Origin of the sequence: Virgifigura deserti, from assembly GCA_003576685.1 — a bacterium.
In the GTDB taxonomy this organism is placed as follows: Bacteria; Pseudomonadota; Alphaproteobacteria; order Dongiales; family Dongiaceae; genus Virgifigura; species Virgifigura deserti.
Window position 1 is genome coordinate 114,645 of sequence record QOZR01000012.1, and the last position, 56,819, is coordinate 171,463.

General features: G+C 63.7%; 56 protein-coding genes (2 of these 56 cut by a window edge). 25 read left to right on the top strand and 31 right to left on the bottom strand.

From position 1 onward, the window contains the following. Both DT069_RS19635 and DT069_RS19640 read left to right on the top strand, forming a co-directional pair. On the top strand, positions 1-285 hold the 3' portion of the coding sequence (locus DT069_RS19635; RefSeq protein WP_119462022.1) for a class I SAM-dependent methyltransferase. It extends 474 nt beyond the left edge of the window; the window shows 285 of its 759 coding nt (coding positions 475-759); the start codon falls outside the window, past its left edge; it ends in the stop codon at positions 283-285. Then, positions 278-1,312, top strand: coding sequence for a glycosyltransferase (locus DT069_RS19640; protein ID WP_119462023.1), 1,035 nt, complete (start codon positions 278-280; stop codon positions 1,310-1,312). Before DT069_RS19635 ends, DT069_RS19640 begins: the two co-directional genes overlap by 8 nt. Here the strand turns inward: DT069_RS19640 and DT069_RS24725 are convergent. After that, the gene (locus tag DT069_RS24725; protein ID WP_162913305.1) at positions 1,309-2,055 is read right to left on the bottom strand and encodes a hypothetical protein; all 747 of its coding nucleotides are present in this window, start codon (positions 2,053-2,055) and stop codon (positions 1,309-1,311) included. The two genes, DT069_RS19640 and DT069_RS24725, sit on opposite strands and share 4 nt — an antisense overlap. A gap of 42 nt (positions 2,056-2,097) precedes the next feature. Between DT069_RS24725 and DT069_RS19645 the strand changes: the two genes are divergently transcribed. From DT069_RS19645 to DT069_RS19665, 5 genes are all read left to right on the top strand, one after another. Further along, on the top strand, positions 2,098-3,513 hold the full coding sequence (locus DT069_RS19645) for a glycosyltransferase family 2 protein (protein WP_162913306.1): 1,416 nt from the start codon (positions 2,098-2,100) through the stop codon (positions 3,511-3,513). 52 nt (positions 3,514-3,565) lie between these two features. Continuing rightward, the gene (locus tag DT069_RS19650) at positions 3,566-4,564 is read left to right on the top strand and encodes a class I SAM-dependent methyltransferase (RefSeq protein WP_425450397.1); all 999 of its coding nucleotides are present in this window, start codon (positions 3,566-3,568) and stop codon (positions 4,562-4,564) included. 87 nt (positions 4,565-4,651) lie between these two features. Next, complete coding sequence (locus tag DT069_RS19655) at positions 4,652-5,377, top strand: FkbM family methyltransferase (protein ID WP_162913307.1); 726 nt, start codon at positions 4,652-4,654, stop codon at positions 5,375-5,377. Positions 5,378-5,390: 13 nt separating this feature from the next. After that, on the top strand, positions 5,391-6,461 hold the full coding sequence (locus DT069_RS19660) for a glycosyltransferase family A protein (RefSeq protein ID WP_162913308.1): 1,071 nt from the start codon (positions 5,391-5,393) through the stop codon (positions 6,459-6,461). 8 nt (positions 6,462-6,469) lie between these two features. Continuing rightward, positions 6,470-7,906, top strand: coding sequence for a glycosyltransferase (locus DT069_RS19665; RefSeq protein WP_119462027.1), 1,437 nt, complete (start codon positions 6,470-6,472; stop codon positions 7,904-7,906). Here the strand turns inward: DT069_RS19665 and DT069_RS19670 are convergent. After that, positions 7,881-9,467, bottom strand: a complete 1,587-nt coding sequence (locus DT069_RS19670; protein WP_119462028.1) for a zinc-binding metallopeptidase family protein — start codon at positions 9,465-9,467, stop codon at positions 7,881-7,883. The two genes, DT069_RS19665 and DT069_RS19670, sit on opposite strands and share 26 nt — an antisense overlap. A gap of 134 nt (positions 9,468-9,601) precedes the next feature. Between DT069_RS19670 and DT069_RS19675 the strand changes: the two genes are divergently transcribed. From DT069_RS19675 to DT069_RS19710, 8 genes are all read left to right on the top strand, one after another. Continuing rightward, the gene (locus tag DT069_RS19675) at positions 9,602-10,549 is read left to right on the top strand and encodes a LysR substrate-binding domain-containing protein (RefSeq protein WP_119462029.1); all 948 of its coding nucleotides are present in this window, start codon (positions 9,602-9,604) and stop codon (positions 10,547-10,549) included. Between the two features lie 145 nt (positions 10,550-10,694). Beyond that, positions 10,695-11,798, top strand: a complete 1,104-nt coding sequence (locus DT069_RS19680; RefSeq protein ID WP_119462030.1) for an ABC transporter ATP-binding protein — start codon at positions 10,695-10,697, stop codon at positions 11,796-11,798. Positions 11,799-11,831: 33 nt separating this feature from the next. Continuing rightward, complete coding sequence (locus DT069_RS19685) at positions 11,832-12,944, top strand: ABC transporter substrate-binding protein (RefSeq protein ID WP_119462031.1); 1,113 nt, start codon at positions 11,832-11,834, stop codon at positions 12,942-12,944. A gap of 34 nt (positions 12,945-12,978) precedes the next feature. Further along, positions 12,979-13,812, top strand: a complete 834-nt coding sequence (locus DT069_RS19690) for an ABC transporter permease (RefSeq protein ID WP_119462032.1) — start codon at positions 12,979-12,981, stop codon at positions 13,810-13,812. Between the two features lie 4 nt (positions 13,813-13,816). Continuing rightward, positions 13,817-14,650 carry an ABC transporter permease gene (locus tag DT069_RS19695; protein WP_119462033.1) on the top strand — a complete coding sequence of 278 codons (834 nt, stop codon included), beginning with the start codon at positions 13,817-13,819 and terminating at the stop codon, positions 14,648-14,650. A gap of 37 nt (positions 14,651-14,687) precedes the next feature. Further along, positions 14,688-15,623, top strand: coding sequence for a dimethylarginine dimethylaminohydrolase family protein (locus tag DT069_RS19700; protein WP_119462034.1), 936 nt, complete (start codon positions 14,688-14,690; stop codon positions 15,621-15,623). A 145-nt stretch (positions 15,624-15,768) separates the two neighbouring features. Next, on the top strand, positions 15,769-17,592 hold the full coding sequence (gene treS, locus DT069_RS19705) for a maltose alpha-D-glucosyltransferase (RefSeq protein WP_425450398.1): 1,824 nt from the start codon (positions 15,769-15,771) through the stop codon (positions 17,590-17,592). A 68-nt stretch (positions 17,593-17,660) separates the two neighbouring features. Continuing rightward, on the top strand, positions 17,661-18,602 hold the full coding sequence (locus DT069_RS19710) for a putative bifunctional lysylphosphatidylglycerol flippase/synthetase (RefSeq protein WP_119462095.1): 942 nt from the start codon (positions 17,661-17,663) through the stop codon (positions 18,600-18,602). 28 nt (positions 18,603-18,630) lie between these two features. Here DT069_RS19710 and DT069_RS19715 read toward each other — a convergent pair whose 3' ends face one another. Next, on the bottom strand, positions 18,631-20,022 hold the full coding sequence (locus DT069_RS19715; RefSeq protein WP_425450399.1) for a phospholipase D-like domain-containing protein: 1,392 nt from the start codon (positions 20,020-20,022) through the stop codon (positions 18,631-18,633). Positions 20,023-20,275: 253 nt separating this feature from the next. Further along, positions 20,276-21,061 carry an endonuclease/exonuclease/phosphatase family protein gene (locus tag DT069_RS19720; protein WP_119462037.1) on the bottom strand — a complete coding sequence of 262 codons (786 nt, stop codon included), beginning with the start codon at positions 21,059-21,061 and terminating at the stop codon, positions 20,276-20,278. Positions 21,062-21,360: 299 nt separating this feature from the next. Between DT069_RS19720 and DT069_RS19725 the strand changes: the two genes are divergently transcribed. From DT069_RS19725 to DT069_RS19735, 3 genes are all read left to right on the top strand, one after another. Beyond that, positions 21,361-22,353: an SDR family oxidoreductase gene (locus tag DT069_RS19725; protein WP_119462038.1), complete on the top strand. Its 993-nt coding sequence runs from the start codon at positions 21,361-21,363 to the stop codon at positions 22,351-22,353. 88 nt (positions 22,354-22,441) lie between these two features. Beyond that, entirely contained in the window at positions 22,442-23,194 is a 753-nt protein-coding gene (locus tag DT069_RS19730; RefSeq protein WP_425450400.1) for an alpha/beta fold hydrolase, read from the top strand. Continuing rightward, positions 23,191-24,600 (top strand): hypothetical protein, encoded by a 1,410-nt coding sequence (locus DT069_RS19735; RefSeq protein ID WP_119462039.1) that lies wholly within the window; start codon positions 23,191-23,193, stop codon positions 24,598-24,600. The genes DT069_RS19730 and DT069_RS19735 overlap by 4 nt, the downstream gene beginning before the upstream one ends. A gap of 9 nt (positions 24,601-24,609) precedes the next feature. Here the strand turns inward: DT069_RS19735 and DT069_RS19740 are convergent, their stop codons facing one another. The 5 genes from DT069_RS19740 to DT069_RS19760 all read right to left on the bottom strand — a co-directional run bounded on the left by DT069_RS19740 (position 24,610) and on the right by DT069_RS19760 (position 29,197). Further along, complete coding sequence (locus DT069_RS19740) at positions 24,610-26,163, bottom strand: phospholipase D-like domain-containing protein (RefSeq protein ID WP_119462040.1); 1,554 nt, start codon at positions 26,161-26,163, stop codon at positions 24,610-24,612. A gap of 86 nt (positions 26,164-26,249) precedes the next feature. Then, positions 26,250-26,441 carry a hypothetical protein gene (locus DT069_RS19745; protein ID WP_162913309.1) on the bottom strand — a complete coding sequence of 64 codons (192 nt, stop codon included), beginning with the start codon at positions 26,439-26,441 and terminating at the stop codon, positions 26,250-26,252. Positions 26,442-26,799: 358 nt separating this feature from the next. Next, complete coding sequence (locus tag DT069_RS19750) at positions 26,800-27,807, bottom strand: ribose-phosphate diphosphokinase (protein WP_425450401.1); 1,008 nt, start codon at positions 27,805-27,807, stop codon at positions 26,800-26,802. Positions 27,808-27,845: 38 nt separating this feature from the next. Further along, positions 27,846-28,493 (bottom strand): phosphoribosyltransferase, encoded by a 648-nt coding sequence (locus tag DT069_RS19755; RefSeq protein ID WP_425450402.1) that lies wholly within the window; start codon positions 28,491-28,493, stop codon positions 27,846-27,848. An 8-nt stretch (positions 28,494-28,501) separates the two neighbouring features. Then, complete coding sequence (locus tag DT069_RS19760) at positions 28,502-29,197, bottom strand: dienelactone hydrolase family protein (RefSeq protein WP_425450403.1); 696 nt, start codon at positions 29,195-29,197, stop codon at positions 28,502-28,504. 197 nt (positions 29,198-29,394) lie between these two features. On the opposite strand from DT069_RS19760, the gene DT069_RS19765 reads away from it, so the two are divergent. Continuing rightward, complete coding sequence (locus DT069_RS19765; protein WP_119462044.1) at positions 29,395-29,847, top strand: YbhB/YbcL family Raf kinase inhibitor-like protein; 453 nt, start codon at positions 29,395-29,397, stop codon at positions 29,845-29,847. A gap of 87 nt (positions 29,848-29,934) precedes the next feature. On the opposite strand, the gene DT069_RS19770 is transcribed toward DT069_RS19765, so the two are convergent. Together DT069_RS19770 and DT069_RS19775 are read right to left on the bottom strand one after the other, a co-directional pair. Next, entirely contained in the window at positions 29,935-30,372 is a 438-nt protein-coding gene (locus tag DT069_RS19770; RefSeq protein ID WP_119462045.1) for a DUF2267 domain-containing protein, read from the bottom strand. A 143-nt stretch (positions 30,373-30,515) separates the two neighbouring features. Continuing rightward, on the bottom strand, positions 30,516-31,319 hold the full coding sequence (locus DT069_RS19775; protein WP_119462046.1) for an alpha/beta fold hydrolase: 804 nt from the start codon (positions 31,317-31,319) through the stop codon (positions 30,516-30,518). Positions 31,320-31,551: 232 nt separating this feature from the next. Here DT069_RS19775 and DT069_RS19780 point away from each other — a divergent pair, with 232 nt between their 5' ends. Further along, entirely contained in the window at positions 31,552-32,460 is a 909-nt protein-coding gene (locus DT069_RS19780) for an NAD(P)H-binding protein (protein ID WP_425450404.1), read from the top strand. Positions 32,461-32,642: 182 nt separating this feature from the next. Next, the gene (locus DT069_RS19785; RefSeq protein WP_119462048.1) at positions 32,643-33,080 is read left to right on the top strand and encodes a CBS domain-containing protein; all 438 of its coding nucleotides are present in this window, start codon (positions 32,643-32,645) and stop codon (positions 33,078-33,080) included. Between the two features lie 54 nt (positions 33,081-33,134). Here DT069_RS19785 and DT069_RS19790 read toward each other — a convergent pair whose 3' ends face one another. From DT069_RS19790 to DT069_RS19860, 15 genes are all read right to left on the bottom strand, one after another. After that, complete coding sequence (locus DT069_RS19790) at positions 33,135-33,449, bottom strand: hypothetical protein (protein WP_425450405.1); 315 nt, start codon at positions 33,447-33,449, stop codon at positions 33,135-33,137. 225 nt (positions 33,450-33,674) lie between these two features. Further along, entirely contained in the window at positions 33,675-34,382 is a 708-nt protein-coding gene (arsH, locus tag DT069_RS19795; RefSeq protein ID WP_119462099.1) for an arsenical resistance protein ArsH, read from the bottom strand. Further along, complete coding sequence (arsC, locus tag DT069_RS19800; protein ID WP_119462049.1) at positions 34,375-34,797, bottom strand: arsenate reductase (glutaredoxin); 423 nt, start codon at positions 34,795-34,797, stop codon at positions 34,375-34,377. Before arsC ends, arsH begins: the two co-directional genes overlap by 8 nt. After that, positions 34,794-35,858: an ACR3 family arsenite efflux transporter gene (gene arsB / locus DT069_RS19805; RefSeq protein ID WP_119462100.1), complete on the bottom strand. Its 1,065-nt coding sequence runs from the start codon at positions 35,856-35,858 to the stop codon at positions 34,794-34,796. The genes arsC and arsB overlap by 4 nt, the downstream gene beginning before the upstream one ends. A gap of 59 nt (positions 35,859-35,917) precedes the next feature. Continuing rightward, complete coding sequence (locus DT069_RS19810; RefSeq protein ID WP_119462050.1) at positions 35,918-36,451, bottom strand: arsenate reductase ArsC; 534 nt, start codon at positions 36,449-36,451, stop codon at positions 35,918-35,920. 23 nt (positions 36,452-36,474) lie between these two features. Next, positions 36,475-36,945 (bottom strand): ArsI/CadI family heavy metal resistance metalloenzyme, encoded by a 471-nt coding sequence (locus DT069_RS19815; protein WP_119462051.1) that lies wholly within the window; start codon positions 36,943-36,945, stop codon positions 36,475-36,477. Beyond that, the gene (locus tag DT069_RS19820; protein ID WP_119462052.1) at positions 36,914-37,291 is read right to left on the bottom strand and encodes an ArsR/SmtB family transcription factor; all 378 of its coding nucleotides are present in this window, start codon (positions 37,289-37,291) and stop codon (positions 36,914-36,916) included. Before DT069_RS19820 ends, DT069_RS19815 begins: the two co-directional genes overlap by 32 nt. 1,048 nt (positions 37,292-38,339) lie before the next feature. After that, complete coding sequence (locus DT069_RS19825) at positions 38,340-39,491, bottom strand: aromatic ring-hydroxylating oxygenase subunit alpha (RefSeq protein WP_119462053.1); 1,152 nt, start codon at positions 39,489-39,491, stop codon at positions 38,340-38,342. A gap of 16 nt (positions 39,492-39,507) precedes the next feature. Beyond that, a complete protein-coding gene (locus DT069_RS19830; RefSeq protein WP_425450406.1) occupies positions 39,508-40,632 on the bottom strand; it encodes a class II histone deacetylase in 1,125 nt (374 codons plus the stop codon). 63 nt (positions 40,633-40,695) lie between these two features. Next, positions 40,696-41,691 (bottom strand): extracellular solute-binding protein, encoded by a 996-nt coding sequence (locus tag DT069_RS19835; protein WP_162913310.1) that lies wholly within the window; start codon positions 41,689-41,691, stop codon positions 40,696-40,698. A 72-nt stretch (positions 41,692-41,763) separates the two neighbouring features. Next, positions 41,764-42,618: an ABC transporter permease gene (locus DT069_RS19840; protein ID WP_119462056.1), complete on the bottom strand. Its 855-nt coding sequence runs from the start codon at positions 42,616-42,618 to the stop codon at positions 41,764-41,766. Beyond that, positions 42,618-43,526, bottom strand: a complete 909-nt coding sequence (locus DT069_RS19845; protein ID WP_119462057.1) for an ABC transporter permease — start codon at positions 43,524-43,526, stop codon at positions 42,618-42,620. The genes DT069_RS19840 and DT069_RS19845 overlap by 1 nt, the downstream gene beginning before the upstream one ends. Continuing rightward, positions 43,523-44,677, bottom strand: coding sequence for an ABC transporter ATP-binding protein (locus DT069_RS19850; RefSeq protein WP_119462058.1), 1,155 nt, complete (start codon positions 44,675-44,677; stop codon positions 43,523-43,525). Before DT069_RS19850 ends, DT069_RS19845 begins: the two co-directional genes overlap by 4 nt. A 9-nt stretch (positions 44,678-44,686) precedes the next feature. Next, positions 44,687-46,918, bottom strand: coding sequence for an oxidoreductase (locus DT069_RS19855; RefSeq protein WP_425450407.1), 2,232 nt, complete (start codon positions 46,916-46,918; stop codon positions 44,687-44,689). Further along, positions 46,819-48,306 (bottom strand): aldehyde dehydrogenase family protein, encoded by a 1,488-nt coding sequence (locus DT069_RS19860; protein ID WP_119462060.1) that lies wholly within the window; start codon positions 48,304-48,306, stop codon positions 46,819-46,821. Before DT069_RS19860 ends, DT069_RS19855 begins: the two co-directional genes overlap by 100 nt. Positions 48,307-48,618: 312 nt before the next feature. Between DT069_RS19860 and DT069_RS19870 the strand changes: the two genes are divergently transcribed. Then, positions 48,619-49,014: a DUF2161 family putative PD-(D/E)XK-type phosphodiesterase gene (locus DT069_RS19870; protein WP_119462062.1), complete on the top strand. Its 396-nt coding sequence runs from the start codon at positions 48,619-48,621 to the stop codon at positions 49,012-49,014. Positions 49,015-49,119: 105 nt separating this feature from the next. Continuing rightward, the gene (locus DT069_RS19875; RefSeq protein ID WP_119462063.1) at positions 49,120-50,283 is read left to right on the top strand and encodes an acyltransferase family protein; all 1,164 of its coding nucleotides are present in this window, start codon (positions 49,120-49,122) and stop codon (positions 50,281-50,283) included. A 383-nt stretch (positions 50,284-50,666) separates the two neighbouring features. On the opposite strand, the gene DT069_RS19885 is transcribed toward DT069_RS19875, so the two are convergent. The 5 genes from DT069_RS19885 to DT069_RS19905 form a co-directional block, all read right to left on the bottom strand. After that, positions 50,667-51,440 carry an aldolase gene (locus DT069_RS19885; protein WP_119462064.1) on the bottom strand — a complete coding sequence of 258 codons (774 nt, stop codon included), beginning with the start codon at positions 51,438-51,440 and terminating at the stop codon, positions 50,667-50,669. Between the two features lie 78 nt (positions 51,441-51,518). Continuing rightward, positions 51,519-52,883, bottom strand: a complete 1,365-nt coding sequence (locus DT069_RS19890) for a TRAP transporter large permease (RefSeq protein ID WP_119462065.1) — start codon at positions 52,881-52,883, stop codon at positions 51,519-51,521. A gap of 12 nt (positions 52,884-52,895) precedes the next feature. Then, on the bottom strand, positions 52,896-53,486 hold the full coding sequence (locus DT069_RS19895) for a TRAP transporter small permease subunit (RefSeq protein ID WP_119462066.1): 591 nt from the start codon (positions 53,484-53,486) through the stop codon (positions 52,896-52,898). Positions 53,487-53,601: 115 nt separating this feature from the next. Then, on the bottom strand, positions 53,602-54,666 hold the full coding sequence (locus DT069_RS19900; RefSeq protein WP_425450408.1) for a TRAP transporter substrate-binding protein: 1,065 nt from the start codon (positions 54,664-54,666) through the stop codon (positions 53,602-53,604). Between the two features lie 170 nt (positions 54,667-54,836). Then, positions 54,837-55,499 (bottom strand): DJ-1/PfpI family protein, encoded by a 663-nt coding sequence (locus DT069_RS19905; RefSeq protein WP_119462067.1) that lies wholly within the window; start codon positions 55,497-55,499, stop codon positions 54,837-54,839. Between the two features lie 314 nt (positions 55,500-55,813). On the opposite strand from DT069_RS19905, the gene DT069_RS19910 reads away from it, so the two are divergent. Both DT069_RS19910 and DT069_RS19915 read left to right on the top strand, forming a co-directional pair. Beyond that, positions 55,814-56,248, top strand: coding sequence for a cupin domain-containing protein (locus DT069_RS19910; protein WP_425450409.1), 435 nt, complete (start codon positions 55,814-55,816; stop codon positions 56,246-56,248). 206 nt (positions 56,249-56,454) lie between these two features. Beyond that, a protein-coding gene (locus tag DT069_RS19915) for a helix-turn-helix domain-containing protein (RefSeq protein ID WP_425450410.1) crosses the window boundary here: on the top strand, positions 56,455-56,819 show its 5' portion. It continues 316 nt past the right edge of the window; the window shows 365 of its 681 coding nt (coding positions 1-365); it begins with the start codon at positions 56,455-56,457; its stop codon lies beyond the right edge, outside the window.

A 56,819-nucleotide genomic window follows, 5' to 3' on the forward strand; every position in this document is an offset into this window, starting at 1 on the left:
CTCTCCAACGTGCTTGAGCACCTGCATGAACGACCCGACTTCCTGCGCCGCGTCCGGGCGGCGGCCCTCCCCGACCGCTTCCTGATCAGGGTGCCGCTATTCGAACGGGACTGGCGAGTTCCGCTGAAGAAGGAGCTGGGCCTGGAGTGGCGCCTCGACCAGGACCACAAGGTCGAGTACACATATGAGGCGTTCGTGGGAGAATTGCGGGAGGCCGGCTTGCGGCTGACCTATCACGAGATTCGATGGGGCGAAATCTGGGCCGAGGCTGTACCGAATGGCTGAGCCCCAGGTTTCAGTGCTGATGAGTGCCTACAATGCGGAAGCGCATCTGCATGAGGCCGTGGAGAGCATTCTCAGGCAGACCTTCACCGATTTCGAATTCATTATCATCGATGACGGCTCGACGGATGCGACGCCGGCCATTCTTGCGTCCCACGCAGACTCACGCATCCGCATCCTGACGAATCGCCGCAACATTGGACTCACCGCCTCGCTCAACCGGGGACTCGCCGCTTGCCGGGGCGCGTACATCGCCCGCCAGGACGCTGATGACCGTTCCCTGCCGCAGCGCCTGGAAAAACAGGTTCGATGGCTCGGTGAGCATCCCGAAGTGGCGCTCATCGGAACCGCCTACCGCGCCTTCGATGAGGCCCGTGGTATCGACGCAATCCACCGCCCGCCTGCGACCGATGGCGCCATCCGGTGGCACATGCTGTTCCACAACGCCTTCTGCCACAGCTCGGTAATGTTCCGGGCCGAGGCAACTGGGCGACACGGATCGGGTTACGACGAAACCCTGCCATTCGCGCAGGACTACGAGCTCTGGCAGAGGCTTCTCCAGTCGGGCCGCGGCGCCAACCTTCCCGACCCGCTGCTGGAGCATCGCGTTCACGGTGACGCGATCACCTCGACCCGCTTTGCCGAACAACAAGCCGTGGCGGACGAGATCGCCCGGCGGCAGATCGCGCGCCTGCTCGGGGAGGACCGCATGGGGGCGTTGGATGTCCGCCGGCTGCGATCGTGGTTCCAGCGGCTGCCGGACGATCTCTCGCGGCGAGACCTGCGCGATGTCGCGATATTCTTCGATCTGCTGGACCGTCTGGCCGCCGCTGAACGGATCGGCGACGATGAGCTCGCGACTTTGCGTCGGGCGCTACAGGTGCGCTTCGCCCGCGCTCTCGGACTTCCAATGGTGATCCTGGCGCGAAGGGCCAGGTTTCTGCGCGGCGATGGCGCCTTGTGGGACTGGCTCCGCTCCCACCTTCCATTCAGGCTCCGCAACGCCGTTCGCGCAGACATGCCGCGCTAACGCCCTCCGCTCGACCTCAGCAGATGCTTACAATCTTCACCTCTCCGAAACCGTTCACCGGCCATGCCGGCGTCATCCAGCGCAACGCGATGCTCAGCTGGACGAGGCTGTACCCCCGCGCCGAAGTCATCCTCTTCGGCAATGACCCGGGCACGGCCGAGGTGGCCGGGCGATTGGGCTTCATCCATGTGCCGGACGTGACGTGCACCGAGTTCGGCACCCCGTTGCTCAGCGATATGTTCCGGCGGGCGCAAGAGATCGGGCGCAACGACCTCTTCTGCTACATAAATGCCGACATCATCCTGTTTTCCGACCTGACCGAGCAGATCGCACGGCATCGCGATGCCTTTGGCGAACGGTTCCTGCTGATCGGACGGCGCTGGAATCTCGACGTGACGAGGCCGCTCGCCTTCCGGAACATTTGGGAAATGGAATTGCGGCAAGTCGTCGCCGCCAGGGGCGTCCGGCACCCGCCGACCGGCATCGACTACTTCATCTACCCGCGCGGTCAACTCGCGGCGATCCCGGATTTCGCGATCGGCCGGCCGGGTTGGGACAACTGGCTGATTCACCATGCCGAGCAGGAAGGCTATCGGATCATCGACGGAACGCCGTCGATCACGATAGTCCATCAGAACCACGATTATGCCCATGTTCCGCAGGGTGTTGGTCGTGAGGGACCTGAGGCGAACCGTAACAGGCGCATCGCGCGCGCGCTGGCGCCGGGCTTTCAGGAACGCCACTATACGATCGACAATGCGGCTTGGCGGCTTACCCGCGGGGGTTTGCGCCGAAGCGGCCTACTGCACGCCTGGTGGCGGCTCCTCACCACAACGCGGATTGCCTATACGGAAACGGCTGGCGCCTTTCGACCCCGGGGCAAATTCGTCGGCACGGACGGCTGGCAGATCCTGCCCGAGGACCGGCGCCGGAGCCGCCTTTGGCGTGCTTGGTGTCAGTTCATCTTCGCCATAAAGCCGATCCTCTTCGTGGCACACTGGTTGGTTGTCAAATGGCTAAAGGCACGGGAGCGACTGGCGGCGCCCAGCAAGGGCGAAGTGCCGGCAAGTCCGAAGGCCGCAGGAGGATCGGAAGATCGGCATCAGGTCGACACGCTTTTTGCGGATGTGGCATCGATGCCGGCTGAGGTGGCGAGAGCGGACACCGAGCATGACGGTTTGCTGTTCAGCGTCGTCATCTGCACCTACAACCGGGCGGATATGCTGCCTCCCTGCCTCAATAGTCTCTGCAAACAGAAATTCGACCGAGGCAGTTACGAAATCATCGTCGTCGACAACAATTCGACAGACCGCACGAGGCAGGTTGTCGATGGATTCGCCGCCCATACGTCGAACCTGTCCTATCTCTTTGAACCGGCGCAAGGTTTGTCGCATGCCCGCAATGCCGGATGGCGAAACGCACGCGGGCGCTTCGTTGCTTACGTCGACGACGAGTGCCGCATGCCGGCAAACTGGCTGAAGGCCGCCGCCGATATCGTGAATGCATACGATCCCCATATGTTCGGCGGCCCCTATGTCTCCGCGTTCGACGGCCCGAAGCCGGACTGGTTCCGGCCGACCTATCTGTCAACATACGCTTTTGGAGCCGTCCGCCGCACACTCGGTCAGAGCGAATATCTCAGCGGCGGCAACATGTTCATTCGCCGTGACCTGATTCGGCGTCATGGCGGCTTCCGGCCGGATCTCGGCATGCAGGGAGAGCGGATGGGGTTCGGCGAAGAGGTCGCGCTGCAGCAGCTCATCCGATCCAGGGAGACCGATCCGCGCATCATCATCGACCCGGCCCTGACAGTCACGCACCTGGTCCGCCCCGAAAAGACGCGGATCCGGAAATTCTTGACGCATAGAGTCCAGGCAACTCGTTTCTCGTGGTATGGCAAGCGGATCACAGCAAAAGACCTACCGGTTCGCCACAGATCTTCCGGCGAAGCGGCAAGCCTTGCGCTCGAGGTTGCCCAATTCGCCGGTCGAGCTTTCCGTCTGGCTCTGTACCGGGTCTTCGTGCGAAATCGTGCTCTGTATCCGTACTGGCGAAACAGCTACATCGAGGAAATCCTGCCCCTCGTTGCTCATGCCGTTCGCGTTGGGCTCGATCTGACGCTGGGTTCATCAAAGATGACGACCGGCAGACCGGTGCCAAGCAAAGCGCAGGACAAAGTATCCGAGGAGGCTCAGCAATGAACTTTCGCCCTTCCGGCTCCGGTTCGGCCTCAAGCCGGGGGCCTGTCATGCTGTGGAGATCGGAGACGGAAACACGACCGGAGTGCAATCGGGGATGACATACCAAGACATCCATCTTAGCCACACAAACCACTGGGTGAAGGACAGTCGTAATCGCGAGCGACAACCGGTGCATGACAGTTGGTTTCGAACCGACACCGCCGACTATTGGCGGCATGAACGAATGTACGAGCCGGTGCAGTGCTTCACACACCGGCCCGACCTCTCTTGGCTGACGATCGGAGACGGCCGCTTCGGGCTTGATGCAATCCGCATCCGGAAGCTTGGCTTCGAAAATGTTCTACCGACGGATATCGGCGACGCCCTGCTCAAGAAGGCCAAGGAGCGCGATCTAATCGATGATTATCGCGTGGAGAACGCCGAAAACCTGTCCTTCCCAGACGACAGCTTCGACATCGTCTTCTGCAAGGAAAGCTATCACCATTTCCCACGGGCACCTGTCGCTCTGTTCGAGATGATCCGAGCATGCCGCGAGGCGGTGATCCTGGTCGAGCCGCGCGATCAGGCCGTCGACGGACCGACGTCGCTGCTCGCTGGCCCGAGGCAGATGCTTAAAGCGCTCGTTCGCTGGCTGGCCGCCCGCCTAGGCTACGGAAGCGGTGTGCAAGTTGTCCCATCCGCACTTTACAAGCTTGGGAACCAGCCGGCTTATGAGGATTCCGGCAATTACGTATACACAGTGTCATCGCGGGAGATCGAAAAGGCGGCCTTGGGAGCGAATCTTCCGGCGATTGCCCTGAAGGGCCTGAACGACCATTACGTGAAGGGCTGCGAATTCGAGCCCGCGGATGAAACCTCGCTGATCTTTCGCGAGATCAAGAGGCAAGTGACAGCCGCTGATGCCCGTGCGCGAACCGGGCGCTCCAGCACCGCGCTTCTCATGGCGATTCTGTTCAAGCGAGAGCCTGATCCACAGACTAGGAAATGCCTCTCGGAACAGGGATGGCTCATCAGGGACTTGCCGAGAAATCCTTATATTCTGTCGGCGTAGGAGAACTCGCTCGAGGAGAGCGGCCTCGACATCGAAGATGTCTCGATCGGGGGACCGCCAACGATAATGGCGACGAAAGATAGGGGAATGACGCTGAACACATTCAGGAAGAGCCTGGAAGGCAAGCTCCGAAGCCTTGTCCGGCGCAGATTTTCCCGGAAGATCGTCACGGATCACGGGTTGGCGCTCGAGAAGATCGGCAGCGGCTATGGCGGATGGACGGTCCCCACCAATTTGATACGGCCGGACTGGATCTGCTATTGCGGCGGAGTCGGCGAGGACATCACCTTCGATCTGGGGCTCATCGCACGCTTCGGCTGCCGCGTGTTCGCCTTCGACCCGACGCCGCGCGCCGTCGCGCATGTCGAGCAGCAGGCCGCCGACATCTCGCTCTTCCACTTCCTGCCGGTCGGCCTATGGTCCGAGGATAAGGCGCTCAGGTTCTTCGCACCGCGCGATCCGGCGCATGTGTCGCATTCCATTCTGAACCTTCAGGAGACCAGCGACTATTTTGAGGCAAAATGCCGTAGCCTGCCGTCTCTGATGGCAGAGCTCGAGCATCGACGGATCGATCTGCTGAAAGTCGACATAGAGGGCGCCGAACACGAAGTCGTCCGGTCGATGCTGAAGCAGCGGATCCACCCGACGGTTCTGTGTATGGAGATCGATCAGCCTGTACCGCCCTTCCGCTTCCGGAAGACCATCGGCCGCGTCCTCGATTCCGGATACAAGCTGGTGGCCCTCGACGGCTGGAACTTCACTTTCGTCACGGACGAGGCGCTTGCGGCGGCCGGCGCCGCATCCCGGCACTGAGTCCGGCGCCGATATGTCTCTGCCCCGCGTTACCTTCGGCATCATCGTCCTCAACGGCGAGCCCTTCACCCGCTACACCCTGCGCGCGCTCTACCCATTCGCGCATGAGATTATCGTCGCCGAAGGCGCGGCACCGGGCGCGCAGAACGTCGCCTCCAGTGATGGGCATTCGCGCGATGGCACGCTGGATATCCTGCGCCGCTTCAAGGCCGAGGAGGACCCCGAGAACAAGGTGACGATCGTCACCGCCGAGGATGAGGGCCACCCGAACGGCTTCTGGCCGGGCGAAAAGGACGAACAGAGTCAAGCTTACGCCAAGCGCGCCACCGGCGACTATCTATGGCAGGTCGACATGGATGAGTTCTACCGCGCCGAGGAGATGGCGCGGGTTCTCGCCATGCTCCGCGATGACCCGACCATCACCGCCGTCACATTCAAGCAGATCACGTTCTGGGGCGGGCTCGACTACAGGGTGGACGGTTGGTATCTTCGCCGCGGCGCGACCTACTATCACCGGCTGTTCAAGTGGGGGCACGGCTACAGCTATGCGACTCATCGTCCGCCCACCGTCCTCGACGATCAGGGCCGCAACCTGCGCGACCTGCACTGGATAAAGGGCGAAACCTTGGCGGCCCGCGGCATTCATCTCTATCACTACTCGTTGCTGCTGCCCAAGCAGGTCATCGAGAAATGCGATTACTACGCCAATGCCGAATGGGCGATGCGCGCGGGCGCCGTCCAGTGGGCGCAGGATGCCTTCCTGTCGTTACGCCGCCCCTTCCGCGTTCACAATGTCTATAACTTCCTGAGCTGGTTGGAACGGTACAGCGGGCCTCACCCCGACCAAGTCCAGGCCATGATTCATGACGTGAGGACCGGTGGCGTCTCTGGTGTTTCGCTCCGCGAGACCGCCGACATCGAGCGTCTGCTGGCCTCTCCCTGGTACGCTCTCGGACGGTGGATCGTGCAGCGGCTCGACCCCGTGGATCTGTGGCTGCGCCGCATCCGGCGCCGGCTCATAAATGCAGGAGCCGTTCGGCTGCCAGCGGCGATACTGCGCGCCGCACCGAAGCCGTTCGACTGACCCGACCGTTGCAGCATCCCGTCGCTCCGCTCAAAGTCCTTGTCGTCAGCGGCGCCGCCCAAGGCGGTGGCGCCGAGCGTATGGCCCTCACCCTGCACGAAGGCCTGAAATACCGTGGTCATCGCTCATGGATGGCCGTAGGCCGGCGCAATATAGAAAGCCCCGACATCTTCGCGATTCCGGGCAATCCGGCTGAAAGCCGGTGGGCGCGATTGGTGCAGGAAGGGAGCGCCGCCCTCGAACCGCTGGTGAGCCGGGTGCGCGGCATCCGCCGGATTCAGCAGGGACTAAACTTGCTGAGCAATCCGCTTTACTCCGTAGACCGGCTTCGGGGCCGTGAACATTTCCGCTATCCCGGCACGGCCGGGATCCTCGACCTGCCCCCTCATCGCCCCGACGTCGTTCATTGCCACAATCTGCATGGCCGGTATTTCGACCTGCGCCAACTCGTCCGGCTCAGCCGCTCGGTCCCGGTCGTCCTCACCTTGCATGACGAGTGGGCCTTTACCGGCCATTGCGCCTACACCATGGGCTGCGAGCGTTGGCGTTCCGGCTGTGGCGCCTGTCCGGGGCTGCACATCTATCCGCCGGTCCGGCGCGACGCCACGGCCGCGAACTGGCGTGCCAAGCGCGCCGTCTATGCCGCCTCCCGCCTTTATGTCAGCACGCCCTCCCAGTGGCTCATGGACCGGGCCCGCGAATCCATCCTGTTCGAGGGCGTGTCGGAGTCGCGGGTCATCTACAACGGCGTCGACCGGTCGGTCTTCCGGCCGGCCGATCGAGCGGCGGCGCGACAACGTCTCGGCCTCCCCGTCGAACCGCGCATGCTCCTGTTCACCGCCAACGCCGCAAGGCGCAACATGTTCAAGGACTACGAGACGGTGCGCGAAGCGGTCCGGATCTGCGGCCAGGCGAGCGGCGACAGGCCCCTGCTCCTGATCGCCCTCGGCGACACCGGCCCCAGCGAGCGCTTCGGCTCGGCCGAGCTCCGCTTCGTGCCCTATGAGGAGAGCCCGGCACTGGTCGCTGCCTATTATCAGGCGGCCGACCTCTATCTGCATGGCGCGAAGGCCGACAATCTGCCGACCACCATCGTCGAGGCGCTGGCATCAGCGGTTCCGGTGATCGCCACGGCGGTCGGCGGCATTTCCGAACAGGTCAGGAGTCTGGCGGACGCGCCGGGCGGCTGGGCCGGTCCCGCCGTACCGCGCGATCAAGCCACCGGCGTTCTCGTGCAAGCGGGAGACGCGGCGGGAATGGCGGCCGCGGCGCTCGCACTGCTGGCAGACGACGATTTGCGTGCATGCCTGTCCGCCAATGCGGCGCGGGACGCCGCCGAGCGCTTCGATCTCCGCGATCAGGTCGAGAACACCGTCGCGTGGTATCAGGAGGTTCTTCGTGGACATGCCCGGGACTCCGTTACGCTCCGTCCCATGGGGCCGTAGGGACGACCCATTCGCGTCCCCGGACCGTGGTGACATATTCCGGCCAGCGGAAGTGAATCGGCGGGTCGTAATCCGCGAGCGGAGGAATCCAGTGCCTGCCGCCGACCCCGCCGCCGGTGCGTTCGATGAACTCCGCCTTGGCCGCGGCGAGGAGAGCGTCGTCGGTCACCAGATCGAGGATCGTCGCGGCAATGGTCTTGCCAGCGACCTCGATCATCGGATCGATGCAGGGCGAAAGTCCACCCAGCGCATTCATCACCCAGGCGGGATAGGCATGGCCCGGACGCGCCGGCCTGAGCGCGGGCCGGCCGACATACAGCCGCACCGTCGGCGCATGCCAGCAATAGTCGGTGTAATCGTCCGAGGTGAAGTGGGTCTGGCTGGGCGGGAGGATGCGGCGAAGCCGATGCTCGGCCTCCTCGGGGGCGATCAGTTCGGAGATCGCCGGCAGATAGGGAGCCTCCATCTGCTCCAGGCCCAGACTGCGCTGCATCTCCTGGGCGAGGCGCACCGCCTCGCCCTCGAAGCGGGGGGCGCCGACGGCTTCGAGGTTTCCATAGGTTGCCCGCGCCATCACATGGTTCGCCAGGCCGGGCCGCGACTTCGACACCCAGTCGCGTCGCCAGGAGCAATGGGCGAGCCGCGCCGCGCAGTCCGCGTAATGGTCGAGCCCCTTCGTGATGTGCTCCGCCATCTCAAGCGTGGGCACGCGCATGATGTACTGAATCTGCGCCATCGCGGCGGGAATGTTGTCGGCCGTCGCCTGCCCCATGGCGAGAATCGCCTCGCTCATCGACCAGGAGACGCCGGTGCCAGCGAGATGCTCCTTGAGCGCCTTGCCCGAAAGATACATCTGAACGACCGCATCGTTGGCACCCGGCGCGCGCGGTTCGGCATGGGCGGCCGGAATCGGCGAAGCGGAGGCCGCCGCGAGCCAGCTCTCCGGCGCGTCGCAGGTGAAGCTGTAGACCATGGCGTAGGCGGCACCGCAATGGGTGTCCCAGCGCACCGTGTTGCATAGGGGCAGCATGTAGAAGGGGTGGAAGCTGATCGCGGCGTCGAGGTCGTCGTAATAGCCCCGCGCCGCATGGATCGGCTTCGAGCCGCGCAGCTTCTCGGCCGGCTCACCCAGGAACTTGAGCCTCCCCTTCAGCCCATGCTTCTCCATGGCGTGCTTGGCGGCGAGAAAGCCCGCGAGCGCGCCGGTGCCGAGGGCAGAATGGGGATCGGTGTGGCCGCCGGCATGGGGACTGAGACCCTCGCGCGGACGCTTCACCGTGTCGGCCGCCTGGCAGTTGCCCGGAACGCCGTCATATTCGGCATAGCCGCCGATCGTCGGGCCCGGGCCGTTCTCCCACACCGCGCAGAACGCCGTCGGCATGCCCCCCGAGCCCTTCTCGACCGAGAAGCCCTCCGAGGTCAGGAGGTCGACATAGAAATCGACCGAGCGATATTCCCGCCAAGCGGTCTCGCCGAAATCCCAGATGGTTCGCGTCCAGGCCGACCAATCCGGCCGGTTCGCTTCGACCCAGTCGAGGGCCGCAGCCTTCGCGTTCGACATCGCGTCCTCTCCGTTGGCGATCCTTGCTGCGGTCTATTGATCCTTGAACCGATCTTGACGAAAAGTGAAAAGATTGCCTCGGTTCGGCGAATATCATTCTACAATTCGGCCCAGGGCTATAATTGGAGCGACCCATGTACCTGCCGTCGATGAATGCGCTTAGGGCGTTCGAGGCGGCCGCCCGGCTCGGCGGCGTCTCGAAGGCGGCGGCCGAGCTCAACCTCACCCGCAGCGCGATCAGCCATCAGCTTCGCTTTCTCGAAGGCGAGCTCGGCACCAAGCTCGTCAAGCGGGAAGGCCGGGGCATCGCCCTCACCCCGGCGGGGCGACGCTATGCACGCCAGATTCAAAGAGCCTTCTCCCTCCTGCGCGAGCCGCCGAGCGCGGCGGGCACGACATCCCTGACGGGCACGCTGCGCGTCGCGTGCGTGTCGGGCTTCTGCACCTATTGGCTCTCCCGCCATATCGACGATTTCCACCGACTCCATCCCGATCTCCAGCTCGAGGTCATCCGGCCCGCCCATCTCGCCGATGTGACCTCCGGCGCCGCCCATATCTACATCGTGTTCGGCCATGGCGACTGGCCGGGGCGATGGGTCGAGCTCGTGGCCGCGCTCGATTTCTTTCCCGTCTGCAGCCCGAGCCTCCTCAATAAGGCCGGCGGTCTGAGCAGCCCGGACGACCTTGCCCGGTGCACGCTTCTCCATCTCATCGATCCGACCGACTGGCGGCGCTGGCTCGGCGCGGCGCGCACGCGCAGCGTCGATCCCGATTCCGGCATCTATTTCTCGGATATTCATTTCGTGATCTCGGCCACGCTGGCGGGGCAAGGCGTGGCGATGGGCGACGACCTGATCTGCGCCCAAGCGCTGCGCCAGGGGCAGCTCATCAGGCCGTTCGCCTTCAACATCTCCGGCACCGGCTCCTACTACTTCGTGGCCGAGCACGACGTCGTGGAGCAGCCTGCGGTCGCTGCGTTCCGGACCTGGCTCAAGGACAAGCTGTCGGAAGATCTCGGAATATCGATTCCCAGGAACACGGAGATTGCCTCAGAGCATGGCGGAGACGGGCAGATACGATAATTTCATTTCACATTTCGGCAAAAATTATTCGATTGTTGGCCAATTCGTTTCAATTTACCGTGCTATTAACAACAATGAAGGCGCCGGCACGGAATCGGCGCGTTGGGAGGTAGTGCTGAAACGTCCGGAAATGGGCTGAACCGCAGTGACGGATGTTCAGCTTCGTGCCACGGGGATCCGCAAGCTGTTCGGACGCTTCGTGGCGCTAGACGGCATCGATCTAAGCATCGACCGCGGCGAGTTCCTGACGCTGCTCGGCCCGTCGGGCTCGGGCAAGACGACCTTCCTGATGACCCTCGCGGGATTTCTTGAGCCGACATCCGGCCACCTCGAGGAGGCCGGTATCGACATAACCCGACAACCGGCCGAAGTACGAAAATACGGCATGGTCTTTCAGGGCTATGCGCTCTTTCCGCACATGACGGTCGAAGAGAACGTCGCCTTTCCCTTGAAGATCCAAAAGATCGGGGCGGCCGAGCGAAGGCAACGGGTCGGCGCGATGCTCACGACCGTCGGCCTGGAGGCGCATCGAAACAAGCGGCCGAGTCAGCTCTCCGGCGGGCAGCAGCAACGGGTCGCACTGGCGCGTGCGCTGGTGTTTCAGCCCAAGGTGCTGCTGCTCGACGAGCCCCTTTCGGCACTCGACAAGAATCTGCGCGAGCAGATGCAAGGCGAGATCAAGCAACTCCATCAAAAAACCGGCGCCACTTTCGTCTTCGTCACCCACGACCAGACCGAGGCGCTCGCCCTCTCGACGCGCATCGCTATATTCGACCGCGGCCGCCTTCAGCAGGTCGGCCGGCCGGACCTTGTGTATGAAAGGCCCGTCAACCGTTTTGTGGCCGAGTTCCTGGGGCGCATCAATCTTCTGCCCCTGCATGAGGCGCGCTGCGATGGCGGGTTTCTGCGCGGCCGTTTCGAGGATTGTACGCTGACCGCACCGGCCGGGGATGGCGCCGGCCAGAACGGGGCTTCGGACAACTCTATTGTCGCCGTGCGTCCGGAATACATGGCCCTTTCCGCGAGCCGCCCGGACGCCGACGGATGGAACGGAGTGCCCGCGACTGTCGCGAATCGAATCTATTCCGGCGCCACCTCCTTGCTGGAGCTTCGCACCAGAAGCGGAGTCGAATTGTGTCTCGACGTCCGCAGTGCGGACGCGAGTGCGGAGTTCAGGCCCGGGGCCGACGTCTGGGCAACATGGCCGGTCGAGCGCGGCTTCGCTCTGCCAGAGAAGAGCTCGCACTGACGCGAGCGACAAGATCGATCAGGGAGAACGGTAATGAATAAAGGATTTCAGCAGGACTGTCTTCAAATCCTCCTTCGGCAGGCCGAAGCTGGCCGCATCAGCCGGCGAAGCTTCGTCAGGGCGACCGGCGCCCTTCTCGCGCTTCCCGTGGCGCTTCGCGCGAACCTCTCCTATGCGCAGGCCAGGGAGCTTGTCCTCGTCAACTGGGGCGGAGATGCGATCGACGCCTATTCGAAGGCCTATGGCGAGCCGTTCGAGGAGGAAACCGGTATCAAGGTGAAGATGGACGGCTCCGGCCCGACCGAAGGCGCAATCACGGCACAGGCCAGGAGCGGCAAGATCACCTGGGACCTCCTCGACATCGATTCGTTCTCGGCCATGACGCTGGGCGAGCAGGGTTATCTGCAACCGATCGACTACACCGTCGTCGACGAGTCAAAGGTCCGGCCCGGTTTCGTCTGGGACTATGCCCTGTCCACTTACTTCTTCAGCTATGTCATTGCCTATGACTCCGAGCTGTATGGCGACGACGCCCCTACGACGATGTCCGACTTCTTCGATATCGAGAGGTTTCCCGGCAATCGCTCGATGTACAAATGGGGAGTGTCAAGCTGGGAAGCGGCGTTGCTCGCCGATGGGGTGGCGCCGGACGCGCTCTATCCGCTCGACATCGAGCGGGCGCACGAGAAGCTCGCGGCCTTCAAGGAGAATGTAATCTCGTTCTGGGGCGGCGGCGCGGAAAGCCAGACCGTCCTCCTCACCGGCGAGGCCCCCATGGCCATCGTCTGGAATACGCGCGCCAAGCTGATCGAGCAGGAATCGGGCGGTCGCATCAAGTATATCTGGGACCAGGGCCTGCTCTCCCCCGGCGCTCTCGGCGTGATGGCGAACAATCCAGGGGGCACGGAAGCGGCCATGAGGTTCCTGGCCTCCACCCAGGATCCGAAGCGCCAGCTCGTCATGTTCGAGATGCTGGGCCAGGGTCCGGCCAATCCGGCGGCGGATGCCCTCATCCCGGCTGATCAGGCGCGCCATAACTGCGTAGCGCCCGAGAACATGGCCAAGCAGATCGTCTTGAACGTGGACTGGTACGCCGAAAACTATTCCAAGACGTTGGACCAGTACCTCGCGCTCATCTCGGCCTGAGCCGGGACAAGCGGCCGGCGGAGCGAAGAGCGCGATGATTTGGACCAGGCGGGGCGTCGGATATCTGGCGCTCATCGCCCCGTTGCCGGTCTTTCTGGCGCTCGCCTATGGGGTGCCTTTCTTTGGCGTGGCGGGCTGGAGCCTGACGCTGCCCGAACCGGGGCTCTCCAATTACGAGCGCGTGTTCACGGACCCCATCGTCCTTGGCGTTCTGCTGCGAACGCTCCGCATCTGCGCCGTGGTGACGATCGTCACCACGGCGGCCGCCTATGCGCTCGCCTACATCTGGGTGCAGGGTTCGCCGCGCCAGCGTATCTTCGTCGAGTTCTGCATCCTGGTTCCGTTCTGGATCTCGACCCTGACGCGCGCTTTCGGCTGGCTGGTCCTGCTCTACAACCGGGGACTGGTGAACACGTGGCTGCAGGATCTGGGCGTGACCACCGAGCCGCTGACGCTGGTCCGCAACGAGTTCGGCGTCATTGTCGGAATGACCCACTTCCTGATCCCCTTCGCCGTGTTTCCGATCGCCTCGGCCATGCGGCATCTCGACGAGCGCGTCCTGCTCGCGTCCCGCGGGCTGGGAGCCGGACGGCTGCGCACCTTTTGGTCCGTGTTCCTGCCGATGACGATGCCGGGCATTCTCGGTGCCGCCCTCATCGTCTTCGTCTTCTCCCTGGGATTCTTCATCACCCCCGCCATCCTCGGCGGCGGGCGCAGCGTCATGGCGGCCGAGTTCGTCTATGTACAGCTTTTCCAGACGGCCAACTGGGGGCTCGCCGCCGCGATCAGCGTCGTCATGGTGGCGATCGTAGCGGTCCTGGTGACGCTCCTGTTCCGCCTGACCCGGGTCGAGAAGCTGATGGGGTAACATTGTGAATATTTACCGACCCGGCCCCGTGGCGCTTCTGATCACCACGGCGATCATGCTGTTCCTCCTGGCACCGCTGGTCGCCATCGTTCCGATTTCCCTGACGCCGTTCGAGTATCTCTCGCTGCCCGATGACGAGCTGTCGCTGCGGCACTACCGTACGTTGGTCGAGGATCCGGCCTGGGGCGCCAGCATTCTTCTCAGTCTCCGCGTGGCGCTTGTCAGCAGCATCCTGGCCACGGTCTTCGCCACCACCTTCGGGCTCGGCGTCTGGTATCTTCAGCCTCGCCTCGGGGGCCTGCTGGTCGGCTTCGTGCTGCTGCCGATGGTCGTTCCACCGGTCGTATCGGCCGTCACGCTCTATTTTCTGACGACCTGGATTTCCAGGGTCTTCGAGCCCCTCGGCTATGATACGTGGTTCGGCGTCGTCCTCTGCCACGTCGTGATGGTCACGCCGTTCGCCGTCGTCATCATACTCGTCGCGCTCAGCCAGTTCGATCGGCGCATCGAGATGGCAGCGCGCGGGCTTGGTGCTTCGCTCGTACAGAGGACGGTTTCGATCGTCCTGCCGAACATCCGCTTCGGCATTGCCTCGGCCGCGTTCCTCTCCTTCGTGCTGTCCTGGGAGGAGATCGCAGTCACGCTGTTCGTCACCAGCGTCGACGCCATAACCTTGCCGCGCCGCGTCTGGATGGGCTTGCGCGACAATGTCGACCCGGCCGTCGCCGCCATCTCGGTGGTGCTTACCGCCATAACCGTAATCGTGATTCTCGTCCGCATGATCGTTGCGAACGCCCGAGCCAAGCGGGTCGCCGAGGAGGCCCTTGGCCAACCGTAATCCACATGGCGTGATCAACATGGAAGGAGACGCTCCAATGAACGAGGTAAGGAAGATCGATGTCGACGAGGCATTCACGCTGAAGCGGCGCATTGAGGCCGGCGGAACCCCAATGCTCAATTCCTGGGGGTGCAACAACGAATATGATGCCCTCACGGACGTCCTGCTCGGAAAGCCCGATCATCTCAGGCACTTGGCGACAAGCTCGCTGTCGCGCAAATATCTGCGCGATGCTCCCTGCGACGTCGCGGTCGCCAAGGCGCAGCACAAGGAGCTCGTCGCCGCTTACGAGCATTTCGGCGTCACCGTTCACTATCACGAGCCTACGCCCGAGCTCCCGATGCAGGTCTATGCCCGCGACTCCAGCTTCATGACACCCTATGGCGCGGTCATCACCAACATGTGCAACTGGTGGCGCAGGGGCGAGAACTTCGCCGCGATCCGCACCTATCAGCGGCTCGGCATCCCGGTCTACGACATGGTGACCGCGGGGCTGTTCGAAGGCGGCGACTTCGACATCATCGAGGACGGCTGCGTCCTCATCGGCTGCGGCGGCGAGCGCACCAACGAGGAAGGCGCGCAGCAGGTCAAGGCCTGGTTCGACAAGGAAGGCTGGGAAACCAAGCTCGTCTATTTCGACCCGTTCTTCGTCCATATCGATCTCATGGTCGTCATGATCGCCGAGAAACTCGCCGCGGTCTGCCTCGACACCACGCCGGCGGAGGTGGTCGACTGGCTGCGGGCCAAGAGAATCGAGATCATCGACGTGCCCTATCCGGACACCGTCACGCTCGGCTGCAACGTGATGTCGCTGGGCCGCGACCGCATTATCGCGCCCGAGCATTCGCGCACGCTGATCGAAGCCTTGAAAGCGCGCGGTTTCGAGGTGGCGGAGGTCGATATGAGCGAGATCTCCAAGACCGGCGGCGGCATCCACTGCATGGCCCAGGCGTTGCGACGAGCGCCCCTGTGATCTTCCACGGACATGCGAAAGCCCCCGATCGCCTCTGATCGGGGGCTGCATATCGGCTCACATCGAGGGAGCGCGACCACATCCGGGAACCCTTCGCGGAACGGCCCGTTCCATCTTGATCCGGGCATTCGCGACGAGGTTCGATTTGGATCGGCAGAGGTACGATGGCACGGGCAGCCGCAGTTCACCTTCCGTGCCCGAGGATCGGCGCACTGCGGCCGGGCGCCCCTTGAGCGGCCACGGCCAGAGCCTGTGGTACAAGGACGTCATTATCTACCAGACGCATGTTCGTGCCTATTGTGACTCCAACGACGACGGTGTCGGCGACTTTCCCGGCCTGACGAGCAGGCTCGACTACATCCAGGATCTCGGCGTCAACGCCATCTGGCTTCTGCCCTTCTATCCGAGCCCGCTGCGCGACGACGGCTACGACATCTCGAACTACTGCGACGTCAACCCGGCCTACGGGAGGCTCGACGATTTCCGGGACTTCGTCGAGGCGGCGCACGCGCGGGGGCTGCGCGTTCTCACCGAACTGGTCATCAATCACTCCTCTGACCAGCACCCGTGGTTCCAGCGCGCCCGCCGCGCGCCCAAGGGCTCCGTCGAGCGCGACTTCTATGTCTGGAGCGACACCGGCCGGGAATATGAGGACGCCCGCGTCATCTTCCAGGACTCGGAGATCTCGAACTGGTGCTGGGACCCGGTCGCGCAGCAGTATTACTGGCATCGATTCTACCACCACCAGCCGGACCTGAACTTCCGCAATCCCCACGTCATGCGGAAGATCACCAAGATCCTGAACTTCTGGCTCGACCTCGGCGTCGATGGCTTTCGCCTCGACGCGGTGCCCTATCTCGTCGAGCGCGAGGGAACGGGTGGCGAGAACCTGCCCGAAACGCACAGCATCCTGAAGCGCATCCGTACCGAGATCGAGCGGCGCAACCCCGACTGCGTGCTGCTGGCCGAAGCGAACCAGTGGCCGGCAGACACACTGCCCTATTTCGGCCGCGGCGACGAATGCCACATGGCCTTTCACTTCCCGCTGATGCCGCGGATCTTCATGGGGCTGGCGCGCGAGGACAGCCAACCCATCACCGACATCGTCGAGAAGACGATGCGTCTGCCGGAATGCTGTCAATGGGTGATCTTCCTGCGCAATCATGATGAGCTGACGCTCGAGATGGTCAGCGACCGCGAGCGTGACTATCTCTGGGAGTTCTATGCAATCCACCGGCGCCTGCGTCTCAATCTCGGAATCCGCCGCCGGCTCGCCACGATGATGGAGGGCGACCGCCGCCGAATCGAGCTGTTGAACAGTCTGCTTTTCTCGATGCCCGGCACGCCGGTGATCTATTACGGCGACGAGATCGGCATGGGCGACAACCCGTTTCTCGGCGATCGCGACGGGGTGCGCACGCCGATGCAGTGGTCCGCGGACCGCAATGCCGGCTTTTCGCGCGCCGATACCGTGGCCCTCTATCTACCGCCGATCATCGATTCCCTGTTCGATTACCACGCCGTCAATGTCGAGCAGCAGCAGCGTCAGCGCTCGTCGCTGCTCAACTGGATGCGCTGGATCGCCCGCGTGCGTAACGCCCACCATGCATTCGGTCGGGGTGACTTCCGCTTCCTCAGGCCCGCAAACGAGAAGGTTCTGGCCTATCTCCGCCTTTATGAGGAGGAAATCATCCTTTGCGCCGCCAACCTCTCGGAAACGGCGCAGGCCGCTCAGCTCGACCTTGCCGATCTCGCGGGACGAGTGCCGGTGGACCTGTTCGGCGGCTGCCGCTTTCCCGCAGTCGGGGCTACGCCTTACATGCTCGCCCTTCCGGGCCACGGCTTCTATTGGTTCAAGCTTCTTACGCCTGCGGAGGCGGAGACCCGGCGCGAGCGGCCGCTTGAGGCGATGGACCGCCCCAACCTGCCCCCGGCCCTGCGGCCGCAGCCGATGCCGGCCAAGGGCTAGCATGACTCCGGCATTTCACCCGCAGCGGCGCAATGATCCGGCATGATGCGCGCGCTGAATCGTCCCTCATGCGACGATTCACGCCCTTGCTCGTCATCCTTGTTCTGTTGCTCGCCGGCTTTCTGCTCTATCGCACGCTGAGCGGCTACAGCCTTGATCAGATCGTCACCTCGGTTGCGGCAATCCCACCTGTCCGGCTTGCTCTGGCGGGCGTCCTCGCGGCCGCAAGCTATCTCTGCCTCACCGGCTTCGATGCGCTGGCGGTGCGCTATGCCGGCCGACCGTTGCCCTATCGCCGGGTGGCGCTGGCCTCCTTCGTCAGCCTGTCGATCGGGCACAATATCGGCTTCGCGGCCCTGAGCAGCGGCGCCATTCGCTATCGCTTCTACTCCCGTTGGGGCATGGGCCCCGGCGAAGTCGCCAAAGTGATCCTGTTCTGCGGAGCCACGGTCGGTCTCGGCCTGATGATACTGGCCGGGGCTGCATTACTGCTGCGCCCGGCTCTGGCGCAAGAGATCACGGGTCTTCAGCAGCCAATCGTTCTCGGGATCGGCGCAACCTGTCTGGGGCTTGTAGCGGCCTATATCGTGCTGGCCGCGACCGTGCGGCGGCCGCTCCAACTCGGCAAGTGGTCGTTGCAGATGCCGACTGTCCCACTCGCGCTCGGCCAGATCATCATCGGCCCGCTCAACTTCGCCTTCGTCGCGGCCTGCCTCCACCAAACCCTCGCCGCGGTGGCGGATGTGGCCTATCTCGGCGTTGTCTCCGTCTATGTGATTGCCAACGCAGCTGCCCTCATCACCCATGTTCCCGGCGGGCTCGGCGTGATCGAGAGCGTCGTCCTCTTGCTTCTTCCGCAGGCGGAGATCATCGGCGCCCTGGTCGTCTTCCGTTTCATCTACTTCCTCGTGCCGCTCAGCCTTGGCTGCCCCATTCTTGCCCTGACCGAGCTGACGCGGCGAGGTCGCAAACCGGCGCGCGATCGTGGGGCCTATCCGGAACGGAACTGAGGAAATTCCAGCGGCACTCAACGTCCCGCTATCCATCGCGTCTGCCGCGCAGAAGCCGCAGCGGCTCGAACGGCTCCTCGGGATCGAACAGATCCGTGCCGGGAAAGGGAGTAGTCGGCCCATCCTCCGCCTGCGCTGCAAACGGGCGCAGCCCGCGGGGATTGCGGTTCAAGCGCTCAATCGCGCGGATGAGGGAGCCTTCGGCGGTAATGGCCTGCGCCACCATTTCGGGGCTGGTACCGAGATGCTCCGCCAAGAGCCGCTCCCGCAAACGGGCGATGGCTTGGCCTGCCACGTCGGTCTCCGCTTCTATGGCGAGATCGCACTCGCTGTCGAGGCCGACCGAGCGGTTGTTGAGGTTGGAGGAGCCGACGCGGAGGAATGCATCATCGGTGATGATGAGCTTCGAGTGGATGAGGACCTCACGCTCGCCCTGCGCGCTTGGGATGACGGGATAATAGACCCGCAGGCGGTCGAACCCGTCCACCTGCTTCAGCCGGCGAATGAGACGGTCGCGGTTGCTTCCCATGATGAAGCGCTCGACCCAGCCCTGCGAGTTGCGCGTTGCCAGGACGACGATTTCGGGCCCCTCCGCTGCGGCGAGGCGCTCGGCCAGGAGGTCGCCGACAGCCGTGGCGGTGAGGTATTGCGCCTCGATATAGATCCAGCGTTGCGCTGCCGCCAGCGCGTCGGCGGTGAGTGTCGCCGCCTCGCAAATGGCTGGCTCCCTGCCCCAGGCCGGCTCCGTACGCGCGATCGCAACCGGCACATCGACGAAGTCGGCGGCAAGGCTTGGTGGCCACGGGTCCTCGCTCAGCGAAACCGGTGCCAGCGCCTCGCCGGTCGCCATATGCCAGCGCTCGCGAGCGAGATCGGCGAGCGCGCGGGCCGCCTCGCCATCGACAGCCATCTGGAGGTCATGAACCGGGTTGTAGGGCGTACCGTCGGAGTCGACCCGGGCGGGATCGTCCGCTGCGTGACGGTCGGTATCCCAGCGCCGTACCGTAAGATCGATGCCCCCGGCAAAGGCCAAGGCGTCGTCGATGCAGACGAGCTTCTGGTGATGAGCGCCGTAGAGCGGGTGCTTGTTGTCGAGGCGCAGATGGATGCGCGAGTGCTCCTGCCAATCTGCGCCGAGAAGAAGCGGTAGCGGCGCGCCCGGTCCGTAGAACACGGAAAAGTCCCACACGAGAATGCGGATCTCGAGCTCGGGACGACTCTGGACGAGCGAGAGGAACAGATCGCTTAATCGCGTCCGGGCTACGTCCTCGTCCTCGCTGTCCGGGCGCAGCGTGATATGGCCGTCGAAGTCCCAACCGATGATGAGGATCGACCGCTTGGCATGCCGGAACGCCTGCTCGAGATGGGCGAAATAAGATGCCGCGTCGATGAGAACGGTCGCATGTCGAGCCGGCGCCACGCGCCAGCAATTACGCCCCGGTTCGAGGATCCGCCATGTTGACGTAGCTTCGAAGCGAGCCGGTTGGCCGGCGCGCGCCGTGATGTCGCCAGATCGAGATAAGCTGGACACCATGTTCCGTTCGCCTCGGCAGCTTCTCACGGAACGCGCCGATGTCCTGGGAACAATGCCCTAGGAACACCGGCGCGCGTCTCCTATGTCAGCTAACGCCTTGGCGCGCGTTTTTGTTCAGCAGTGTCCTGCACCGAAGGGATCAGGCCGCCTCGCTTCTGACTAACGTGGGGCATGTAGCCGCAGCGTCCCGGGTAGCCCCCTTGGCAACGTCCCCGGCGACATCCCAGGTGATGACGGCGCGCAGCGGTAAATGGTCGGATGCAACGCGAGCACCGCGCGACCGGTGAACCTGCGCCGCCACGGACGGTCCTGCATTGCCGTTCCCCCCAGACGCGAAGATGCGGTCGAGCGACAGTACCGGGCACCAGGACGGAAAGGTCGACGAGACCGGCGTCGGGTCGAAGTTGGTCTCGAGCGGTTGCAGGCTGCCGCCCCGGCGGCGCCATTCGTTCAGATCGCCCAGGAGAATGGAGGGCCGACAGTCCGACTCCGCCGCGTCCAGCGCCTTCAGCAGGTTCGCCACTTGCTGCCGCCGCTCCGCCGGGCGAAGGCCCAGATGCGTCGCAATCACCCGGACGTCGCCGCCGACGGTCGCGACGTCAACATCGATCGCGCCGCGCGGCTCCCGGCCAGGAATGCTGAGGTCGATCCGCCGCACCGCCTTGACTGGCCGGCGAGTGAGCAGGACATTGCCGAAGATGCCGCGTCGGTCGATGAGACACGGGCCGGGCACCGCATCGAAACCGGTCACCTTCGCCAGATATACAAATTCGTCGATCATCGTTCCCCGGCGGTCACGGGCCGAGACCTCCTGGAGGGCGACGATATCGGCGTCCAGTTCCCGGATGACGGCTGCAACACGATCGGGATCGTACCGCCGATCCACGCCGACGCAGGCATGCACGTTATAGGTCGCGACGACCAAGGAGCGCGCAGGACAGGCGACTGGGGGATTTGCGAAGGTCGAGGGGATATCGCGGCCCTTCAGTGATATTCCCGGGGAGCGGCCTCATGTCGCTCTCCGACAGGGCGACCGCGATGCAAATAGTCCGCCCGTTATGCCCATTCAAGGCCGCGGCCGCAAGACTCGCATACGAGAATAAACGCGTAGCCGACAGCCATCCTACATGGCGACTATTCCCTGGCTCCCGCCGTCTGCGCCGGAACCTGCCTGCACCGGCGGCGTTCATTCTAAGTCCGCAACGTTTGCTCACCCGGAACGCGATGCCGAGAAAACTGCGCGACTCCGTCATTATCATTACCGGCGCCTCCAGCGGCATCGGGCGTGCTGCCGCACGCGCCTTTGCGCAGGAGGGCGCAACGCTCGTCCTCGCGGCGCGGCGAGCACCGCTTCTGGACGAGGCCGAGGACGAATGCGCGCGCCTGGGCGGACGGGCGATCGCCGTTCCCACCGACGTCACCCAGCCGGATGCCGTCGAGGCGCTGGCCCGGCGGGCGATCGAGACCTACGGCCGCATCGACGTCTGGGTGAACAACGCCGCAGTCACGCTCTTCGGCCGGCTCGAGGAAACCCCACTCGAGGATTATGAGCGGGTGATTCGCACGAATCTCTTCGGCTATGTCTACGGCGCCCGAAGCGTGATCCCCTATTTCCGCGAGCAGGGCGCGGGCGTACTGATCAATGTCGCCTCGGCAGTCGCCGCCGTCGGCCAGCCGCATACGAGCGCCTATGTCCTGACCAAGTGGGCGATCCGCGGCCTGTCGGAATGTCTGCGGATGGAGCTGCGCGATGCGCCAGGCATTCGGGTCTGCACCGTTTTGCCGGCCAGTATCGATACGCCGCTGTTCCAGCATGCCGCCAACTATTCGGGCCGCGCCGTGCAACCCATGCCGCCGGTCTATCCACCCGAGATGGTCGCCGACGTCATCATCGATCTCGCCCAGCATCCCAGGCGCGAGGCCTTCGCCGGCCTGTCGGGACGAATCGCCGCGCTCGGTCACGGCGTGGCCCCTGCCCTCGTCGAACCGATGATGGCGCGCCAGGTCGAGAGGAAGCATTTCCAGCCCCTGCCGGCCGCACCCACGCGCGGCAACCTGTTCGAGCCGATGGGCGAAGGTGCCGACGCCCGTGGCGGCTGGCAACAGCTCAACCAGCGGCAACGCTCCGGACCGAGTACAACTTGGACCGCCTTGGCCCTGCTGAGCATTCCGCTCGGCATCTACGCCTGGCGTCGGGCACGCCTTGGCAGCCGCTAGCCGCCCGGTTCCGTTTGTGCCGGAGCTTCCATGCACCACACTGCAGCGGCCGTCGGGCCCTCGGACCGGACGTCTGAGCAGCCGTTGGGTGCGGCTCGACGACGGCCTCGAAATGCACTACCGGACGTCGATCGGTCCGGCCCCGCCGAATCCGGTTGCGGTGGTCCTGGTCCACGGCTTCGTCGTCTCGAGCCGCTATTTGGTTCCGCTCGGCGAGCATCTCGCACCCGACTTCCGAGTCTATGCGCCTGACCTTCCAGGCTTCGGACGAAGCGATAAACCGCCACAGACCCTGAGCATCGATAAGCTGGCCCATGCCCTCGCCGCCTGGATGCAGGCTATCGGTCTCGAGCGCGCGCACCTGATCGGCAACTCGATGAGCTGTAACATTCTAGTCGAGTTCGCCGTTCACCATCCGCATCTCGTCGACCGCTTGGTTCTGCAGGGGCCGACGACCGATCCGCGGGCGCGGAGCACGCTGAGCCAAGCGATCCGCTGGCTGCAGAACGCTCTACGCGAGCCGCCCCAGCCCGGCCTGATGATCAAGGACTACGCCACCACCGGGCTGCGCAGCGCCTTCGAAAACTTCCGCTATCTTCTGGACCATCGGATCGAGGAGCGTTTGCCCTCGGTGCAGGCGCCGACGCTGGTCGTGCGCGGCACGCGGGATCCGATCGTGCCGCAGGGCTGGGCATGTCAGGTCACGACTCTTCTTCCGCGGGGACGACTGATCGAAATTCCGGGCGCGGCCCACACGATCAATCTCTATGCGCCGCTGGAGTTTACGCGCGTGCTGCGCCCCTTCCTGATTGAGACGACACGGGGATCGACGGCCGCATGAGTCTCTCGCCGCTCTCCTATGTCGCGAACTTCGACTCCGCCACGGGCATGCTGCGGGCGCTCGGCCATTTCCTGAACGGTCAGGACTTCCCTGCGGTGGGCCAATCGCAGAAGCTCAAGCCGCTGGCCGTCGCCGTGAACTGGCTGCCGCCTCGGCTTCGCGAGCAGGTCTACACTTTCATGGGCGCCATCGAAGCGGTGTCCCGAAAGGACGTCGGCCGGATCGATGCCGAAGCGGTGTCGCGCTGGATGGTCAGCCAGTACCCCGAACGTTGCTATCCGGCTGTCGCGGTCGGCTCGTCGAGCGGCGCCCTCGTCCATCTCTGCGCGGCGCTTGGGATGCCGTGGTTGCCGCAGACCTACCTGATTCCGGTACGCCAGCCCTACACCGATGCCGACGAGCCGAAGCGCGCGCTCGCGCTGGGCCGGGAGTCAGGACGGCGGTTGCTCGAGTCCAACCCCGATCTGCAACTCCATCATATGCACGACCCGAACCAGGATCGCCTGATGGTCCGTTACATGACCTATTTCCGGGTCAAGCGGCGTCGCCTGGGCGAGGCTTATGAGCGCTTCCTGATCGACCGCCTGGAGCCCGGCGGAACGATTATCTTGAGCGAATGCCGGCGGACTTGGCCGACCACGCGCATCGGTGAGCGCCACGTTTTCCAGTTCGGTGCGCTCGGCGGCGCGACCGAGGAGGAATTCTTCAAGGGCAGCGATCGCGTTGCGCATTACCTGGCGAAGTACGGCTCATGCAGACGGCGTTGGGACCCGCCGCAACCGAACGGCCGGACTCCGGAGGCCGAATGGGGCTTCGAGCCGACACTGCGCGACGATGTCGAGGCGTTCGCCCGCCGCCACGGCTATCGGGTCGCGCGGATCGTCTTCGAGGAGCCCGAGCATTTGAGCCCGCTCGTCGCCGATCTCTACCGCTGGTGGTACCGAATGCGACGGATCCCGGCAAACCGGCTGCTGGCGGAATCCTTTATCGTGATGGAGCCTTATTGGGCCCTGCGCACGGGCTCCGTGCCGTTCTGGATGAAGTTCAACATGATGCCGTCGGCCGACTGGCTCGAGCAGTATCTCACGGCCGGCGAGCCCTTCGACGACGTCAACCTGATGCTGTTCTCGAACGGAATCGAGGGCGCCGGCTGGGCACCGATCGAGCGCTGGCGGAGACTGTTCCGCCATGCGCGCCGTAAAGGCAGCTTTCTCGGCATCGACGAACGCAAGTTCCCGCGCGATTTCGCGACGTTCGCCCAATACCACCCGGCGATCCGGAACATTCCGGCACGCTACCCGCTGCCGGGCCCATTGAGCTTCGGCCAGTTCGGCCAATTCCTCGAAGAGGCCGGGAAATGCTATTCGGTCGAATTCGAGAACTTTCCGGAAGGCGATCGTCGATAAGCCCGACCGCTACGGCATCTTCCGGCAACGGTTGCCCCGATATCGCTTCCAGGGCCGCCAAGCGTCCACCGCCCCATATGGATCCATAAGATGGCTTGCCCCGATCGCCGAACCGATAGCACCGCCCCCTGACGCGTCGAAAGACTGCAGACGCCGTCCGGATTTCCGGTTGAGTGCCTCAATGCTCGCGACGAGACTACCGGTCCGTGCCAGGCCTGCACTTACCTGCCCCACTAGTGCGCCGAGACTCTCCGTAAGCAGCCGATCGAGAAAGCGACGAATCTCAACGCTGGTGCGATCGGCGCCCGGTTCGCCCGCCACCGCCTCGATCGCGAGATCGCATTCGGTGTCGAAGCCCATCGAGCGGTTGTTCAGATTGGCTGAGCCGATGCGAAGCAGCCTGTCGTCAATCACCGTCACCTTCGAATGAATGATGACCGGTGTCCCGCCTTCCGTCAGCGGTGCATAAATCTGAAAACGACCGAAACGATCGGCGGCGCGCACGCGCCGGATCAGGAGGTTCCGGGCAGGATCCATGACGATCTGCTCGAAAGCGCTCGGGCTATGAGCCGGGCACAGGACGACGACGTCCGGCCCGTCCGGCTCGGCGAGCCGGATGGCGAGGGCGTCAGCGATTCTGAACGAGGCGAAATATTGGCTCTCCAGGTAGATCCAGCGACGCGCCGCCGCGATCGCTTTCAGATACAGCGCCTCGTTCTCGCGAACCTCTGCCCGGCCTTGCCACGCAGGCTCGGTGCGCGCGATGCCGATTGGCAGGTTGGTCAATTCAGGCTTCAGCCCGTCCGGCCAAGGGGCGCTCGCCGAGGAATCGTTCGCCCGGACGGGCGGCGGAGCGAGCCGCACGCCGGTTGCGCGATACCACCGCTCGCGCGCCAAATCGCCGAGAGCGGCCGCCGCTGCGCCGTCCACGACCATCATAACGTCGTGGCGTGGCTCGTAGGCACGGCCCTCCGGTGTTCGCCGGCACGGGTCGGCATCGCGGTGAGCCGGTGTGTCCCAGCGGTTACCCGCGAAGTCCATGCCGCCGCTGAAGGCGATCGCGTCATCCACCACCACGATCTTCTGATGGTGGCTAGCGCCGACCGGGTGGTGATCGTCCAGCCAGTACCGGACCCGATCGCTTTGCAGCCAGCGCCGTGATCGCTGCGGGATCAGCCGGCGTTGAAGTGCGATGGGCAGTGCCATGTCCCAGATCAGCACGTGAATGCGCAAGCTCTCGCGCTCGGCCGCCAAGTGCTTGAGGAGCGCGCCAAATATGTCGGGCTGCTTCGCCGTCGGGTTGTCGGGTTCGAGCCGCACACGCGGGTCGAAATCCCATCCGAGGATCAGGATCGAATGCCTCGCCTTCCACATCGCGGCCTTGACGGCGACGAAATAGGCCGCCGTATCGACGATGAAGGCCGCTCGATGCGCCCCCTCGATCCGCCAACAGGTCGAGCCGATCTCAAGCAGCCGCGATGCTTCTCCGGGTAGGCCGACCCCGCCGATTTCGTCGGCGGCGATTGCCGGGCCGCCCGTGACCTCCGCTTCCGAGTTATTCATGTCTCAGCAGGCGACCGATGTGCGAGCGTGCCTCTCCTCTGCGTCGCGCTGTCCTGACACGAAAGGATGTCGCGGAACTGTCCAAGCTACTCAGGGCGCGTATAGCCTTTGCCCTCACCAGCCTTCCGGCCGGCTCTGCCTTTTTCCTTGTTATCGGCGGTCTCAGCCTCCTCCTCGCGCCGGTGCTGCGCGTGGGTCCCGGTTCCAGTCGGCAATGCATTGCCCTGACTTGTCTTGGACAGTTCGTCCGTGTCGATGTTGCGCTTGTTCCCGCTCAAGACGACCTCCAATGCGACGTCCTGGAGCACGATCCGATCAGGCTGAATCGACGTGATCAGTGAATCGTCCTCTCATTCAAACAATTAGGGACTGATCCACCGATCACATCGAACGGATGCGATCGGATCAGGCCCCAACTATCTCCTGCAAGCTCAACACCGAGGCCGATAACCAAGTTCCGAAGGCAGTCGCGTGCCGATCAAATGACGCGGCACGGGTGCGCATCTACTCCCCCATCCTGCCTGAAGCTGCGGCCGATTCGACTCGGGCCAGGCCAAGAACGCGATTTTCGGCAGCTTGGCCATTCCGGCCGGGGAATGAGGGCAAGTTTGCGCCGCGCCCCCATCCGCCTCCTGGTCATCCACGTATACCGGACTCTGCTTCGAGCAGGTCAGTCAACCGTCCGTCGGCATTCAGGCGCCGGATCGCTTCAGCGACGAGACCGGCGATCTGAACGATGACAATCTTCTTATCCAGCAACTCGGATGGAATCGGCATCGAATCGACGGTGTCGCTCAGCAGAATGCGGTCGAACACCGGATCCGTGAGGACCTCGGAGGGTTCGGCTGCCAGGATCCCGTGCGTGACAGCCGCCAGGACGGTTCGGGCGCCGCGATGTCGACATTGGCGGGCCGCCTCCCGCAGCGTCGTTCCGGTGCTGATGAGGTCATCGACCAGGACCGCGGTACGGTCGCGCACCTCGCCCACCAAGGCCGAGGTGGCGATGGTGCCGTCCTGCCGCCGCTTCTCGACGAAGCCGAGGCCGATGTCGCGCCCGAGCACGCGACAGAGATCTTGACGGAAGGCATCGGCCCGCCTCATGCCGCCCACGTCCGGAGATAGGACGATGACCTCATCTCCACCCAGCATCCCGGCCAAGCGTTGAACGAACAATGGCTTCGCTTCGAGCTGTTCGGCAGGGCATCGGAACGCATTCTCGAAAGCGGCAGGATTGTGAACATCGAAGCTGACGATGCGATGAATGCCGACCGCTTCCATCATCTGCGCGATGTAGCGGGTCGTCACCGGACCACAGGCTTCGGTCCGCCGATCCGCCCGGCTGTACCCAAGATAAGGCGCAATCGCGGTGATCCGATCCGCACCGGCATCGCCGAGCGTACCGGCGAGGAATAACAGCAGACAGAGCCTGTCATGGACAGATCGGTGTTCATCGGCCTGCAGTGAGCTGAGCAGATAGACGTCCCGCCCGCGTACAGGCACCAGCGGTCGGAGCTTGTGCTCACCGCTCTCGAAGATACGATGCTCAATTGCGGCCGGCGTCAGCCCAAGATGCTCGGCCACGCGTGTGCCTTGCTCCTCGCTTCCGGGTAGCGCGAACAGCAGGATGGAGCTTGAATCGGTCAAGGCGGCTCCTCGTTCGACGAAGCAGGATCGGGAGCGAATCATCCTCGCTGCTCGGGCGCCCGCTCCAGCATCTCGATCACCTCCGCGTCGCTCACTTGTTCGAAATTGTCGTAGTAGAAGCCGACCGCTCCGAAGACCTCTGGTGTGGCGATAAATACAGCCTCATCGCATTCCGACCGGAGATCGTCGGCCGTGCTGGCGGGAGCCACCGGGACTGCGAGCACGACGCGCGTCGCGCCGGCCTCTCGGAGCGCCCGCAGTGCCACCCGCACGGTCGCGCCGGTCGCGATGCCGTCATCGACGACGATGGCCGTGCGCCCGCGGACGTCGATCGGCGATCGCCCGCGGGCGTAGAGTTCTCGGCGCCGTTCGATCTCTTGGAGCTCCCGTTGGCTCGCTTCTTCGATGTAGGATGCTGGCAGCCCGAGCCGCTCCACGAGGTCGCGGTTGATGAAGCGTTCCTGATGGTGGCCGTCCACCACTGCGCCGATCGCGAGCTCCGGCTGGTGCGGCGCGCCCACCTTGCGGACCAGCATGAGGTCGAGCGGCGCGTCGAGCGCCAGCGCGATCTCCAGCCCCACCGGCACGCCGCCGCGCGGCAGCGCCAAGACAATCGGCCGCTCGTTCTTCAGATGGCCGAGCTTCTCGGCGAGGTGCCGGCCCGCCTCGGCGCGATTGCGGAACATAGCCTCTTTCATCGGGATACCGGGGTCCTGAGCCGCAGGTCGAACCAGCGGCGCGCCAGTTGCACGACCATGTCCAGGGTGCCCGGTTCCTCGAACAGGTGGCCGGCTCCGTTGACGATGGCGATCTCCTTCTCACAGGTAAGCTGGGCGAGCGCCTCCTGGTTCAACTCGATCACGCCGTGATCCAGGCTACCCACGATCAGAAGGGTCGGCGCCCGGACCTTCAGAAGCGCCGGGCCGGCGAGATCGGGACGCCCACCACGCGAGACGATCGCGCTTATCGGCGGGACCGAATAAGTCTCGGCCACCAGGGCCGCGGCTGCTCCGGTGCTGGCGCCGAAGAAGCCGACAGGCATGGTGCGTGCGTCCTCCCGCTCGCGAAGCCAGTCGCTCGCCAGGATAAGCCGGCGCGCCAGCAACTCGATATCGAACACATTGGCACGGTCCCGCGCCTCCTCTTCCGTCAAGAGATCGAGCAGCAGCGTGCCCAAGCCGGCTCCCTGCAGCTGCCGCGCGACCTGGTTGTTGCGCGGGCTTTTACGGCCGCTACCGCTCCCGTGGGCGAAGACAACAGTACCCTTTCCGGGTTGTGGAAGCACCAGAATGCCGGCGAGTCCGACTGGGCCGATGACGACTTCCTGTTCCCGGGATCGGGCAGCGTCTTCGGGAGCGGTCGCGTTGTCCCGCTCTGCGTTCCTCTGCATCGGATCCATCCTTCAAAAGAACGGCTCGGTCGCGATCCCGTCCGGCGGCCGTGCCGCGGATTGCCCATTGATATCGATTCAACAGCCATGCCGCGATGCGGTTCCGACAGCCGCCCGATCCGTCCAACCAGCGGAACCCTCGCCCGCGCGTCGGGTTTAGAGGGCAAACCGAACGACCGAACGCACGGAGGGGCCCTATGGCATTTACAATGAACAGTGCGGCGTTCACCGATGGGCACGAGATCCCATCCAAATACACGCGCGACGGTGAGAATCTGTCGCCGCCGCTGGAATGGTCGGGCGAGCCGACCGGCACTCAGAGTTTCCTGCTCGTGGTCGACGATCCCGATGCGCCATCGGGTCTGTTCCAGCACTGGGCGGCTTACAACATCGGGGCGGACCAGCATCGGTTGCCCGAGGGCGCCAGCGCGGAGAGCTTCGGCCAAGGCGTCAACGATTTCGGCAACCGGCAGTATGACGGGCCGGAGCCGCCGAAAGGCGACAAGGCGCACCACTATCATTTCCGGCTGGCGGCACTCAGCACACCGAAGATCGATGTCCCGCCGCAGGCGAAGGTGGCCGACATCTGGGAAGCGGCAAGGCCGCACATGATCGGTGAGGCTGAGTGCGTGGGCACCTACGCCCGCTAAGGCTGGCCGGAAGCGACGAACGCTCAGGCTGGATCAACCTGAGCGAATCGCGCTCTATGTCGCGTGCGGATACTGCCTGGAAGCGAGTCAGGCCGAAGGCGGATTCGGCCAGAGATCGCGCACCTCCTGCGGCATCGCCTGCCGCACCTTGGCGATCTCGCCCTGGGTCAGATGCTCGTTGAGGACACGAAACACGGCGCGCGCCGCGTCATCGCTTCCTATAGGTCGAATGTTCCGGAGTTCCTCACTGACATGCTGAAGGAATTCATCCAGCGATCGCGCCGTTCGCGGCGTGGCGGCAGGATGCCACCCTTCATAGTAGATGCCGCGGACGAGCATCGGCAACTGCGCACCAAGATGCGCGGCTTGGTCGACGGTCAGCCGGTCGCGGAGGGTGTGCAGCACCGCGCGCAGCGCGTGATAGCAGCGCTGGTGATCGGGGCCGAGTTCCTCGCCGAGCTCCTTCAACCAGATATTCGTCGTCTGCACCGTCTCATCGAATACTTCCAGGCCGGTCTGACTCATCTTGCGCCCTCCGCTTCAGAAAGCCTCCTGGGAGAGAGGTCATCAAACTGCGCCGTCTGCAGGCTGCCACTGGAACCGGTTCCATGGCATCCGAACAACACGGGTGCACTGTATCAGTTCCATTGAACCGCCGATCCTCGCGCTCACCGCCCACGCCCCCAGGCGTGCTCACCGGTCGGAAGCGCCGCGTTCAGGAACGGCCGACTCACGCGGACCAGCTCGAGGGGGGACGTATAGACCAGCGTGTGCGCCACGCCGGGGATTACGACGAGCCGCCCATGCGGCAACCGTCGAGCAACCTCCTCCGCCCAAGGCTGGCGGCAGATAGGATCGCGCCCGCCGCGCACGACCAGAACCGGCGCGCGCACCCTGGGCAACTTCAGCTCTACGCGATCCTGCATGAAGTACCACGTCGTCTTGAACAGCCGCCATAGGCCGCACTTTCGGTAATCGCTTCGCGTCAGGGGGCCGAGCGAAGGCGGGTTGTATGGCGAATTCTGCCGCCACCGGACGAACTGCCGAAGCCAGGACCGCTCCTTCGGATCCGTGGTGGGGCCTTGGAGCACAGCCCGGTCGACCCGTTCCGGATGGCGCGCGGCGAGGTCGGCGATGATCTGGCAGCCGAACGAATTACCGAGCAGAGCGGCACGATCGAGCCTGATCGCCTGCATCCAGGAGGCTAACGCATCGGCGAGCCCCGGCACGTCGAGTACGCGTGGCGGCTTTCCACTGTCGCCAAAGCCCGGCAGATCAGGCACGTAGACACGATATTCGGGCGCCAGCTGCTCGGCGGTCGGGATCATGTACCGGCCGGAGAGACCGAGGCCATGCACAAGTACGACCGGCGGCGGCCCAAGCGGGACCGGGGCGGCCGAAGCCAGCGCGTGGACCGGCAACCCGTCCACCTCGGTCCAGATCCGTCGAAGCCTTACGTGGCGCCGTCTCATCGAGCACTCCTCGTCGATGACGGTGACCTGCCGCGGGGCCCGGTTGCGAAATCTGCCAGGGCCATCGTCAAACAGTCGCCTATGTCGGCGGTCGACGGAACAACGCGGCGGATCAGGCCTGGTTCCTGCCAGCGCGAGCCCTTTCGAGCAGCCAAGACCAGGAACCCGCCATCAACTGACGGGTTTCGCTCTGAGCGGCAGAGCGCACATGGTCGTCGAAGGAAGAGAGGTCATGGGCCGAAGGAAGGTGACTGTATTCGGCGGAACCGGCTTTCTAGGCCAGTGCGTCGTGCGCCGGCTGCTCGAGCAGGACCTTTCCGTGCGGGTCGCATCGCGGCACCCGCAACGCGGTGCAGAGCTTTTTGACAACAACGACGCCCGCACCGAGCCCGTCACGGCCGACGTCAATGACGACCGCTCCGTTGCCGCTGCGGTCGCAGGTGCCGAAGGCGTAGTGAATGCCGTCAGCCTCTATGTGGAGCGCGGATCGCAGACCTTCCATTCGGTCCATGTGGAGGCCGCCGCACGGGTCGCACGGCTCGCCCGAGACGCTGGGGTCGCGCAGCTCATCCATGTTTCCGGCATCGGTTCCGATGCCCGGTCCGAGTCACCATATATCCGCAGCCGCGGACAAGGCGAACGGGTCGTTCGCGAGGTATTTCCCGCCGCGACGCTCATCCGCCCCGCCGTCATGTTCGGCCGAGGTGACGCCTTCGTCGTTCCGATCGCGCACTTGTTACGTCGTCTTCCCGTCTTCGCTCTGTTCGGGCGCGGCCGAACGAAGTTGCAGCCCGCCCATGTCGAGAACGTCGCCGAGGCGGTGGCCCGGACGATGACGGGAACCCAGCATCGACTGTGCTACGAGCTAGGCGGGCCACGCATCTACACCTATCGATCCCTGCTCGAAGTGATCTCACGGCACCTCGGCAGGAAGCCGCTTCTGGTTCCCATCCCTTTCGGCATCTGGCGTCCGCTGGCCCATGTCGCGGAGATGCTGCCCCGGCCTCCCATCACGCGAAATCAGGTCGAGCTCATGCAGAGCAACAATGTGGCTGCGCCGGATGCACCTGGTTTCGACGATTTGCAGATCGCCCCGACATCCATCGAGGATGCACTTACGACAATCCTTGGAAGGACATGACGGTGCAGTCCAAAGAGGCGTGTGACGGAATCAACGGGCGAGCCGAGGACCGATCTAAGTCGAGGACGGCGACGACAAGATCGGCGATCGAGACACGCGAACAATGTCCCCGGCAACGTGGAACTCCATCGGTGACCCTCTGTTATCGAGTTAGAGCATGTTATCGCAGGGAGCAGAGTTCCATGCAGGTGCAAGAAGTGATGACCCACTCGGTCGATCTGATCGACCCGAACGCGAAGATCATGGACGCCGCGGTCAAGATGCGGGAGGACAATATCGGCGCCCTCCCCATCGGTGAGAATGATCGCCTGATCGGCATGGTCACCGATCGTGACATCGCGATGCGCATGGTCGCGGAAGGCAGGTCGCCGGGAACGACCTCCGTCCGCGACGTGATGTCGGAGCACATCTACTACTGCTTCGATGACGACTCGCTGGAGCGTGCAGCGGAGATCATGGCGGAGCATCAGATCCGTCGCCTGCCGGTGTTGAACCACGACAAGCGGCTCGTCGGCGTCATCGCGCTCGCCGATCTCGGTCGGGCCAGCCCGGATGGTCCGGACCCGGCGAATAAGGCGCTTAAGGGCATCTCCGAGCCGACGGACGTGCCGCGCCGATAGGCCGAACGGGCGGGTTCCGGCCGGCAGTTCCTTCGTGGTCCATGCCGGCCGGGCCTATAGTACGGCTAGTACGGCTCTCGCCCGATCGGCGTCCGCGGGCAGAGCAGCGAAGTCACCGAGCAGCGCCTTGAGGGCGTACCGCTCCTGATCGATTTCAGCGGCGGTTCGGAACCCGCACTTGCGGAAGAAAGTCAGTGGCGGGCACCAGCCCTGTAGCGCGTGCTGGAGCAGGAAACCGGTCACGAGCGCCGGCAGGATCAGGAAGCGGCGATCGAGGAATGCGCCCAGCGCCACGCCCGCGAGCGCCAGGGAGGCTGCGTTCGCCTCCAATGCGCACTCGATATCCCACTCCCGGTCGAGAGCCTGCAATCGGCCGCTGATTTCCTGCGGGTGCGTCGCGCAGTAATGCAGACGGGCTTTGGACCGCCAGACTCTGTCGAGAGAACTGTCGATAACGCGTTGTCCGCCCCTATAAGCGGACTCGTCTGTTCGGGACGGCCAGCGTGCTAAGGATGCTCGGTATCCCGCGGATCCACGACAGGACTGCCGCATCGGACAGGACGGTGTACTGGAAGCGGAGAACGCGGTGTCCTCTCAGATCGCCTTGAGGTTCACGCGAGCCTCCAGCTTTGCGGCGTCTTCCTTCCGCTCGCTGTAACGGTCCGTCAGGTAGTCCGAAACGTCGCGCGTCAGCAGGGTGAACTTGACCAGCTCCTCCATCACGTCGACGACCCGGTCATAATAGGACGACGGCTTCATTCGGCCCGCCTCGTCGAACTCCTGATACGCCTTTGCGACCGAGGACTGGTTCGGGATGGTGATCATCCGCATCCAGCGCCCGAGGACGCGCATCTGGTTGACAGCATTGAAGGACTGCGAGCCGCCGCTGACCTGCATGACGGCAAGCGTGCGGCCCTGCGTCGGCCGGATCGACCCAACCGCAAGCGGGATCCAGTCGATCTGCGCCTTCATGACCCCGCTCATGGCGCCATGCCGTTCCGGACTGGTCCAGACCTGGCCTTCGGACCATTCCGACAATTGCCGCAGTTCATGCACCTTGGGGTGATCGGTCGGGGCGCCGTCGGGTAACGGTAGGCCCGCAGGGTCGAAGATCCGCGTCTCGGCGCCGAACCTTTCCAGCAGCCTCGCGGCTTCGTATGTGAGAAAGCGGCTGTAGGAGCGGCTTCTCAGCGAGCCGTAGAGTAGAAGGATGCGGGGCCGATGGGTCGAGACGGGACCCGAGAGTTTCGCCGGATCGGGGATCTCGGCCACGTCCGGGTGGAGATTCGTGAGGTCAGACAACACGGCGTCCCTCCGCATCGATGACGGCTTCGCCGTCCTCCTTCGTGAACGGCCCTTTCTGAGGTGCGGACAGGATGTCCAACACCACCTCGGACGGCCGGCACAGCCGCACGCCCTCAGGGGTCACGACGAAGGGGCGGTTGATCAGGATCGGATGCGCCGTCATAGCGTCGAGAATCTGATCGTCGGTGAGGCCGGGGCCGTCGAGGTCAAGCTCGGCATAGGGCGTTCCCTTCTGCCGGATGGCCGCGCGCACGGTGAGGCCGGCCCGGGCGATCAGATCGCGCAGCGTGGCCCGGTTGGGCGGCGTCTTCAGATATTCGACGACCGTCGGCTCGATGCCGGCGTTGCGGATCAGCCCCAAGGTGTTGCGCGAGGTCCCGCAGGCGGGATTGTGGAAGATGGTGACGCTCATCGGACCGCTCCTTCCGCTTCGGTGGTCGCGCGGACGGCGGCGCCACCTTCGTACCAGGGCTTGGTCCGGCGGACGATGTGGACGACCGACAGCATGACTGGCACCTCGATCAGCACGCCGACCACGGTCGCGAGCGCCGCGCCGGATTGGAAGCCGAACAGGGCGATGGCGGCCGCGACCGCAAGCTCGAAGAAGTTGCTGGCGCCGATCAGCGCCGAGGGTCCGGCGACGCAATGGGCCACGCCGAACCGCCGGTTCAGCCAGTAGGCCAGCCCGGCATTGAAATAGACCTGGATTAGGATCGGCACCGCCAGCAGTAGGATGACGAGCGGTTGGGCAAGTATCTGCTCGCCCTGGAAGCCGAACAGCAGCACCAGCGTCAGCAGCAGGGCCGAGAGCGAAATCGGGTTCAGCGTCTTCAGCGTGCGGGCGAGTGCCGCGGAACCACCGGACGCCAGCAGCCGGCGGCGCCAGAGCTGCGCCGCGATCACCGGCACGACGATGTAGAGCAGGACGGACAGGATCAGTGTCTCCCACGGCACCGTGATCGCGGACAGGCCGAGCAGCAATCCGACGATCGGCGCGAAGGCAACCACCATGATCGTGTCGTTGAGCGCCACCTGCGAGAGCGTGAAATGCGGCTCGCCGTCGAGCAGGTTCGACCAGACAAAGACCATCGCCGTGCAGGGTGCGGCGGCGAGCAGGATCAGGCCGGCGATGTAGCTGTCGATCTGACCCGTCGGTAGAAGCGGCGCGAAGAGCCAGCCGATGAACAGCCAGCCGAGCAACGCCATCGAGAAGGGTTTGACCGCCCAGTTGATGAAGAGCGTGACGCCGATGCCGCGCCAATGCTCCCTCACCTGATGAAGGGCGCCGAAGTCGATCTTCAACAGCATCGGCACGATCATCAGCCAGATCAGGACCGCAACCGGGATGTTGACCTCGGCCACGGTCATCGCGCCCAAGGTCCGGAACGGTCCGGGCAGGAGCTGCCCGAGGCCGATGCCGACCAGGATGCAGAGCGCCACCCAAAGGGAGAGCCAGCGCTCGAAGCGGCCCATCGCGACTGCGGGCTTGCGGCCGGTACTCAGTGCGGTATCGATGGTCATGATGCCTCGTCTTATCTGTTCGCCGGTTCCGCCTGCGCGTGGCCGATCTCGTCCACTTTGCGCTTCAGGCTCATGCGGTCGAGCGCCTCGACACGGAGGCTGGTGAACAGCTTGATCCGACTGTCGAGGATGTGGAACGTCTCGCGGAAGGCTTGCATCTGGACGGGCTCCGGCCCCTCGACCGCGGCCGGATCGGGCACGCCCCAATGCGCGGTCACCGGATTACCCGGCCAGACCGGGCAGACCTCGCCAGCGGCCTGATCGCAGACCGTGAACACGAAATCCATCACCGGCGCCTCGGGCCGGGCGAACTCATCCCAGCTCTTGCTGCGCAGGCCTTCGGTCGGCATACCAAGCGATTCGAGCAGTCTAATCGCCAGCGGATGCACTTGACCCTTGGGGAAGCTGCCGGCGCTGTAGCCTTTGAATTGGCCATAGGCCTGGAAGCGACCGCTGCCCCAGTGGTCGATCAGTGACTCGGCCAGGATGCTCCGGGCGGAGTTGCCGGTGCACAGGAAGAGAACATTGTAGGTTCGCTCTGTCATTGTCGTGCTCACTTCCACGAAGGTCAGCAGCCGCAGGACGCGGTCTTCGCAGCGGCCGGATCCGCCGGCTCGGACATGCAGCAGGGCTTGCCCTTGGTCAGGGTGCGCAGGTCACCGTCCGTTCCATAGACCGTGCTTTCGCCATGCGTCAGGAAGGTCTCCCAGGCGACTCCCTGCGGATCGCTGATCCAGCTCTTCTCCGACTTGGCGTAACAGCAGGTGACCTGGCCCTGCTCCAGCACGGGACGCTCGGCCGCCGTGAGGCGGCCATAGACCTCGCGCAGCTCGGCCTCGGTCTCAACCTGGATGCCGAGGTGATCGACACCGCTGCCCCGCCCGCGGGCCGCGATGGCGAAGTTGACCCGCGGGTCGTCGAGCATCCACTTCGCGTAGTCCGGCTTGACGACGGTCGGCTCAGCCGCGAACAGGGCAGTGTAGAAGCGGATCGACTCCGCCAGATTCTCAACGGCGACGTTGACGTGCAGGCGCTTCATCGGACTCTCCTTGGGCAAAGGCGGCTGCGGGATCGCAGCCGGTGGGGGCGCATGCCGCGGCACTGCCGCCGCAGCAGTTCTCGGTGAGAAAGGCCATGAGGGCGTTCATCGCACCATAGTCGGCGGCGTAGATCTGCTGGCGGCTCAGGCGGCGCTGCGTGATCAGGCCGGCGTGGACGAGCTGCGCCAGATGGAACGACAGCGATGACGGCGGCACGCCGAGCCGGTCCGCCAGCACGCCCGCCGACAGGCCGTCCGGGCCCTGCTGCACCAGCAAACGGAAGAGCTGGAGCCGGGTCTCCTGCGCCAACGCGCCGAGCGCCGTTATCGCCTGCTTCGAGTGCATGGTCTTGTCACCTCCGAGTTGAGGAGCAACGGTGAGAGACGCCGGTTAGCGGGCTTGTCAGCCGGCAACGGCAGACCGCAACAGATCGGAACGGACGCCATGGCGCCATATCCATTTGATTCTTCCAACGGAGTCGAATATACGGCGGCTCTCCAAAAGAGTCAACGACATTTCCAGAATACTCGAACCATAAGTTGCCCAAAGCCCCTTGAACCGAAGGCGATGGAGAGAGTGCGAAGAACCAGGACTCCCGCTGTCGACCAGGGACCGACGGGGAGCAGTCGGATCCAGTCGTTCGAAACGCCGAAAGCTCCGCTCGATCTCTCGGCGGGGCCTTTCTATGGGATTGATATGCAGCTTCAACCGCTCGCCCTTTCACCCAGTTCCGGAGAAAGTGAACCTATGCGTGGTAGGGCCACGGCCGCCGCGGCGAACAATGCGGCAACGGCGGCCAAGGCCGAGGCCAGCACATAGCTTCCCGAAGCATCAAACAGGATGCCCGCGATCCCAGGTGCGCCTGCCCCGCAACACCCCAGGCGGTGAACATACGGCGTGCATCTCTTCCGCCGACCAGAGCAGACACCACACGCGCTGCCCGAGCAGTGCACAGTGGTGCTGGTTTTACACACCGTACACTTGCGCGGGGCTCTGCGGCTTCGGCACGATGATGACCGCCGAAAGAGATCCATCAGCGGCAATCAGTCTCTCGGCCTCCGGCGCGCCCCAGATCGCTACAATGGTGAAATCCCTTAACCCCTTGTCGCTCGGGTGCTGCCGATGCCGGCAGGATTGTCGCCGACTGCGACCGCCTCTTCAGCGGCGACACAGAGCTTTTCAAGTGCTTTCAGAATGGGGTCCTTTGCACCCTCGACGCACCGCGCGTCCTCGCTGATATCGGCAAGCGGGCCGGAATGTCAAAGTCCTTGCGGCGAGCAGACGATCCTGTCAGGTGAGCCCAATCCCGCGGTCATCTCACCTCGGAAAACTCATCCGTTGCGACGCTGAGGAAAAGTCTATGCTCCGTCGGCAGCCTCATTTCACCGCGCCGTCACGCCTTGAACCGTGCGCCCGCCTCGAGCGCCTCGAGTACCTGCATGTGCAGCCAGTGCAGCTGATACTCGGTGAACCAGCTGTCTTCCGCGTCGCAAATGTACCGGCCCTGATCATAGCCGTTGGAGGCCAGCCCGCGCTGCACGCTTTCGACGATCGAGATATCCTCGATGTTGAACATATGCATGAAGAGATCACGCACGGCGTGCAGCTTTGGATTGTCGGTTTGTCCTTCGGGTGTGTAGATGTCGACCCGCTCAGCACAACGCGAGACACCGTCGGGCGCCATGCGCAGCACGATGAGGTTCGTCGACCCCGGCAGACTCAGAGCGCAGAAATTTGGCCAAGCCTGCCATGCGTAGTAGGGCGAGCCGCGCTTGAGCTCGAGGCCGGGAAAGCCTTCCTTGCTCTTGAAGCGGTTAAAGGTCCAGCGCCGCTCGGCCTTCAACTCCTCCATCTCCCGCTCCAGCACCTTGGACAGCTGCGGGTGCGCGATGGGGATGTGATAGGCTTCGGAAAAATTGTCGACAACTGTCTTCCAGTTCGCCTTGATGTCGTAGTGCAGCCGCTCGGCGACGATGAAATCCTTTGCACCGGGCAAAAACTGCTCGATATTCTCGGCAAAGCCGCGCATCCCCTCCTCGAACGGCATGCAATCGGGATCGAGGTTGAGGAAGATCAATCCGGCGGCGACGGCGATGTTGATCTGCTTCAGGGAAAACTGCGATTTGTCGAAGTTCCTGACGTTCTCCGTCAGCCGCGCAACGTTTAGCCGGCCGTCCAGATGGTACATCCAGGCGTGGTAGGGGCACACAATGCCCTTGGCCTTCAGCCGGCCAGCACCCTTCAGCAACTCGTGCCCGCGATGTGAACAGACATTATAGAAGCACCGGATCACATCATCTGCGCCCCGCACCACGACGATCGGTTGCTCGCCCACGGTATCCGTGAAGTAAGAACCGGCTTCAGGCACGTCGCTGATATGGCCGACATAACACCATGACTTACGGTGAATATGTTCCATCTCCTGCCGGTAGATTCCTTCATCGATGTAGTAGCGGGACGGCAGGGTCGGCGACTCCAAGGGATCGAGCGAGACCCTGCCCCGCTCCCCTTCCGGCAGCGAGCCGGGTTTCAGGCTGACGTTCATGAAACCTCCATTCGTCTCAAACTGCACTCAGCTCGCTTGCCGGCCGGACCTCTGCGGCGAGCCGCGCGGCGGTGTCGATGACCACCTCCTGATGCTGATAGAGTTGATGCCCGCCCATTCCGTTCAGGATCGGCGCAAAAGGGTCTTCGATGCGGGTTTCGGCATCGGCGAGCTCCTCGATGACCGCATGGGCGCAGAACGGCACATGCACCGCGGAATAGCCGCCTTCGTGCGTGAAGAGAAGCCGCCCTTCGCAAAGCTCGCGCGCAAGCCGTTTCAGCGTCGCGGTCATGCTGCGATAGGTATCGCTCGACAGCATCATGCGGCCCAGCGGGTCGAACCCGCCGGCATCGAACCCAGAGGGCACGACGATAAGATCCGGTCTGAACGCCGTTAGTGCTGGAACGACCACGCGTTCGATTGCGGTCAGGTAGGCGTCACGCCCGCTGCCCGGCGGAAGCGGGACGTTGATGTTGTAACCCTTCCCTGCCGCTCGGCCGGTGTCTTCCAGCGCGCCCGAGTCGGGTGGGAAGCAGTTGTCCTGATGCAGCGAGATGGTCAGGACGTTCGGATCGTCATAGAATGCATGCTCCGTACCGTTGCCGTGGTGCACGTCGTAATCCACGACGGCGACCCGGCCGACCCCGCGCGTCGCCTGTACATGGCGGATGCCCAGAACTGCATTGGCCAGAAGGCAGAAGCCTTTGCCCATGTCGGCTTCGGCATGGTGTCCCGGCGGGCGGACCAGCGCATAGGCATTCTCGACCTTGCCATCGACAACGGCCTCGGCTGCGGCGAGCACCCCGCCCGCCGACAGAAGCGCGATCTCGAAGCCGCCATGGGCGAAGGGTGTTCCTATCCCGGCATCGCCGCCATCGGCTTCGCTCATCGCTTCGAGCCGGTCGATGTAGTCGGCGGTGTGATAGCGCAGCACCTCCTCGCGAGTGGCCGAGCGTGGCTGGATGATTTCCAGCCGTTCGATGAGTCCGGTGACCTCCATTAGGTTGCGGATGCGCCGCTTGCTTTCGGGGTGCTCCACATGGCTTGCGGGCTGGATGTACCCGGTCGAGGGTACGAAGAGACCGGCGCTCCCGGTATCGTGCCACATATACCGTTCGTGACAGACAAAACCTGTGGTCACCTCGGCCTCCCTGGAAGAATCGGTAAAGCGGCACGCCCGGCCGTGGGCCGAGCGTGCCCGGTATCAGCGCAGGACGTTGGTCCAGACGCGGTCGATCAGGCTCTGCGCCTTGGCATTGCAGGCGAAGGAGAAGATCATTTTGGTATCGTTGGGGATGTTGATCTCCGGTGCGTTCCTGAGGGCTTCATCCATGAACTCCTCCTGCCCCTCGATTGGCCCGCCATATCCGGCATAATTGGACTGAATGCCCATGTTTTCCGGATCCATGATGAAGTTCATGAAGATCTTGGCGTTCTCAACATTCTCTGCCGACGCCGGGATCATCAGCCCGTCCATCCAGCCGATCACGCCTTCCTTGGGGTAGGCGTAGACAAGTTCCTTGCCGGCTTCCTCGGCCAGTGTGCGGCCCTTGTAGGCATAGCCGTTCCAGTGGGTCGAGATTATCGCGTCGCCATTAATCAGGCGGTCGTTCATGCCCTCCGAGCTGTAGGCCATCACATGGGGCTTTTGGGCGATGAGAAGATCCTGCACGCGTTGCATGGCGGCAGGATCCTCGTTGCAGAACTCCTGACCCAGATAGAGATGCGCGAGATTCACAACCTCTTCGGGTGTCTTGAAAACGCTGATCCGGCCCGATACCTCCTCACTCGGCTCGAAGAATTCGCCATAGGATTCCAGCTCCTTTCCGTAGAGGTCGGGCCTATAGGCGACAGAAGCGGACCCCCAGTGAAACGGCACGGTGTATTTCTGCTCAGGATCCCAGTCGGGGTGGCGCCACCGCTCCTTGACGTTCTTGAAGTTCGGCATGGCGGTGGCGTCCACTTCCTGCACCAGCCCTTCCTCGATAAAGATCGGGATGAAGTTGTGGCTGGGCACGATGATGTCGTAGCCAGTCGCGCCCGCTTGCATCTTGGCCAGCAGCGTCTCGTTTGAATCATAGGTGTCGAGCGTTACATCGATCCCAGTTTCCTTCTCGAATTTCTCGATCATTTCAGGCGAAGTGTAGTCGGTCCAGTTGTAGATATTGAGGCTACCTTCCGCCTGCGCCGCGCCCGCCATGAGGGCCAGCGCCGATGCCGCCCAGAGTGCTGTCTTGAGTATCATGTCTTCCTCTCCCTTTTTGCCGGATTGTCAGTGGGACTTTGCTCCCGGCTTCTGCCTGGTTGTGAACCAGTAGGCGGTGACGATCAGGATCGAGAACAGCAGCAGGATCGACGACACCGCATTGACCTCGGGTGTGATCCCCTGCCGGATCATGCTGTAAATATAGACGGGCAGCGTCGTGTCTCCGGCGCCGGCGACCATTAGCGTGATGATGAAATCATCCATCGAGATCACGAAGCTCAGCATCGCCCCGGCCAGAACGCCTGGCATCAGCAGCGGCAGCGTGACGAGCCGGAACGTCTCCCAGTCAGAGGCGTAGAGGTCGCGCGAGGCCTGCTCCAGCGTGGTATCCATCCCCTCGAGCCGCGCCCGGATCGGCATGAAGGCGAAGGGGATACAGAAGGTCGTATGCGCTAGGATCACGTTGCCCAGCCCAAGATTCAGACCAAGATTGGCGAAGAAAACAAGCATCGCCACGGCGGTCACGATCTCCGGCACCATCAACGGCAATGTAATGACGCCGAGCGACACAACCTTGCCTCGGAAACTGCCGCCACGCGCCAAGGCAAGCGCTGCCAGCGTCGCGCAGGTCGTGGCGATAGCTGTAGCCGAGACGGCCACGATCAGCGAATTAAGCGTTGCCTTGCGGATATCCTCGTTGGCGAACGCCTTGGCATACCAGTCGGTGCTGAACCCGGTCCAGACCATGACGATATTGCCTGCGTTGAAGGAATAGACGACGAGCACCGCAATCGGCAGATAGAGGAATACCAGAAACCCGAAGGCGAGCGTGGCAAGACCCGGCACCTCGCCGAAAGCGCGGCGCTTTTCCGTTTTGCGGACAGGTGCGGCGAGCGGCGGGACGTCTACCTGAACGGCCATCAGTGCAGGTCCATCGCTTTGGCGTTACGGGCGGCACGCGCGTAGAGGATCAGGAACAGCATCACGAAGGCCAGCAGGATCATCGCGATCGCCGACCCGAACGGCCAGTTGCGCGCGGTCGAGAACTGGAACTGCACCAGCGTGCCCAGCATAAGCTTCTTGCCGCCGCCCAGAAGGTCCGGTTGGATGAAGGCGCCGAGGCTCGGGATGAACACCAGAAGGCAGCCGGCGATAATTCCCGGCTTGGCCAGCGGGATGATGACCTTGGAGAACGCCTCCCAGCGAGAGGAATACAAATCAGCTGCCGCCTCCACGAGACTGAAATCGAGCTTTTCGAGACTGGCGTAGATCGGCAGCACCATCAGCGGAATGAATGTGTAGGTCAGCCCAACGGTGATCGCGAAATCGCTATACATCAGGCCCAGCGTCTCGTCCGCGCCCAAAAGCCCGGCAAAGCGGAACGGCGCCTCGATCACGCCGTTGCGCCCCAGGATGATGATCCAGGCGAAGGTGCGCACCAGCTGGTTGGTCCAGAACGGGATGGTGATCAGCAGCACCCACATGTTGCGGTGCTGGATCGGCTGGCGCGAGATGAAATAGGCAACCGGAAAGCCCACGATCAGGCAGCACACCATGGCGACGAAGGCCAGCAAGAAGGACCGCGCGATGATGATGAGATAGCCCGGACTGAGCCGCAGGCTATCGTCGAGCATCCGTTCATAGAGCAGCTGAATGTAGGCGCTGCCGGAGAAGTTCCAGACCACGCCCCCGAAGGATTTTGCCTCCAGGAAGGAGAAGATCGCCATGACTACCATGGGGATCAGCATGAAGACGCCAATGATGATCAGCGCCGGTGCGAGAGCCAGCGAGCGGCGCAGAACCGGGCTGTCGGGCAGGTTCGCAATCATTCCGCCAGCACCTGAAGCGCATGCGGGTCAAGCACGACGCCAACCGTGTCTCCCGGTCTGCAGGCCGGCTGATTCACGTCGCCGCTCTGCCTCACGATCACCGATGCGGGCTCGCCGATGTCGATCTCCATCAGTGTCGAGTTGCCGAGATACTGAATGTCGCGGACCGTGCCGTTCACGGTGCCCGCGCCCGGTTCGGTCAGCCTGACCTTTTCGGGGCGCAGGAAAAGCACCGCGTCGCGCTGTCCCGAGCTTGCCTTGGTTGCGTCGGCTTGCAACTCCAGCCCGCCCCTCGTGCGGCAGGTGACCTTGGCGCCGATTGGTGAAGCAATCTCCGCCTCGATGAAATTCGCGTCGCCCACGAAACCCGCGACAAAGCGGTTGACGGGATGTTCGTAGATCTCGGTCGGCGTGCCGACCTGCTGCAAATGCCCCTCCGACATGACCGCGATCCGGTCACTCATTGAGAGCGCCTCGTCCTGATCATGGGTAACGAAAATAAAGGTGATGCCGGTGCGCGCCTGGATCTGTTTGAGCTCTTGCCGCATCGCTTGGCGCAGCTTCAAGTCAAGCGCAGAGAGCGGCTCGTCCAGAAGCAGCACCTTCGGGCTTGGCGCCAACGCGCGGGCCAGCGCCACGCGCTGCTGCTGCCCGCCCGAAAGCTGAGCCGGCAGACGATCGGCGAAGCGCTCCATCTTCACCAACCGCAACATCTCGTCCACCGTTCCGCGGATCTCGTCCGCAGGCTTCTTCAGCCGGCGCAGCCCATAGGCCACGTTGTCGGCTACAGTCATGTGTGGAAAGAGCGAATAGTGCTGAAAGACGGTGTTCACCGGGCGCTTGTGGGTCGGCACGTCAACAATGTCCTGCCCAAAGAGCCGGATCACGCCGCGGGTGACATGCTCGAACCCCGCGAGCGTCCGCAGGAGCGTGGTCTTGCCACAGCCTGAGGGGCCGAGCAGGGTGAAGAACTCGTTGTCGCGGATGTCGAAGGAGATCTCGTGCAGCGCCTCGACGGCGGTGGTCCCGTGTCCGTAGATTTTTCCGACGCGGTCCAGCTCAACTGCTGTGCGCGCCGGCCCGGCCTCCTCTATTGGCCGTGATACCGGATCGGGATGGAGCGGCGATACACTCGTGGCTTTATTCGTCATATATCTCCATCACTCCACCGGGGTCAGTTCGGTCACTTCGCGGCGGAAAGGTAGCGCACCCTCTTCCAGCTCGGTGTCCAGTTCGCGCGCGAAGCGGTGCCCGGCATAGACGGCCCAGGCGATCGGCGCGGGCGCGTTGGCGTCGCCGATCCGCTCGATCCTCTTGATGCCGGCCGCGGGCCATTCGTTCTCGCGCGCCTTCAGCTCCTGCCAGAGCCCGTCGTTGGGCAGCCGCGTCGTCACCAGCACCACCGCGTCGCAGGCCAGATCGCGGGTGCGACCTGTGAATGTGCAGTCGAGCGTCACGCCCACCGAACCGACTTCGTTCAACCCGTGAGCGGTAACGATCTCCACGCCCAGTTCGATCAGTTTGGCCTGGATGCAGTGCTGCTCCAGCGTGTTGATCGTCCATTCCGATACGAGGTTCGACGGGGTCACCAGCGTGACCCTCGCGCCCTTCTGCACCAGCAGTTCGGCTAGAACGCCGCCCATGTAGTAGTGATCGTCGTCATAGAGCACGACATGCCTGCCTTCGGGCAGCCTGCCGGCCATCAGGTCGTCGGGCGTGAAGATCGGCATTGCGCCATCAATCGAAATCGGCAGCAGCTTGTGGCGGGCAACCCCGTCGCGGCGCCAGGTTGATCCCGTGGCGATGGCCACATTCTCGAATCCGAAATCGAGCACGTCCTGCGCGGTCAGGCGGGAATCGTAATAGATCTCGACATTGGCCATCTGGCTGATCTGGTGCACGCGGTAGTCGCGCACCCGCCCCCATGTCGCCAGCCCCGGCAGCAGCGATTCCAACCGCACGCGCCCGCCAAGCTCGGTTCCCGCCTCAGCCAGCGCCACGTCATAGCCACGCGTCGCCGCGGCGCGCGCCGCCTCAAGCCCCGCCGGACCCGCGCCGATCACCAAAACGGTGCCGCTCTCACCCTTCTCGTTCATCTTCTCGGGGTGCCAGCCCTTGCGCCACTCTTCCATGAAGGTGGGATTTTGAGTGCATCGGCTGATCGACATGGTCATGTCGCCGGTCACGCAGATGTTGCAACCGATGCATTCGCGAATATCCTCGACCCGGCCCTCGTCGATCTTGCGCGGGATGAAGGGATCGGCAATGGACGGCCGCGCGCAACCGATGAAATCGAGCACCCCGCGCCTGATCTGGCTGACCATCGAATCGGGCGAGGTGAAGCGGCCCACACCGACGACCGGCTTGTCGGTCAGATCGCGGATCCCGCCGACGAGCGGCTCCTGCGCCCCTTCCTCCGTAAAGCGCGAAGTGCCGGAACATTCCTCCCAGGTGCCGTGCCCCAGATCCCACAGATCGGGCAGATCGCTGTGCATCTCGATCACGTCACGGACTTGCGGGTTTCCCAGTCCGCCCAACTCGTTCAGCGATAGCCGCACCGAAATGGCCACCGTATCGCCCACTGCGTCCTTACATTCCGAGATCAGTTCGCGGAAGAGCCGCGCCCGGTTCTCCAGCGAGCCGCCGTATTCGTCGTCGCGCTGGTTGGTGAGTGGCGACAGGAAGTGCTGGATCACGCCGAAGCCGTGCGCGCCGTAGAGTTCGATGATGTCGTACCCCGCCTTCCTGGCGCGCAGGCACGCGTTGCGGTGCCATTTGCGCAGGTCGCGGATGTCCTGTTTGTCCATTGCGCGGGCGCATACGGGATCCTTGGTAAAGGTCCGGATTGGAGAATTCATCGGCGCTCGCGGAACTTCCCTGGTGTAGAAGTTGGAGCCGTTTACTCCGCTATAGGCCAACTCGATCCCGGCCAGCGCCCCGTTAGACTTCATCGCGTCCGCCATGCGCGCCAGGGCGGGGATGTCCTTGTCCTCCCAGAGCCGCAGCTCGATGAAGGGCGTAATCTCCGAGGTGTAGTGCATCTCCACCTGCTCGGTGAAGATGACGCCCCAGCCGCCTTCGGACTTGATCCTGCGCATCTCCGCCACTGCGGATGGGTCGCGATAACCGCCGCCATTGCAATGCGGTACCTGGTAGAAGCGGTTCTTCGCGGTGACGGGTCCGATTCTGACCGGCTCGAAGAGCACGTCGTAGCGCGGATCGCGTTTCGACAGCGTGTCCTTGGGCATTCTAGAAATTCTTCCTGCTGGGCTGACGACAGTTTTGTCCTTAGCTATTCCGCGGTTTGTACGGGCGTCTGGTACCAATCGAGGCTGCCGCCTGGCAGCCAGCGGGTCTTCTGTTTCGGCTCCAGAAAGCTCTCCAGCCCCCAACGCCCCAGTTCGCGGCCCATGCCGCTCTTCTTAACCCCGCCCCAGGGTGCCTGAATCACGACCATGTTGTTGCAGTTCTGCCAGGTGATGCCCGCCTCGAGCGCGTCGGCGACACGCTCCGCCCGGTCGCGGTCGGCGCTCAGCACTGTCGCGGCGAGGCCATAGGGCGTGTCATTGGCCAGCCGAACCGCCTCGGCCTCGTCCTCGAACCGCATGACGCTGAGAACGGGGCCGAAAATTTCATCGGTCCAGATCGACATGTCCGGGGTAACGTCTACGAAGATCGTCGGCGCAACGAAATACCCGACATCGAAACCCTCGGCGCGACCGCCGCCGCACAGTACGCTCGCTCCCTCGGCTTTGCCGGCCTCAATATAGCCCATCACCTTGTCATATTGTGCCTTGCTGACCAGCGGGCCCATCTTGACGCCCTCAGCATCGCCGGGGCCGATGCGGATCGCCTTTACGACCTCGGCGAGCCGCGCGAGGAACCGGCCGGCGATCGGCTCATGGATCAGCAGGCGCGAGGTTGCGGTGCAGACCTGCCCCTGGTTGACGAAGGCTCCGAAAGCCACCCACTCAACCGCCGGCTCAATATCGACGTCGTCGAAGACGATCACAGGATTCTTGCCGCCGAGTTCGAGGCTAACGCGCTTGAGGTCTTCGGCGGCGGTTTTCATGATGTGGCGGCCGGTTATCGTACTGCCGGTGAAAGAGATTTTGTCCACTCCGGGATGCCGAACTAGCGCCTCGCCCGCCTCCGCGCCGGTGCCAGTGACGACGTTGAGTACGCCAGCCGGAAGCCCCGCCGCCCCGATGATCCGGGCGATTTCCAGAGACGAGAGCGACGTGAACTCCGACGGCTTGACCACGGCGCAGCAACCGGCAGCAAGCGCTGGCGCGACCTTCCAGGTGAACTGCTCTAACGGAAAATTCCAGGGCGTGATCATGCCGATCACGCCGATTGGGCGATAGGCCACGGTCGTGCGCATAGCATCGCCCGGAACCTCAAGCACCTCCTCGCCCCGGGCATCGAGCTCTTCGGCCATCCCGGCATACATGTCGAAGATTTGGGCGATGGTGTCGACGTCAATGAAGGACTCGGGCAACGGCTTGCCATTGTCGCGAGTCTCCAGCGCCGCGAGCGCCTCGCGGTTCTGGCGGATACCTTCGGCGATCGCTCTGAGGATCACGGCCCGTTCCCGGCCGGTCGTCTCACGCCAGGGCCCGGAAAACGCAGCGCGGGCCGCGGCCACGGCCTGATCGATCTCTTCGGCGCTCCCAGCGGGAATTCTGGCGAAGACCTCCTCGCTGGCTGGGTCGATACAGTCGATTTCCTTGCCGGACTTCGCTGAAAGCCACTCGTTGCCGATATAGATTTTACCCATTGCGCCCTCGCTCCTTTACACAGAAATGCTAGAGGAGGCGGCAATCATCGGAAAATAACAAAAACCTATCCATTGATTAACAAAGAGCTATGGGCCAGCAGAAGTCCCAGGGCTTCATTTTGCTTCCGGCAACCGATTTTTTCGTTCATCCGGAACAGAATTGCTCGACGCGCGAGCACTCGGATTTGATTTCCTTGCAGCCGACGGCCGCAAGAACCGGCAATGATATTTGGCGGATTGAACGCTGCTTTGGCGGGCTCCGCCTTTTCCAAAGAGACTTTCAAACGCTAGCAGGCGAGAACACCGCCAGCAATGGGTGAGCGGTTGCGGTCGCCCACCGAGCGGCTTCTCAGCGTCCTGCGTTCGGGCCGGGTCGAGATCCTGGTCGAGCCCCGCCCCTGGCGACCGCGCCGCGATCCGAAGCGCCGGTCGCGCCTCGTCGAGGAACACCGCCGCCGGCGCGGCGATCCGGTCCACGGCGGTGGCGCGCGGCGGCCGATCATGACCGCCTATCGGCAGCAGGCGCTGAGCTGTGCGGCGGCGCTTCAAGACGGTCCGCGGCGGCCGCGCGACCTGAAGCCGGCGATCCCGGACGCCCCGAAGATCCTGCTGGGGAACGTGTACGGCTGGTTCGTTCGGGTCGAGCGCGGGCTCTATGCGCTGACGGACGAGGGGCGGGCAGCCTTGACGCGCTGGTCACCCGCTTAGACGCATGGCACCCGGTTCCGTGTACGGCACAATGCTTGGTCGGGACCCGCCCTGCGATAGAATGGTAGGCGTATAGGCAGGACTAACGAGACTCTGAGGCTGTGGATGGCGGCAACGGCTGGTGATGCAGTGAGGAAGATGTCGCCCTTCTCGAAGGGCTTTTCTGTTTACCTTGATGTGCTTCGAGTATCGGCGGCATTTGTTGTCTTCGGCGCGCATGCTACAAGCTCGCCGTTTTTGAAAGACTTCCCGTGGCTGCAGGACTTCGCCCATGACGCCGTGATCGTCTTCTTTGTCCTGTCTGGCTACATCATCGCACACACGGCGGCCACGCGTGATCATGATCTCACCGCCTACGCCGTCAATCGCTCCGCCCGGATCTACTCTGTGGCGCTTCCCGCGGTGCTGCTGGTCCCGGTGCTCGATCAGATCGCGATGGCTTGGCGCCCGGATCTGTACGGACGACTCTATCAATATGACGCTCTCTGGCTTTACATCCCCTTCTTTCTCGCCTTTGCGACCGACCTGTGGTTCTTCGCCGAAGATGCATTCTCCAACGTGCCCTATTGGTCGTTGTGCTATGAGGTCTGGTACTATGTTCTGTTTGCCGCGATCTTTTTCCTGCGCGGTCCATGGCGGGTCATCTCAGTCGGCCTCACGCTGTTAATCATGGGGCCGCGATTGTGGTTGCTGTTCCCTCTTTGGGCGGCGGGAGCTTGGATGGCTCTGCGTGTTAGGCGGGTTCCAACTCCGAGAGTTATCTTCGCTCTGGCTCTCGCGGGCTTCATCGCGGTGAAGGCAACCGGGCTCGACACCATCATTGATGATTGGGTGAATAGCTTCCTCGGTGGATGGCCGGAGACCCATCTCCGTTACTCCCAGCATTTTCTGGGCGATTGGTTGATCGGTGCGCTGATCCTGATGAACATACTGGCCGCCCGGTCCTGTGGCTTCGCCGGGCTGGCACGGAGGTCGGTTCGGCGGCCGATCGTTGCGGTGGCCTCGTTCAGCTTCACGATCTATCTGTTTCATATGCCGCTCCTGAAATTCTTCACGGCTGCCCTGGATCATGACTCGGCGTCCGTGGCGAGCTGGGCTGTCTTGATGGCTGCCGTTGCGGTCGCTCTAATCGGGCTTGGCTTGGCGACAGAGCACCAGAAGCAGTATTTTCGGCGGTTCTTCTCATGGGCCGCCAGCATCGTGTGGCGCTCTCTTTCGCGGCTGCCTGCAGTGAAGACAAGGGTCCGCGATATTCCGGATGTTCGATGAAGATCGTGAAGATCTTGGGCTTCCTCGCGATGACGGTGAGAAGGTCACCCGCTGGCCGTAGGCAAGCACCAGACAGGCGCCGTTCGCCTGAGTGAATGGCGCCTCGGCGAATGGCGGCCCGCCGGAGGTGATGCCTCAGTTAAAGCTGTGCATCCGGAGCTTCAGCGACCCGAATTCCTGCCGCTCGAACACATGCATCGCGATGCCGCCGATGGTCTGGGTGGCGCCGTCTGTCGACTGCCCGCACCGCACCCTGGCCGGTAGCGACGTTGCCGTTCCACCTTTCCCTTCTTCGCTCCTTTACCCTCTCCTGCGCCATGGCCAAGCTGGTTGCGCATTCCGCCTGCAGGAGCCGAATCTGACGCCCAGTGCGCGTTCGGGGCTCAGCTCAGGCAATCCGGCTGAGCGCGCAAGACCTGGCGCCCGAAGTAATGGAATGTCCCGCGGACAATGCCCGGCTTGAGAAGGTAGTCATGGGCCTCGCGCGCGCGTTCGGGGCGAATCGTCTTGACGGGACCGATCGCGGCGGCCCTGATCTGCATGCGCGCGGCGCGCTCCATCAGAATAGCCATGACCGCGCTCTCTTCGATGCTCGCGCAGGCGACCAGATGGCCGTGATGGGCGAGAAGGATCGCGCGCCGCTGTCCCAACGCCTCGGAAATCAGAACGCCTTCATCGTCGGCGATAGGTACCCCCGGCCACTCCGCCAGGAAGGCGCAATCCTCGAACATCGGCGTGGCGTCCATATGCGCGACCGCGAGTTCCTTGCCGACCATCGACAGTGCGCTGATGTAAGGCGGATGCGTATGGATGATACAGTTGACATCGGGACGGGCTCGATAGACCCAGAGGTGGAAACGCGTCGCCGGGTTGGCCATTCCGTCGCCTTCAAAAACGGCAAGATCGTCGCCAACCCGGACAAAGCTGTCGGGCGTCGCCTCATCGAAGCCCAACCCGAATCGCAGGGTCCAGAGGGTATCCGGGTCGTCGGCCCGCGCCGTGATCTGGCCGGCCAGCCCGGACTCATGCCCCTCGCGAGCCATCATCCGACAGGCGAGCGCGAGCTTCTCCCTGTCGCTCCAGCCCGGATCGCGCAGATGAACGGCCATGTCGTGGGTCGCGCGCTGATCGAAGTAGTCTTTCGTCCTCGCTTCCATTCCTCTCACTCCTGTTCGTCACTTCCTATTGGCTTACAGACTTGATCCAGCCCTGACGCAACGAGGATCCGGCCTTGGTCACCGCAGCAGGTAGTGCGGCAGCCAGAGCGCAATCTGCGGGAACGCGGCAACGGCCACGACGGCGAGCATCTGCAGTACGACGAAGGGGATGATCCCGCGATAGATGCGCGGCATCGTAACCTCGGGCGGCGCCGCGCCGCGCATATAGAACAGCGCGTAGCCGAACGGCGGCGTCAGGTACGACGTCTGGAGATTGACCGCGACAAGAATCGCGAACCAGGGCACCAGATCGGTTGCGCCGACATGGTCGCCGAAGTCTAGAAGCTCCAGGATCGGGACGAAGATCGGCAGAACAATCAGCAGAATCTCGATCCAGTCGAAGAGAAAGCCGAGCAGGAAGATAACGATCAGCATCAGCAGCAGCGCCGGCCAAGGCCCGAGATTCATCCCCTCGAAGAAATCGACGACGAGGTAATCGCCGCCCAGGGAGCGGAAGACATAGGCGAAGGCGGTCGCCCCGAGAAAGATCATGAACAGCATGACATTGGTCATGGCCGTGCGCTGAACGACTTCCTTCAGCACGGCCAGGGACAGGCGCCCGTTCATCAGGGCAAGAAGCGTCGCCCCGAGCGCGCCGACGCCGGCCGCCTCCGTCGGTGTCGCCCAGCCGAGAAAGATCGACCCAAGGACGACGATCATGAGAAAGGCAGGCGGTAGCAGGCTTTTCGACAGCATGAACAGCACGGCGGACAGGTGCTGGGGGCCCTCTTCCTTCCGCATCGGCGGCGCCAGATGCGGCTTGGCCGCCGCAAGGATGCCGATATAGCCGAGATAGAATGCGGCCAGGATGAGGCCGGGGATGAGCGCGGCCACGAAGAGCGTGCCGACCGAGATCGCCAGAAGGTCGGCCATGATCACCAGCATGATGCTGGGTGGGATCAGGATCCCGAGCGTTCCGGATGCGGCAATCGTGCCGGCGGCGAGCTCGATATTGTAACCGCGCGACAGGAGAACGGGAATCGCCAGCAGGGTCATCATGATGACCGACGCGCCGACGATCCCGGTCGTTGCCGCCATGACGACGCCCATGAGCGTGACGGACAGGGCGAGTCCGCCCGGGATGCGGCGGAGTGCAACCTGCAGGCTCTGCAGAAGGTCCTCGGCGACGCCGCTCTTCTCGAGCATCGTGCCCATGAAGATGAACATGGGAACAGCGGTCAGGATGAGGTTCGCGGCTACCGACCCGTAGATGCGCGCCGCGATGTTCTGGAATTCGATCAGCGAGAACACGTCGAAAGCCCAGCCGCCGAATCCGAAGGCTACCGCTGTTCCCCCGAGCACGAAAGCGACGGGATAGCCGGTGAAGATGAATGCCGCCAACATCAGGAACATGAAGACCGGCAGAAGATCGACGAGATACATGTCCGCCCTGCCCTACTCCTTGCCAAGGCCCTTGGCCAAAGGCGACGTCACGATGACGTCCGTCTCGCGGCCGGCACGGGTCAACCGTCGGTCGACTGCGACGCCGGAGAGAGCGGCCACACTCTTCAGGATCGAGGACATCGCGCTGAGCAGAAGAACCAGCATGCCCAGTGGGATCACCGACCGGATGATCCAGCGATGCGTCAGCCCGGTTGCCGATGCCGATGTCTCCTCGTCAAGAAGGGAGCCGTAGGTCAGCGTGGCGCCGAAATAGATCACGACGGCGCAGAACGGGATCAGGAACAGCAGCGAGCCGAGAAGCTCGATCCAGAGTTTGACGCGATCGCTGAAGTGAGTGCTCAGGAGGTCGACACGCACATGCGCCTCTCTCAGGTAGCCGTAGCCCAGGCAGAACATGAAGAGCACCGCATGGAGGTGCCATTCGAGTTCCTGGAGCTCCGTTGAGCCGACGACGAAGAAGCGCCGGCTGATCACGTCGAAGATCACCACGACGACCAGAGGCACGATTGCCCAGGCAGCAACCCTGCCGAAGATCGAGACGATCCGGTCCAGTGCGACTGTGATCTTGAGGAGAGCGGACATGGCGCCTCACCGGATCGTTGCGGGAGAAGATGAGGCGAGGCCGTCCGGCGGACGGCCTCACCCGATGGCCGAGCACGTCATCCGGCCCGGTGCTCGATCGAGCACCGGGCGCGCATCACTCGATGTAGCCCAGGCGATGCCAGGTCGCGTAGTCCGCCCGGAACGCCGTCAGCGAGTCCCAGGCCTCCTTGAAGCGGGCATCCTCGGCGGAGATCTCCTTGGCGACTTCCTCCCATTTCTCCCGCAGCGCCTGCAGAACCTCTGGAGACCACTCGCGGATCTGCACGCCCTTCTCCTCTAGTTCCTTCAGCGCCGCGACCTGCGCCGCCTCGCCCTCGGCAATCGCCTGGCGGACATTGTCGCCGCAAACCATCTCGAACTGCGCCTGCTGGGTGTCCGACAGCGCCTCCCACTGCTCCTTGTTCATGATCAGCTCGTAGAGCGTCGCCGGCTGGTGCCAGCCCGGGAAGTAGTAGTAGTCGGCGACCTGATGGAAGCCGAGTTGAAGGTCAACGGAGGGCATGGCGAACTCGGTGGCGTCGATCGTCCCGAGCTCGAGCGCCGGGAAGATGTCGCCGGCGGGCAGGAGCTGGGTGGAAACCCCCATCTTCTCCATCACCTTGGCGCCGAGCCCGAAGAAGCGCATCTTCAGGCCGCGAAGATCCTCGACGCTCCGGATCTCCTTCTTGAACCAGCCCGAGGCCTCAGGCACCGTCCCGCCGCAGACGAGCGCCTTGATGTTGTGCTCGTCATAGATTGCGTCATAGATCTCCTGACCGCCACCATAGTAGAACCACGCCAGCATCTCGGGCCAGGCGGGGCCGAAGGGCACCGCCGAGAAGACCGCGAGCCCGGGCTCCTTACCGAACCAGTAGCCTGACACTGCCCAGCAGGCGTCGACCGCTCCAGTGGAGACTGAATCGAAACATTCACTCGGGGGAACCAGCGAGCCGGGCTCATGAAACCGCACGCGGATCTCCCCGCCCGAGACCCGCTCCAGTTTGTCCTCGATGGCCTTGCCCAAGGTCCCAACCTGCGGAAGCCGCGCGGGGAACCAGCTCGCCATCTTCCATCTGACAGGGTCGTCATCGGCACGCGCCCTGTCCGCCGTGGACATTGCTGTGATCAGGCAGGCTCCGGCGAGCGCCAGCGCGAACGGCTTCAACCTCTCAACGAACATCGAGCGTCCTCCCTATCTCGTTGGCCGATTCCGGCCTTTCTTCGCAGCCGGCTGATGGATTCGTCCTGGACTCGGTTCAAACTCCTTCTGCAGTTCGCCGACGCGCGCCCTGCGGGCGCCCGGGTGTTACAATCTGGCGCAATTCGGTCCTCGGGAACCGGCGCGGCGCATCAGGCGACTTCGGTCGCGTTGTCGATCGCCGGCAAGGCATCCCGGTTGGCGCGCCAAGCGACCCCATATTCGATTGTCGTCGCGGTATCCCCCGCCGCCTTCGGCCCATAGAGCCGTTCGAGGAGATGCAGCGTCGTATCGATCGCCAGGCTGACGCCGCCGCCGGTCACGACCGCCCCCTGATCCACCAGGAGCGCTTCGACCGGCGTGACTGCCGGGCGGAGGTCGTGCATCTGTCGAAGCGGTGCGGCCGGCTCGCCGCCCACGGCGTGCCGGCGCGTCGTCGCCTTAAGCCCGTCGAGGACGCCCGACGCGGCCAGGATCATCCCGCCCGTGCAGACCGAGGCTAGCAGGCCGCGCGGGGCCCAGTTACGAATGAAGTCGAGGACCGCAGGCTTCTTGATCTGATCGCTCCAGCCGGGCCCGCCGCAGACGATCAGGACATCGACCGGCGGGCAATCCGCCAGTCCGTGGTCGGCGATCACCGTCAAGCCGTTCGCGAGTCTCACCGGTCCCCGCCGCTCGGCGATCACCGTCATTGCGATGTTCGGCAGCACCCGCTTGGCCATAGAGAGGACGCCGTGCGTGGCGCCGATATCGATCGGCTCGACGCCGTCATAGATGAAGATGCCGAAGGAAGTCTTGTCCTGCGTCGACCGCATCGTTCGTCTCCCCAGCTGTCCGCCCCGCGCTGCGTTCATCCCCGATGGGACTCTCATGCCGCACGACGAATGTAGCCCGTTAGGAAACATCGTTCATCGCGTCGGGCGCGATGTCAATCACCAATCACCAGTCTCCCGAACAATCAGCAGTCTCCCGAAATTGAAATAACCTGAGGCTTTCCCTGGATCAAACCGGAATTCACGAAGACAGCACTGTTGCGGACCATCCGTTCTTGACGCAAGGTTTCCCAAAGGGATACTCTGGCGGACACTTGAGACCCGTCAATTCATCTCCAATCCAGCGAGGAATAGCCATGAATGACACCGCCGTGGACGAATTCGAAGTTGGTGCCATGAAGAAGGGCGGAAAGGTGCAGCCGACACCGGGCGGCTCGGTTTACGTCAAGCCGCAGGACATGGAATGGGCGCCGACCAAGTTCAAAGGCATCTCGATCAAGGTCCTCTACGAAGATAAGGCGAAGGGTGAGATGACCTGCCTGCTGAAGTGGGAGCCGGGCGCGACACTGCCGATGCACAAGCATCCGGAGATCGAGCAATCCTTCGTGCTCGAGGGATCCTTCTACGATCATGACGGCATCTGCCGGGCGGGCGAGTATGTCTGGCGGCATCCCGGGTCTTTCCACGAGACCCATTCGGACGAAGGTGCCGTGTTCCTGGCCGTCTATCGGAAGCCGAACGTCTTCCAGCATATGTCTGGCTTCGGAAGCGACGGTAAGAAGAAATCCTGATCGTCTGAGCGCGGTTCTGTCTGCGCACCGGTCGACCTCAGCAACGCCGGAGGCGGACATCCCACGGATGAAGGCCGCGATGCGTACCGCGGCCGCTTGCAGATCGATGGATTCCCGGCTCCTGATCGCGCAATATCACGGGCTCCGCGAGGTATCCTTAAGCGGGAGGCAGGCGTGGAGAAACCGGGAGCGAGACCATTGACGAGATGACGGAAGAGATAGAACCTGACACCAAGCCGGCCCCGCGGCGCCGGCGCGGGTCGGTCGACAACAGGGAGCCTGCGGCGTCGGCGGATGCCGCCATGCCGGAGCTCGGTCAGCTGATCGGTGAGCGATTGCGGCAGCTCCGAAGGCTGCGCGGCGCGACTCTCGAATCCCTGGCGCACAGCACCGGATTCACGCGCGGCTATCTTTCGAAGATCGAGAATTCCCGGAAGGTGCCGCCGATCGCCTCGTTGGCGCGGATCTCTCAGGCGCTCGAGACGGATATCGCGTATTTCTTTACTACGGCCGAGGCGCCCGAGCCTCAGGATGACAAGGTGTCCGTCGTGCGCGCCGGCGAGCGGCGCCG

What these genes read in the sequence shown, in the direction of transcription:
- DT069_RS19770 (WP_119462045.1), bottom strand. Translation starts at nt 30,372, where the DNA reads ATGAGTCAGACCGGCCTGGAAGTATTCGATGAGACGGTGCAGACGACG.
- DT069_RS19825 (WP_119462053.1), bottom strand. Translation starts at nt 39,491, where the DNA reads ATGAACGTCAGCCTGAAACCCGGCTCGCTGCCGGAAGGGGAGCGGGGC.
- DT069_RS19895 (WP_119462066.1), bottom strand. Translation starts at nt 53,486, where the DNA reads ATGTCCGCTCTCCTCAAGATCACAGTCGCACTGGACCGGATCGTCTCG.
- DT069_RS19845 (WP_119462057.1), bottom strand. Translation starts at nt 43,526, where the DNA reads ATGATTGCGAACCTGCCCGACAGCCCGGTTCTGCGCCGCTCGCTGGCT.
- DT069_RS19775 (WP_119462046.1), bottom strand. Translation starts at nt 31,319, where the DNA reads ATGAGACGGCGCCACGTAAGGCTTCGACGGATCTGGACCGAGGTGGAC.
- DT069_RS19710 (WP_119462095.1), top strand. Translation starts at nt 17,661, where the DNA reads ATGCGACGATTCACGCCCTTGCTCGTCATCCTTGTTCTGTTGCTCGCC.
- arsC (WP_119462049.1), bottom strand. Translation starts at nt 34,797, where the DNA reads ATGAGCGTCACCATCTTCCACAATCCCGCCTGCGGGACCTCGCGCAAC.
- DT069_RS19910 (WP_425450409.1), top strand. Translation starts at nt 55,814, where the DNA reads ATGAATGACACCGCCGTGGACGAATTCGAAGTTGGTGCCATGAAGAAG.
- DT069_RS19850 (WP_119462058.1), bottom strand. Translation starts at nt 44,677, where the DNA reads ATGACGAATAAAGCCACGAGTGTATCGCCGCTCCATCCCGATCCGGTA.
- DT069_RS19685 (WP_119462031.1), top strand. Translation starts at nt 11,832, where the DNA reads ATGAATAAAGGATTTCAGCAGGACTGTCTTCAAATCCTCCTTCGGCAG.
- DT069_RS19640 (WP_119462023.1), top strand. Translation starts at nt 278, where the DNA reads ATGGCTGAGCCCCAGGTTTCAGTGCTGATGAGTGCCTACAATGCGGAA.
- DT069_RS19725 (WP_119462038.1), top strand. Translation starts at nt 21,361, where the DNA reads ATGCCGAGAAAACTGCGCGACTCCGTCATTATCATTACCGGCGCCTCC.
- DT069_RS19875 (WP_119462063.1), top strand. Translation starts at nt 49,120, where the DNA reads ATGGCGGCAACGGCTGGTGATGCAGTGAGGAAGATGTCGCCCTTCTCG.
- DT069_RS19835 (WP_162913310.1), bottom strand. Translation starts at nt 41,691, where the DNA reads ATGGCGGGCGCGGCGCAGGCGGAAGGTAGCCTCAATATCTACAACTGG.
- DT069_RS19735 (WP_119462039.1), top strand. Translation starts at nt 23,191, where the DNA reads ATGAGTCTCTCGCCGCTCTCCTATGTCGCGAACTTCGACTCCGCCACG.
- DT069_RS19760 (WP_425450403.1), bottom strand. Translation starts at nt 29,197, where the DNA reads ATGCAGAGGAACGCAGAGCGGGACAACGCGACCGCTCCCGAAGACGCT.
- DT069_RS19780 (WP_425450404.1), top strand. Translation starts at nt 31,552, where the DNA reads ATGGGCCGAAGGAAGGTGACTGTATTCGGCGGAACCGGCTTTCTAGGC.
- DT069_RS19755 (WP_425450402.1), bottom strand. Translation starts at nt 28,493, where the DNA reads ATGTTCCGCAATCGCGCCGAGGCGGGCCGGCACCTCGCCGAGAAGCTC.
- DT069_RS19785 (WP_119462048.1), top strand. Translation starts at nt 32,643, where the DNA reads ATGCAGGTGCAAGAAGTGATGACCCACTCGGTCGATCTGATCGACCCG.
- DT069_RS19765 (WP_119462044.1), top strand. Translation starts at nt 29,395, where the DNA reads ATGGCATTTACAATGAACAGTGCGGCGTTCACCGATGGGCACGAGATC.
- DT069_RS19860 (WP_119462060.1), bottom strand. Translation starts at nt 48,306, where the DNA reads ATGGGTAAAATCTATATCGGCAACGAGTGGCTTTCAGCGAAGTCCGGC.
- DT069_RS19885 (WP_119462064.1), bottom strand. Translation starts at nt 51,440, where the DNA reads ATGGAAGCGAGGACGAAAGACTACTTCGATCAGCGCGCGACCCACGAC.
- DT069_RS19700 (WP_119462034.1), top strand. Translation starts at nt 14,688, where the DNA reads ATGAACGAGGTAAGGAAGATCGATGTCGACGAGGCATTCACGCTGAAG.
- DT069_RS19820 (WP_119462052.1), bottom strand. Translation starts at nt 37,291, where the DNA reads ATGCACTCGAAGCAGGCGATAACGGCGCTCGGCGCGTTGGCGCAGGAG.
- DT069_RS19740 (WP_119462040.1), bottom strand. Translation starts at nt 26,163, where the DNA reads ATGAATAACTCGGAAGCGGAGGTCACGGGCGGCCCGGCAATCGCCGCC.
- arsB (WP_119462100.1), bottom strand. Translation starts at nt 35,858, where the DNA reads ATGGGCCGCTTCGAGCGCTGGCTCTCCCTTTGGGTGGCGCTCTGCATC.
- DT069_RS19890 (WP_119462065.1), bottom strand. Translation starts at nt 52,883, where the DNA reads ATGTATCTCGTCGATCTTCTGCCGGTCTTCATGTTCCTGATGTTGGCG.
- DT069_RS19840 (WP_119462056.1), bottom strand. Translation starts at nt 42,618, where the DNA reads ATGGCCGTTCAGGTAGACGTCCCGCCGCTCGCCGCACCTGTCCGCAAA.
- DT069_RS19655 (WP_162913307.1), top strand. Translation starts at nt 4,652, where the DNA reads ATGACGCTGAACACATTCAGGAAGAGCCTGGAAGGCAAGCTCCGAAGC.
- DT069_RS19670 (WP_119462028.1), bottom strand. Translation starts at nt 9,467, where the DNA reads ATGTCGAACGCGAAGGCTGCGGCCCTCGACTGGGTCGAAGCGAACCGG.
- DT069_RS19815 (WP_119462051.1), bottom strand. Translation starts at nt 36,945, where the DNA reads ATGAAGCGCCTGCACGTCAACGTCGCCGTTGAGAATCTGGCGGAGTCG.
- DT069_RS19810 (WP_119462050.1), bottom strand. Translation starts at nt 36,451, where the DNA reads ATGACAGAGCGAACCTACAATGTTCTCTTCCTGTGCACCGGCAACTCC.
- DT069_RS19900 (WP_425450408.1), bottom strand. Translation starts at nt 54,666, where the DNA reads ATGTTCGTTGAGAGGTTGAAGCCGTTCGCGCTGGCGCTCGCCGGAGCC.
- DT069_RS19675 (WP_119462029.1), top strand. Translation starts at nt 9,602, where the DNA reads ATGTACCTGCCGTCGATGAATGCGCTTAGGGCGTTCGAGGCGGCCGCC.
- DT069_RS19660 (WP_162913308.1), top strand. Translation starts at nt 5,391, where the DNA reads ATGTCTCTGCCCCGCGTTACCTTCGGCATCATCGTCCTCAACGGCGAG.
- DT069_RS19905 (WP_119462067.1), bottom strand. Translation starts at nt 55,499, where the DNA reads ATGCGGTCGACGCAGGACAAGACTTCCTTCGGCATCTTCATCTATGAC.
- DT069_RS19690 (WP_119462032.1), top strand. Translation starts at nt 12,979, where the DNA reads ATGATTTGGACCAGGCGGGGCGTCGGATATCTGGCGCTCATCGCCCCG.
- DT069_RS19870 (WP_119462062.1), top strand. Translation starts at nt 48,619, where the DNA reads ATGGGTGAGCGGTTGCGGTCGCCCACCGAGCGGCTTCTCAGCGTCCTG.